Origin of the sequence: Streptomyces sp. NPDC001851 (genome assembly GCF_040297165.1) — a bacterium.
GTDB lineage: Bacteria > Actinomycetota > Actinomycetes > Streptomycetales > Streptomycetaceae > Streptomyces.
Genome location: NZ_JBEOYR010000009.1, coordinates 147,662 through 204,837 on the forward strand (window position 1 = coordinate 147,662; position 57,176 = coordinate 204,837).

At 70.1% G+C, this 57,176-nt stretch carries 49 protein-coding genes and 1 tRNA gene (1 of these 50 cut by a window edge); 24 read left to right on the forward strand and 26 right to left on the reverse strand.

Features of this window, described 5'->3' with window-relative positions; translation table 11 throughout:
* Positions 1–39 precede the first annotated feature (39 nt).
* Together ABT171_RS15595 and ABT171_RS15600 are read left to right on the forward strand one after the other, a co-directional pair.
* Complete coding sequence (locus tag ABT171_RS15595) at positions 40–1,485, forward strand: NsdA family TPR-like regulatory protein (RefSeq protein WP_351243855.1); 1,446 nt, start codon at positions 40–42, stop codon at positions 1,483–1,485.
* A gap of 10 nt (positions 1,486–1,495) precedes the next feature.
* A complete protein-coding gene (locus ABT171_RS15600) occupies positions 1,496–2,449 on the forward strand; it encodes an FAD-dependent oxidoreductase (protein ID WP_351243857.1) in 954 nt (317 codons plus the stop codon).
* Between the two features lie 48 nt (positions 2,450–2,497).
* Here ABT171_RS15600 and ABT171_RS15605 read toward each other — a convergent pair whose 3' ends face one another.
* Entirely contained in the window at positions 2,498–3,202 is a 705-nt protein-coding gene (locus tag ABT171_RS15605; RefSeq protein WP_351243859.1) for a nucleotidyltransferase domain-containing protein, read from the reverse strand.
* Between the two features lie 192 nt (positions 3,203–3,394).
* On the opposite strand from ABT171_RS15605, the gene ABT171_RS15610 reads away from it, so the two are divergent.
* A complete protein-coding gene (locus tag ABT171_RS15610; RefSeq protein ID WP_351243861.1) occupies positions 3,395–3,748 on the forward strand; it encodes an SPDY domain-containing protein in 354 nt (117 codons plus the stop codon).
* 163 nt (positions 3,749–3,911) lie between these two features.
* A complete protein-coding gene (locus tag ABT171_RS15615) occupies positions 3,912–4,733 on the forward strand; it encodes an SPDY domain-containing protein (protein WP_351243863.1) in 822 nt (273 codons plus the stop codon).
* 92 nt (positions 4,734–4,825) lie between these two features.
* On the opposite strand, the gene ABT171_RS15620 is transcribed toward ABT171_RS15615, so the two are convergent.
* The 6 genes from ABT171_RS15620 to ABT171_RS15645 all read right to left on the reverse strand — a co-directional run bounded on the left by ABT171_RS15620 (position 4,826) and on the right by ABT171_RS15645 (position 11,041).
* The gene (locus ABT171_RS15620; protein WP_351243865.1) at positions 4,826–5,212 is read right to left on the reverse strand and encodes a hypothetical protein; all 387 of its coding nucleotides are present in this window, start codon (positions 5,210–5,212) and stop codon (positions 4,826–4,828) included.
* Positions 5,213–5,444: 232 nt separating this feature from the next.
* Positions 5,445–7,178 (reverse strand): relaxase/mobilization nuclease domain-containing protein, encoded by a 1,734-nt coding sequence (locus ABT171_RS15625; protein ID WP_351243867.1) that lies wholly within the window; start codon positions 7,176–7,178, stop codon positions 5,445–5,447.
* Complete coding sequence (locus ABT171_RS15630; RefSeq protein WP_503075356.1) at positions 7,175–7,774, reverse strand: plasmid mobilization protein; 600 nt, start codon at positions 7,772–7,774, stop codon at positions 7,175–7,177. Before ABT171_RS15630 ends, ABT171_RS15625 begins: the two co-directional genes overlap by 4 nt.
* Positions 7,775–7,849: 75 nt before the next feature.
* Positions 7,850–9,136: a hypothetical protein gene (locus ABT171_RS15635; RefSeq protein ID WP_351243869.1), complete on the reverse strand. Its 1,287-nt coding sequence runs from the start codon at positions 9,134–9,136 to the stop codon at positions 7,850–7,852.
* Between the two features lie 274 nt (positions 9,137–9,410).
* Positions 9,411–10,112 carry an ATP-binding protein gene (locus ABT171_RS15640; RefSeq protein WP_351244136.1) on the reverse strand — a complete coding sequence of 234 codons (702 nt, stop codon included), beginning with the start codon at positions 10,110–10,112 and terminating at the stop codon, positions 9,411–9,413.
* Complete coding sequence (locus tag ABT171_RS15645) at positions 10,109–11,041, reverse strand: hypothetical protein (protein ID WP_351243871.1); 933 nt, start codon at positions 11,039–11,041, stop codon at positions 10,109–10,111. Before ABT171_RS15645 ends, ABT171_RS15640 begins: the two co-directional genes overlap by 4 nt.
* A 512-nt stretch (positions 11,042–11,553) precedes the next feature.
* Here ABT171_RS15645 and ABT171_RS15650 point away from each other — a divergent pair.
* Genes ABT171_RS15650 through ABT171_RS15660 form a run of 3 tightly spaced genes read left to right on the forward strand, consistent with a single transcriptional unit; the run spans position 11,554 to position 13,808 of the window.
* Complete coding sequence (locus ABT171_RS15650) at positions 11,554–11,811, forward strand: helix-turn-helix domain-containing protein (RefSeq protein ID WP_351243873.1); 258 nt, start codon at positions 11,554–11,556, stop codon at positions 11,809–11,811.
* Between the two features lie 47 nt (positions 11,812–11,858).
* Positions 11,859–12,239 carry a helix-turn-helix domain-containing protein gene (locus tag ABT171_RS15655; protein ID WP_351243875.1) on the forward strand — a complete coding sequence of 127 codons (381 nt, stop codon included), beginning with the start codon at positions 11,859–11,861 and terminating at the stop codon, positions 12,237–12,239.
* Positions 12,240–12,290: 51 nt separating this feature from the next.
* The gene (locus ABT171_RS15660) at positions 12,291–13,808 is read left to right on the forward strand and encodes a LacI family DNA-binding transcriptional regulator (protein ID WP_351243877.1); all 1,518 of its coding nucleotides are present in this window, start codon (positions 12,291–12,293) and stop codon (positions 13,806–13,808) included.
* A gap of 88 nt (positions 13,809–13,896) precedes the next feature.
* Here ABT171_RS15660 and ABT171_RS15665 read toward each other — a convergent pair whose 3' ends face one another.
* Positions 13,897–15,471, reverse strand: coding sequence for a NaeI family type II restriction endonuclease (locus tag ABT171_RS15665; protein ID WP_351243880.1), 1,575 nt, complete (start codon positions 15,469–15,471; stop codon positions 13,897–13,899).
* Positions 15,472–16,787: 1,316 nt separating this feature from the next.
* Here ABT171_RS15665 and ABT171_RS15670 point away from each other — a divergent pair.
* From ABT171_RS15670 to ABT171_RS15680, 3 genes are all read left to right on the forward strand, one after another.
* Entirely contained in the window at positions 16,788–17,183 is a 396-nt protein-coding gene (locus ABT171_RS15670) for a hypothetical protein (RefSeq protein WP_351243882.1), read from the forward strand.
* Complete coding sequence (locus ABT171_RS15675; RefSeq protein ID WP_351243884.1) at positions 17,183–18,118, forward strand: hypothetical protein; 936 nt, start codon at positions 17,183–17,185, stop codon at positions 18,116–18,118. Before ABT171_RS15670 ends, ABT171_RS15675 begins: the two co-directional genes overlap by 1 nt.
* A gap of 87 nt (positions 18,119–18,205) precedes the next feature.
* Positions 18,206–22,009: a CHAT domain-containing protein gene (locus ABT171_RS15680; protein WP_351243886.1), complete on the forward strand. Its 3,804-nt coding sequence runs from the start codon at positions 18,206–18,208 to the stop codon at positions 22,007–22,009.
* 523 nt (positions 22,010–22,532) lie between these two features.
* On the opposite strand, the gene ABT171_RS15685 is transcribed toward ABT171_RS15680, so the two are convergent.
* From ABT171_RS15685 to ABT171_RS15705, 5 genes are all read right to left on the reverse strand, one after another.
* A complete protein-coding gene (locus ABT171_RS15685) occupies positions 22,533–23,147 on the reverse strand; it encodes a DUF4276 family protein (RefSeq protein ID WP_351243888.1) in 615 nt (204 codons plus the stop codon).
* A complete protein-coding gene (locus ABT171_RS15690) occupies positions 23,144–24,349 on the reverse strand; it encodes an AAA family ATPase (protein WP_351243890.1) in 1,206 nt (401 codons plus the stop codon). The genes ABT171_RS15685 and ABT171_RS15690 overlap by 4 nt, the downstream gene beginning before the upstream one ends.
* Positions 24,350–24,776: 427 nt before the next feature.
* Positions 24,777–24,850 (reverse strand) — tRNA-Pro (locus ABT171_RS15695).
* 65 nt (positions 24,851–24,915) lie between these two features.
* Positions 24,916–25,674, reverse strand: coding sequence for a Pr6Pr family membrane protein (locus ABT171_RS15700; protein WP_351243892.1), 759 nt, complete (start codon positions 25,672–25,674; stop codon positions 24,916–24,918).
* A 138-nt stretch (positions 25,675–25,812) separates the two neighbouring features.
* Positions 25,813–26,736 (reverse strand): metallophosphoesterase, encoded by a 924-nt coding sequence (locus ABT171_RS15705; protein ID WP_351243894.1) that lies wholly within the window; start codon positions 26,734–26,736, stop codon positions 25,813–25,815.
* Between the two features lie 142 nt (positions 26,737–26,878).
* Between ABT171_RS15705 and ABT171_RS15710 the strand changes: the two genes are divergently transcribed.
* Positions 26,879–27,346 (forward strand): GatB/YqeY domain-containing protein, encoded by a 468-nt coding sequence (locus ABT171_RS15710; protein WP_351243896.1) that lies wholly within the window; start codon positions 26,879–26,881, stop codon positions 27,344–27,346.
* 265 nt (positions 27,347–27,611) lie between these two features.
* On the opposite strand, the gene ABT171_RS15715 is transcribed toward ABT171_RS15710, so the two are convergent.
* Positions 27,612–29,933 (reverse strand): transglycosylase domain-containing protein, encoded by a 2,322-nt coding sequence (locus ABT171_RS15715; RefSeq protein WP_351243898.1) that lies wholly within the window; start codon positions 29,931–29,933, stop codon positions 27,612–27,614.
* A gap of 495 nt (positions 29,934–30,428) precedes the next feature.
* Between ABT171_RS15715 and wblA the strand changes: the two genes are divergently transcribed.
* The gene (gene wblA / locus ABT171_RS15720; RefSeq protein WP_174673986.1) at positions 30,429–30,767 is read left to right on the forward strand and encodes a transcriptional regulator WblA; all 339 of its coding nucleotides are present in this window, start codon (positions 30,429–30,431) and stop codon (positions 30,765–30,767) included.
* Positions 30,768–31,223: 456 nt separating this feature from the next.
* Here the strand turns inward: wblA and bagB are convergent, their stop codons facing one another.
* The gene (gene bagB / locus ABT171_RS15725) at positions 31,224–32,633 is read right to left on the reverse strand and encodes an ATPase BagB (RefSeq protein ID WP_351243900.1); all 1,410 of its coding nucleotides are present in this window, start codon (positions 32,631–32,633) and stop codon (positions 31,224–31,226) included.
* A complete protein-coding gene (gene bagA, locus ABT171_RS15730; RefSeq protein WP_351243902.1) occupies positions 32,630–33,607 on the reverse strand; it encodes an ATPase BagA in 978 nt (325 codons plus the stop codon). The genes bagB and bagA overlap by 4 nt, the downstream gene beginning before the upstream one ends.
* 151 nt (positions 33,608–33,758) lie before the next feature.
* Between bagA and sp36 the strand changes: the two genes are divergently transcribed.
* From sp36 to ABT171_RS15750, 4 genes are all read left to right on the forward strand, one after another.
* On the forward strand, positions 33,759–33,920 hold the full coding sequence (gene sp36 / locus ABT171_RS15735; protein ID WP_003975360.1) for a Sp36 family protein: 162 nt from the start codon (positions 33,759–33,761) through the stop codon (positions 33,918–33,920).
* A complete protein-coding gene (locus ABT171_RS15740; RefSeq protein WP_351243904.1) occupies positions 33,917–34,381 on the forward strand; it encodes a RidA family protein in 465 nt (154 codons plus the stop codon). Before sp36 ends, ABT171_RS15740 begins: the two co-directional genes overlap by 4 nt.
* A gap of 94 nt (positions 34,382–34,475) precedes the next feature.
* Positions 34,476–35,369, forward strand: a complete 894-nt coding sequence (locus ABT171_RS15745) for an NUDIX hydrolase (RefSeq protein ID WP_351243906.1) — start codon at positions 34,476–34,478, stop codon at positions 35,367–35,369.
* Complete coding sequence (locus ABT171_RS15750; protein WP_351243908.1) at positions 35,366–36,196, forward strand: MBL fold metallo-hydrolase; 831 nt, start codon at positions 35,366–35,368, stop codon at positions 36,194–36,196. Before ABT171_RS15745 ends, ABT171_RS15750 begins: the two co-directional genes overlap by 4 nt.
* Here ABT171_RS15750 and ABT171_RS15755 read toward each other — a convergent pair.
* The gene (locus tag ABT171_RS15755) at positions 36,193–36,681 is read right to left on the reverse strand and encodes an SRPBCC family protein (protein ID WP_351243910.1); all 489 of its coding nucleotides are present in this window, start codon (positions 36,679–36,681) and stop codon (positions 36,193–36,195) included. The genes ABT171_RS15750 and ABT171_RS15755 overlap by 4 nt on opposite strands.
* Positions 36,682–36,720: 39 nt before the next feature.
* Positions 36,721–37,395: a Crp/Fnr family transcriptional regulator gene (locus ABT171_RS15760; RefSeq protein ID WP_023547771.1), complete on the reverse strand. Its 675-nt coding sequence runs from the start codon at positions 37,393–37,395 to the stop codon at positions 36,721–36,723.
* Positions 37,396–37,671: 276 nt separating this feature from the next.
* On the opposite strand from ABT171_RS15760, the gene nth reads away from it, so the two are divergent.
* The 3 genes from nth to ABT171_RS15775 all read left to right on the forward strand — a co-directional run bounded on the left by nth (position 37,672) and on the right by ABT171_RS15775 (position 40,816).
* On the forward strand, positions 37,672–38,697 hold the full coding sequence (gene nth, locus ABT171_RS15765) for an endonuclease III (protein ID WP_351243913.1): 1,026 nt from the start codon (positions 37,672–37,674) through the stop codon (positions 38,695–38,697).
* Positions 38,698–38,858: 161 nt separating this feature from the next.
* Positions 38,859–39,521, forward strand: a complete 663-nt coding sequence (locus tag ABT171_RS15770; protein ID WP_351244138.1) for an NUDIX hydrolase — start codon at positions 38,859–38,861, stop codon at positions 39,519–39,521.
* A gap of 95 nt (positions 39,522–39,616) precedes the next feature.
* On the forward strand, positions 39,617–40,816 hold the full coding sequence (locus ABT171_RS15775; RefSeq protein WP_351243915.1) for a MarP family serine protease: 1,200 nt from the start codon (positions 39,617–39,619) through the stop codon (positions 40,814–40,816).
* 88 nt (positions 40,817–40,904) lie between these two features.
* On the opposite strand, the gene ABT171_RS15780 is transcribed toward ABT171_RS15775, so the two are convergent.
* From ABT171_RS15780 to ABT171_RS15805, 6 genes are all read right to left on the reverse strand, one after another.
* Positions 40,905–41,084 (reverse strand): hypothetical protein, encoded by a 180-nt coding sequence (locus ABT171_RS15780; RefSeq protein WP_351243917.1) that lies wholly within the window; start codon positions 41,082–41,084, stop codon positions 40,905–40,907.
* A 187-nt stretch (positions 41,085–41,271) separates the two neighbouring features.
* Positions 41,272–42,204, reverse strand: coding sequence for an alpha/beta fold hydrolase (locus ABT171_RS15785; RefSeq protein WP_351243919.1), 933 nt, complete (start codon positions 42,202–42,204; stop codon positions 41,272–41,274).
* Entirely contained in the window at positions 42,201–42,689 is a 489-nt protein-coding gene (locus ABT171_RS15790) for a phage holin family protein (protein WP_351243921.1), read from the reverse strand. The genes ABT171_RS15785 and ABT171_RS15790 overlap by 4 nt, the downstream gene beginning before the upstream one ends.
* A 126-nt stretch (positions 42,690–42,815) precedes the next feature.
* A complete protein-coding gene (gene nhaA, locus ABT171_RS15795) occupies positions 42,816–44,258 on the reverse strand; it encodes a Na+/H+ antiporter NhaA (RefSeq protein WP_351243923.1) in 1,443 nt (480 codons plus the stop codon).
* Between the two features lie 179 nt (positions 44,259–44,437).
* Positions 44,438–46,393 (reverse strand): acetate--CoA ligase, encoded by a 1,956-nt coding sequence (gene acs, locus ABT171_RS15800; protein ID WP_351243924.1) that lies wholly within the window; start codon positions 46,391–46,393, stop codon positions 44,438–44,440.
* Between the two features lie 48 nt (positions 46,394–46,441).
* Entirely contained in the window at positions 46,442–48,841 is a 2,400-nt protein-coding gene (locus ABT171_RS15805) for a SulP family inorganic anion transporter (protein ID WP_351243926.1), read from the reverse strand.
* Between the two features lie 280 nt (positions 48,842–49,121).
* Between ABT171_RS15805 and ABT171_RS15810 the strand changes: the two genes are divergently transcribed.
* Positions 49,122–50,387 (forward strand): polysaccharide deacetylase family protein, encoded by a 1,266-nt coding sequence (locus tag ABT171_RS15810; RefSeq protein WP_351243928.1) that lies wholly within the window; start codon positions 49,122–49,124, stop codon positions 50,385–50,387.
* A 3-nt stretch (positions 50,388–50,390) separates the two neighbouring features.
* Here ABT171_RS15810 and ABT171_RS15815 read toward each other — a convergent pair whose 3' ends face one another.
* Positions 50,391–51,371, reverse strand: a complete 981-nt coding sequence (locus tag ABT171_RS15815) for an ATP-binding protein (RefSeq protein WP_351243930.1) — start codon at positions 51,369–51,371, stop codon at positions 50,391–50,393.
* Positions 51,372–51,472: 101 nt separating this feature from the next.
* On the opposite strand from ABT171_RS15815, the gene ABT171_RS15820 reads away from it, so the two are divergent.
* A complete protein-coding gene (locus ABT171_RS15820; protein WP_351243932.1) occupies positions 51,473–52,297 on the forward strand; it encodes a Fic family protein in 825 nt (274 codons plus the stop codon).
* A 395-nt stretch (positions 52,298–52,692) separates the two neighbouring features.
* Here ABT171_RS15820 and ABT171_RS15825 read toward each other — a convergent pair whose 3' ends face one another.
* Positions 52,693–53,523 (reverse strand): HAD family hydrolase, encoded by an 831-nt coding sequence (locus tag ABT171_RS15825; protein ID WP_351243934.1) that lies wholly within the window; start codon positions 53,521–53,523, stop codon positions 52,693–52,695.
* A 594-nt stretch (positions 53,524–54,117) separates the two neighbouring features.
* Between ABT171_RS15825 and ssd the strand changes: the two genes are divergently transcribed.
* The 3 genes in view from ssd to ABT171_RS15840 are tightly spaced (at most 14 nt apart) and all read left to right on the forward strand, a layout consistent with a single transcriptional unit that may run on beyond the window.
* Positions 54,118–55,224: a septum site-determining protein Ssd gene (ssd, locus tag ABT171_RS15830; RefSeq protein ID WP_351243936.1), complete on the forward strand. Its 1,107-nt coding sequence runs from the start codon at positions 54,118–54,120 to the stop codon at positions 55,222–55,224.
* The gene (locus ABT171_RS15835) at positions 55,221–56,429 is read left to right on the forward strand and encodes a TadA family conjugal transfer-associated ATPase (protein ID WP_351243938.1); all 1,209 of its coding nucleotides are present in this window, start codon (positions 55,221–55,223) and stop codon (positions 56,427–56,429) included. Before ssd ends, ABT171_RS15835 begins: the two co-directional genes overlap by 4 nt.
* Positions 56,430–56,443: 14 nt before the next feature.
* A protein-coding gene (locus ABT171_RS15840; RefSeq protein ID WP_351244140.1) for a type II secretion system F family protein crosses the window boundary here: on the forward strand, positions 56,444–57,176 show its 5' portion. 107 nt of this gene lie beyond the right edge of the window; 733 of the gene's 840 nt are visible here — the first part of the coding sequence; it begins with the start codon at positions 56,444–56,446; its stop codon lies beyond the right edge, outside the window.

Sequence of the window (57,176 nt, forward strand, 5' to 3'; positions counted from 1 at the left end):
AAGTGATGGACGAACCACTGGAGCGAAGGGTGGTCGCACGTGGCACCGCAGACAGGCGAGCCCAACGCCGTACTGGCGGAGTGCCTCGACGAACTCGGGTGGAGCCCGAAGGCGCTCGCTCGCAAGCTCAACCGGGTCTTCGGCGCGGGGACGGTGGCCGAGTCGGCGCCGTACCACTGGCGGGACGCCGGCTCCCTGCCGCGCTCGCCGTTGCCGATGATGGCGGCCTACGTGCTCTCCCAGGAGCTGGGTAGGAATGTCTCGGTGGCCGAACTGTGGCAGGGCCGTGTGGGCGACTCGTCAGCGCTGGTTCCCGCGGACACGGATCTCGCGCGGCCTTGGACCGCGCAGGGCATGGAGGCGATCGTGGAGGACTGGGTGATGGGAGGGCTTGTCGACCGTCGCCGGTTCCTCGCGATCTCGGGCGCGGGACTCCTCGCGATCGTCGCCCAGTACCTCGACGGCACCGCGGGACGCGGCCAGTACACGCCTCGAATGACGTCGTCGCTCGGCACCGATCCGCTCGTGGACCAGGTCGAGCAGCATCTCCCCATGCTCCAGTTGCTCGATGACGAGCACGGAGGGGCACGTCATCTGCCTTACGTCGGAGCACAGTTCCGGGCTGTCGGGCTGCTGATCCGCGAAGGCGGCCACCCTCCGGCTGTCGCGAGCCGTCTGATCCGCGCGCTCGCGGAGATCGGCCAGCTGGCCGGCTGGATGGCCTTCGACGCGGCCGACCACGGACTGGCGCAGCGCTACTTCGTCACGGCGCTCCGGGCCGCCCATCAGGTCAACGACCTTCCCCTGTGCGCCCACATCCTGGGCGACCTCTCCTTCCAGGCGGCGAGTCGAGGACACCCCGCGGACGCCATCGCCCTCGGAGAGGCCGCCCGCCGTGCGAGCGACGCCGCCCCGCTGGCCGTCCGGGCGTCCGTCCTGTCCCGGCTCGCCTACGCGTACGCCGCCGCCGGCCGTGACAACGACTTCGCCCACACTCGTGGCGCTGCCCGCGAACTGATCGCAAGCCGGGACGGCCGCCAAGAAGAGCCCCGCTGGATGTACTTCCTCACCGACAACCACCTGGACTGCCAGGCTGGTTACGGCCTCATCCAGATGGGTCGTGCACAGCAGAAGGCGGAGAGCGGAAAGAAGAGCCGTCGCTTCCTCGCCCAGGGGACCGAGATGCTCAGGTCCGGGGCGTACGACGTGCCGCGCGGCGACCCAAGCCAGCGCCGAGCCATGTTCGAGGGAGCCTGGCTGGCCCTGGGACACAGCGCGCACGGAGACCTGGAGGCAGCCTGCGAGATCGGCCAGATCGCCGCTGACCGCCTTGATGTCGTCCGCTCGCCTCGCAGCGCGGCGCTGCTCCACCAACTTGCCGCCGACCTCCGTCGCCGACAGCGCAACCCTCACGTGCGCGACTTCCTGCCAGCCCTGGACGATGCCCTCGCCCAACACGCCCCACCGACGCAACCCGGCCGTTAGGGTCAGGTTCATGACCGCAGGGGAGCGCGTTGTCGTTGTCGGGGCTGGGGTGGCTGGACTCACCACGGCCGTCGTTCTCGCCGAGGCCGGAGCTTCGGTGCACGTGATCGCCGAGCAGGTGCCGGGGGTCACGTCGCTGGCGGCCGGGGCGATGTGGGGGCCTTACCTAGTCGAGCCGAAGGACAAGGTCGACCAGTGGGGACAACGGTCCCTGGAGATCTTCCGGGAGCTGGCCCAGGACCCGGCGACGGGCGTCCGGCTCACCAGTGGCATCGAGGCATCCCGCACGGCCGAAGCCGCGCCAGACTGGGCCACCACTTTGCCTGGTTTCCGACCGTGCGAGCGGGCCGAACTCCCGGCCGGGTTCACGGCGGGCTACAGGTTCACCGTGCCGCTGATCGACATGCCCACCTACCTCGACTACCTCCTGCGCCGACTCCGCGACGCCGGCGGTGTGGTCGAGCAGCGACGGCTGGCTTCGCTCTCGGACGCCGGTCCGGCTTCGGCGATCGTCAACTGCGCGGGCCTCGGGGCGCGCGACCTGGTTCCGGACCCCGACCTCCGGCCCATCCGCGGTCAGCACGTCGTCGTCACCAACCCCGGGCTGACCGAGTTCTTCTCCGAGGACACCGGCCTCTCGCCCGATCTGCTGTGCTTCTACCCTCACGGCGACACCGTCGTCCTGGGCGGCACAGCGATCGAGGGCGAGGGCGATCTGGCCCCCGACGACAAGGCGGCGGCCGGCATCCTCGCCCGCTGCGCCGAGGTCGAGCCCCGACTCGCCCAGGCCCGTGTCCTGGAGCACCGGATCGGCGCTCGACCGACCCGCGCCACGGTCCGGGTGGAGGAAGAGACGCGGGTAGACGGCACCGTGGTCGTGCACAACTACGGGCACGGAGGCGCCGGCGTCACGCTGTCGTGGGGGTGCGCCGAGGAGGCTCGGGCGTTGCTCTCCGTCAAGTGATCTGCACGTGGAAGAACAGACGTTGCGACGTCCGCAGCGCGGGATCGCTTAGGGAGTCCCGGCACGCTTGTAGCCGACCCACAACCGGCCGCCGGTCTGCCCGAGCACCTCGTCCACGACGGCCACGAGGGTCTCTACTGTCCCGTCCAGTGCCTCCTGTAGGCCGTGGTGGAGGCGTGTGCTGAGCCCTGGCGCGGTTGTCTCAAGACGGCGTGCCAGCCACTTCCCACCGCCACCCCACGAACCGCCAACGGCCAGTGCCAGCTCACTGGCGCGTCGGACCAGTTCGGTCGCGATGAACAGACGCTCGCTCTGGTCGTCGCTTCCCGCGAGGTCGTCCAGAAGGTCGGTGATCGCGTAGCGGCGGTCGTCGATCTCTTCCGCCGACACCGGGGGTGGTCCGGCGGCCGTCAGCTTCCGGGCTTCTGCGGCGAGGCGGGCTCCGAGTCCGTCGGTGTCGAAGAGCAGCAGCCCGTCGGCACACATCCACAGCAGCGGTGACCGGCGCTTGCGCAGCTCCCGTTCGACGTAGGCGTGCCACGTCGCCTCGGTGTGCACGAACATCTCCACCGGCCAGCCGGCGTACTGGAGGCTTGCCCGGTACGGAGCTGGGGCCCCGTGGAGCAGGACCACGATGTCGAGGTCCGACCTGGCCGTTCGGCGGCCCGTCACGACGCTGCCGCCCAGGAACGCGGCGCGCGCTTCGGGGTGCTGTTCATCTACGACGGCGCGTGCGGCCTCGATCGCATCCATGCGGCAACTATCAGCACTGCCCCCACCGGGCGCACGCCGTTTTCCGCAGCTGGACAGCGAGGTCTCGTGCTCTGCGTCTTTAGTTCGCCGGGGGCAGACAGCAAAGATCCACGAATAGCTGGCCAACGCCGCAGCGGCATGTGAACCTAGACGACCTTCTCGTAAAACACCAGGTCAAAGAGGTGATTGCCCATGACTGCGGCGTCCCCGGGTCCCGGATTCTCCACCAGCGTCGAGGCCCTGCGGCTGCGTGAGTGGCTGCTCGGTCCGGGCCAGGCCACACTCGTGATGGATCAGTTCCCCGCCGACGACTTCCACCTGGTCGTCGACGACCGCGCGGACGTACACGTCAACTCGAAGGATGGATCCTTCTATCTCGGATGGTTTCCGTCCGGCCGCCCTGGTACCGACGGCGAGGGGTGGAAGATCGCCGTCACCGGTACGGCCAAGGTGCGCGGCTACCAGATGTCCTTCGACACCGAGACGCCAGCCGATGTCGTCGCTGCGGCAGTCGCGTGCGTGCTGGAGACCTCCCGGCGGGTGTGACAGTGATGCTCGAGTCGGCGCCCTGGGGAACCTGTCTCCGCCTGGTGAGGGCGAGAAGGGGTAGCCCGGCCATCTGCCACTCGAGGCCGCCGCGAAGCCGGCCCGGCACCCCCATCCAGCTTTACGCAACGCTGGCGGCATCAAGCCCCCCAGCCCCAGCCCCTTGGAGGCGCACCTGCATCCCGATTTCCCGGTCGATCCACCCGCTCCGGCCTGCGTCCCGTCCGCGTACTGGGTCGGTCCCCGGCATCTGGCCGGTGACGACGGACGCCTGTACTATGCCGTCGCTGACACGCTCGCCGGCCTGGGCTGGGCGAGCCTGACGATTGTCCGCGGGCGCCAGGATCCGGATGAGGCGCCGGAGGACCGTCAGGTCCTGCGCAGTACGGTCCTGCACATCAGCCCCGACTCCCTGCGGTGGGCGCAGTGGGTCCTGCCGGACGAGCCGTTCCACCTGGGGAACCTGCCGATCGCCTGGCAAGTGTCCGCTCGTACGGACCGGCGCAGTCCGCTCGCCCAGTGGTCGGCCTACTTCACCCCCGATGTCCCGGGGGAGGTCCTCGCCGGCTTCCTGGCTGCGCTCGACGCCCGCGATCAGCCCGGCCTGCCGTGCGGTGGCCCTGAGCTGGTCCTTGACGCGGTAACGGCGCACGGTTGGCTGCGTGATGTCGACCAGCCGGGGTCGGGCGCGGTGGATCCGACGTTCGCCTCGCACGTCCGCCTCGGTGAAGTGCCGCCCCTCATCCAGGATGGCGACCCACTGGCGCTGGTGGCTGAGGCGGACGAGGCGGCCCTGGCCGGGTGGCAGGCGTGGGCCGAGCCGGTGCTCGGCGCGGGCTACCTGTGGGCGGCTTCCTTCAGCGCCAGCGTGCCGCACGACCTCGTCGCCGCTTTCGCCGACTCCCTCAGCTCCAGCGCACCGGTGCTGCGCCGGGTGCTGCCGGAGAGCACACGCGACCGGCTCCTGCGCGCTCCGGCCTGCTGAGGGCCCGTCCAACGCACACGAAACCGGGCCTCCCCTCGGGGAGGCCCGGCTTCGTGTACCCGCCAAGTGGGCCGCCGTGGGTGTGCGGCCTGTTACTTCTCTTCGTACAGGGCGCGGAATTCGAGCGTGTCTTCCGCGGTGACGATCTCGGCCAGGCGTTCGAACTCCGCGTAGTCCTCGTCGGTCATGATGGCGACGGCGTCGCTGACCACGGATCCCTTGGGGAGCTTGGCGAAGTACTTCATGAGCAGGTCGACGAAGGCGTCCTTCATTTCGTCGAGTTCACGCTGCCATTCGTCTTCGAGCTGTATCTGCGCAATCGCGGCGGCCTTTTCCTCCGGGGTGAAGGTGATCAGCAGGTCACGCTCGGCACGGGTGAACGGGCGTCCGTCGCGGTGGTAGGGACGTGTCTTGTCCGGGTGGTTGAGGTCCAACGTGGTGATGAGGAGGACGACTTCGGGGCGAACGGAGGAGGGCATGGGTGCTTCCTTGTGTGGTGTCGTGAGATCGGTTTGTGCTGGCGAGAAGCAGGGTGCTCGCGAATGGGTGGCTGCTGAGCGTGCGCCGGCGGCGGGGGTGCCGCGCGCTTGACTGCGGTGGGGACGAGGGTGCCAAGGGCATGTTGGGGGGCTTCTGGGCACCAATGGTCCGGAGGATCGCCGGTTTGGCCAACCGCCGATCGTCGGCTATGTTTCGCCCGTTTTTCGCTGGTCAGCGCCGTCGGTTGGGGTCGTTCACGGCGCTGGTGGCCGGTCGCGTGACGGGCGCGAGGGGTGCGGTGCGCCGAGTGCCCATCGTGGCCGTTGCGTCGGGGCTTGTGGGTAGGGCCAGCAGGTGGGCACTGCGGCGCAGGCGCCACACGAGGACATCGCTGATGGAGTCGGCGGTGTCGAGCTCACGTCGTCGGGCGGCGTCGGCCAGCAGAACGGCCGGGTCGTGGCCGGCCTTCCGGACGTCGTCGAGGGTGGCGGCCAAGGCGGCCCAGCCGGCCTCGGCGCGGATCCGCTCGGCCAGCTCCGGCAGCACTTGCTGGAGCAGGGCGGCGTGCCGTTGCCGAACACGCGGCGCCAGACGCTGGCCTCGCTGCCGCAGGACAGCCATCGGCTGGGCTGCTGCGTTTTCGTAGGCTGCCCGAAGGTGTTCGGCTGCCTGCTGAGCTGCGGCGGCCTGCTGCGCGTGCTCCTTCTTCGCGTGCCAGTTCGCCGCGGCGATGGCGAGGAAGAAGGCCATGTCGATGAGCATGGCGGTGGTGGCGCCGTCTTCCCCGCGGCCGAGGGCGGTCCCGCTGTGGATGAGGTCGCGGGCGGCCTGGCGCAGGGCGCGGTCGTGCCCGCGTACGGCCCTGATGTGGGAGCGGCTGGCCCGCTCGAATGCGAAGGCCGCCTCGCGCAGCTCCTTGCGGGTGTGGGCGGCGGAGGTCTTGGCCAGCGCGTCCAGGATTTCCCCCGCCGCAGCGAGCTGCGCCGCTGCCGTGCCATCGTCGCCCTGGTCGATGATCAGCAGGGCCTGCCAGGTGGCGGCGCTGGCCCGACGCCGCGCGAACGCCGGACCTGTCACGTCCGGCAGGGCCGGCTGCTCCCGCCCAGAGCCGTCCGCCGAAGTGGCCTCTGCGGTAAGCGACCAGCGTTCGCGGATGCGGGGCAGGGACAGATCGGGGGCGAGCGTGGAGCCCGCGTAGAACACCGGCTCCTTCTCACCGTTGCGGTCATCGGGCAGCGCGACCTTGTAGCCGAGCAGGTCACCTGAGGGCGCGACGCGCTTGCGGATCAGCAGACCGGCGGAGGCGAGCCGGTCGAAGAATTCCTCCTCGCTCGTCGCGCCGGCCACCGCGCGCCGTACGGTCTCCCGCAGCTCCTCGCGCGCGGGGCGCTCCCTGCCGGTGCGTTCGGCCTTGTGCCGCTCGGCGCTGGTGGCCCGCTTGGCGGCGGTGCCGTCCCCGGGCGCGACCTGGTGCAGGCCGAGTTCCTTTTCGATCAGCCGGCACTCGGCCTGGGCGCGTTTACCGGATCGGTGGTGGTTGGGGCGGCGACCGTCCTCGCGGACGAGGGTGGCGATGATGTGGATGTGGTCGTCGGCATGGCGGACGGCTGCCCAGCGGCAGCCGGCGCCATCGCCGGGGTCGATGCCGGTGGCGGCGACCATGCGGCGGGCGATGTCGCCCCACTGCTCGTCGGACAGGATCGGGTCGTCGGGCGCGGTGCGCACCGAGCAGTGCCAGACGTGCTTGCCGGGACGCTGGCCCGCGTCGAGCAGGGACAGGGGCTGGTCGAGGAGGTGCTGGAGGTCCTTCTTCGTGACCGAGGGGTCGCGGCCGGGGTCGGGCGCCATGCCGTCGAAGGAGGCGACCAGGTGCGGGTCGATGTGCTCCTCGTGGGTGCCCTTGCCGTACAGGTAGTGCAGGAGCCCGAGGGTGTTGCTGCCCTGCTGATGGATCCGGGGGATCAAGCCGCCTCGCCCTCCTGCCCGTTGGCAACCCTGTCGGCTGCCCGCTGGACCGCCTGCGCGGCACGCTGCAGGTCGGCGAGGGCAGCGGCGAAGTGCGGTGCGTCGGCACCCGAGTTGAGAGCCTTGGCGATCTGGTTGACGTTGCCGCCCGCCCAGCCGAGCTGACGGCGCACACCGAACAGGGCAGTCAGGATGTCCCGCTCGGTGGCGATGGCCGCTGCGGTGCGGGACTGGTCGCGGGCAGCGGCCAGGGCGGAGTGGGCCATGAACCCGGCCACGCTCATGCCGACGTGGTCGGCACCGGACTGGATGACGGCGAGTTCTAGCTCGTTGAGGCGGACGCTGTAAGCGGGGCGCTGCTTCTTGTCGCGCGGACGCGACTTCCCCTTCCTGGCCTTGCCCTTGCGGCTGGCCTTACCTGGCTGCGGTCCGCCCCCGGTCGCAGCCTTCCCGTCCGGTGCCCCCTGGTGCCGGACGGGCCCCGCCACCCCTGGGGCGGGGTCGGGTTCGGGCGCTCCCCCTACGGGGGAGTGTCCGGACCTCCAACTTGCTGTGCTCGGGGCGGGGGTGGTCGGCAGGGATTCCTCATGGGGCATGGGGTCTTCGTGGTGCGGGGTGTGCATGGGGCCCTTCGGGTCGGGGTCTGGTTGGGAGCGCTGGTGCTGCGGGGATCAGCGGGGTGGATCGCCGGCTGCGGTTTTGAGCTGGGTTTTGAACTCGCGGACGATTCGTCCGACGTCGTCGCTGGAGACGGTGTAGCCGGCGGCGCGCAGAGCGTCCTCGACCCGGTCGCGTCCGACGCTGCTGGTCTCCTCGTAGATGCGGCGGGTGTGCTTGAGGATGACCTCGTCGGAGGCACGGGATCTCCCCGCGTCGCGTTTCTTCCGGGCAGCCGCCTTCCGCTCGCGCCTGCCCGACACGCTGCCCGAGCTGCTGCCCGTCGGCGCCGGGTCTTCTTCGGCTTCTGCCCGTGCGGGCAGCCCGGGCCCCGAGTGGGAGGGCTGCGGGCGGGCAGCAGGAGGCACCTCGTCGTCACCCGGGTCTGATGGGTGTGGGCGGGCAGCGTCCTCTGCCTGCGGCTGCGGTTCCCGGCGTGCGGAGCGCGGGCGGCTGTGCCCGGATTCAGGTGCGGGAGACGAGGCCGGGATGTGCCAGCGCGGAGGCAGCGTGATGGAGGCGAGGCTGATCGCCTGCTTGCGGGTGGCGAGCTTGCGCAGCAGCAGCTCGTCCTGGAGCGGATCGCCGTCGACGCCGGCCCGCTCCAGGGCCACGTGCAGGCGTTCCGTCAGGCGTCGTTGCCGCCGCTTGCCGCGCTGTCGGTCGGTCATCGACTCGGCGCGCAGGATGAGGGCGACGGCTTCGCTCAGCGCGCGGTCGCGGATGAGGCGGGCGGCGTCGGCGTCCTGGTCGGCGATGCCGAGCCGTGCCAGCAGGCGTTCGCGGGCCTGGCGGACGAGGACGGCGGCCAGGCCGCGTGAGGCGGCGTCGGGGGCGCGGTGGCGCAGCTCGATGCCCATGGCCAGGTGCCACAGCATCGCGGCCATGACGGGGCCGACGAAGGCTCGCACGGTGCCGCCGACCAGCCCGGACTCGGCGTAGGCGGGCAGAACCTGGACGGTGGTGATGACCCAGGTGAGGGTGCCGGGCAGGCCGGGGGCCTGCTTCGGGCCGTTGAGGTTCTGCCGGGCCATCAGGGCGGTGGCGAACAGGGCCAGCTCGGCGGCGGAGAACATCGCGACGCGCTCGGCGGTGCCGCCCATGTCGAGGTAGTCGGCGGCGAACCGCCAGCTGGTGTCCGCGCTGTAAGCGGTACAGCCGAGCGCGGCCACCGCCGCGACCGGCACTGCGGCGGTCCCACGCCAGCGGGTGGTGTGATGCGGCCGACGGCGCTGCTGGCGGATCAGCCATCCGGCGAGCAGGCCGAGCAGCACGGGCGGGATGAGGAACGCCACGGTCATCACCGGGGAGGTGGCCCAGTCAGGGAGGAGCGGCGTGCCGCTGATCCGTATGGCGAGGGGGACGGGGCTGAGAGGAGGCAGGAGGGGGCTCCAAGGCGTCGAGGATTGAGGGCGAAGGGCGAAGGGCGAAGGGCGAAGGGCGAAGGGCGAAGGGCGAAGGGCGAATCGACGGAGCGCTGAGCGACCGCCTACGCGAGTGGCTGGCGCGGGCAGGGCTGGTGTGAGCACACGTGATGCGGCGGGGGCGGCCAGGAGTGGGCGCTGAGGCGGCCAGTCAGGCGGCGGGCGCTGTGCGGCGTCGTCGGTCGGGGCCGTCGAGGATGACGCGCTCCGTCATCTCGGCGAGGCGGGAGGCGACGCGGTCACCGAGGGTGACGCGCAGTTGCTCCATCGGAAGGTTGGTGGTGATGAGGGTTGGGAGCATGTGCTCGTACCGGTGGTTGATGAGCCGGTAGGTCAGCTCCTCGGTCCATTCGCTGGTCTTGGCCGCGCCGAGGTCGTCCAGGAACAGCAGCGGGCAGCGCGCCAGGGTCTGCAGGTCACGTTCGGCGTCGTGGCCGGCGCGGGGGCGCAGGCGCGCGTGGAAGTCGGCGGTGGTGGTCGCTTCCCAGCGCAGACGGACCCCTCGGGCGAGCAGGGTGCGGATGGCGCCGTACGCCTGGTACGTCTTGCCCGTGCCCGTTGGGCCGGCGATCAGCAGCGACGGGCCCTCAGCGATGCCCGGCCCACCGGGGCCGGGGCGTCCGGCGCGGGCGACACCGTCGGCCCAGGCGGTGACCTTCGGGTGGTCGGCCAGGGCTCGGCGGTAGCGGGCGGGGATCCTGGCGTCGGCGAGTTCCAGCGCGGTGACGGGCTCGGCGTGTCCTTCCTCGACGGCGGCGGTGGCGAGGTCGATGCCTCGACTGGCAAGGATGCCGTTGAGCCGGTCGGCGAGCGGGCCGACCCGGTGGGGCTCGCGGGTGAGGGTGGCGGTCAGAGGTCACCTCCGTAGGCGGCTTCGACATCGGCGGGGTTTGTCCACGCCCTGTGGACAACCGGCGCGGCGGGGGCCGCGTTCATGGCCTCGTGTACGAGGCTCGGCAGAGTGCTGGGGTGCAGGCCCTTGGCGCGGTGCCGTTCCAGGCCGGCCCGGATGTGGGCGGGGGCGATGCCCTCGACGAGCAGCTTGCGCACCTCGCGAGCGAGATGGCCCAGGACGTCCTTGGGCGGACGGTGTGTGCAAGCGGCGGTGTACTCGGCGATGAGCTCGTTGGCCGAGACGGCGTGGGGTGCGGGGGCGCTCGCGCCCCCCGAAGGGGTATTTCCTAGATCCATGATCCTAGGTCCTAGATCCGGACGCTGAGGGGTCACCGCTCCCTCACTGAGCCCTCCACGCCGCCTCACGGAGCGCTCACTGAAATCGCCCTGACCTGCTGTTTCGTTATCGGTGACCGGATTCACCGCAGGCTCGCGTATTCGCCCGGAGCCCTCACGGAGGGCTCCGTGAGGCTGCGGTGCGGGCTCCGTGATGCCGACTCCCGCAGTCGGCGCTTCGACGCCGGGAGCGGTGCGAGCTGGCGTGTCGTGGTGCGGGCAGGCGGGAAGGCGGCTCGCGCTGGGGCGATTGATCTTCTGATGCTGTCGCCAGGTGACGATGTGCAGGTAGCGCTTGTCGCCCGGGCCCTTGTAGCGGCATATCAGCCCGGCGTCGGCGAGCTGGGCGAGGTCCTGCTCGACAGCGCCAGGCGTGTGTTCCGGGCGCAGTACCCACAGCTGCCCGGCGATGATCGCGGCGTGGTCGCGGTGCCGGCCCTGGTCGTCAGCCTGGGTGAGCAGGCCGAAGAAGGTGCGCTCGGCGGTCAGGGAGACGGCGGCCAGGGACTCGGAGACGAAGGCTTCCGGCTTGATAGTGCGGATTCGTGCCAAGAGGGGCGGTCCTCACTCGGTGGCCGGTGGGCTGGATGCCCACGGTTCACCGTCGGTCGGGGGCGGGTCGGGCGTGAAGGGGCTTGGGATGTCTGGCCGTTGACGCGGGAGCGTTGATGGCCGCTCGCGCTTTCCGGGGTGTCGTCAACATAGCCACACCCAGGTCGCGCAAGTCCAGCCCTATCCGGCGCAATCTCTCACGGCAGAAATGCCGCCGGAAATCGAGTCGGAGAGGGCGGTGCGAAAACCGTAGGGCACGATCGGCGGTTGACCAAATAGTTGCCCCACGTCCCGAGCCAGAAGGATCACATCGGGAAGCCGTTGACGTCCTGCGAGTGACGAAGCTACAACACAACACCCCACGTCAGAGAGGGTCTCTGGGTGTCGGGTCCCGTTCGGGGATCTGGCCTTGCGCAGTACCCCGACCGCCTCGCTCATCGATTGAGCGCGGCGCAACATAGCCGACGATCGGCGGTTATCCAAACCGCCGAATGCGCGCTACAACTGGAGCTATGGCAGCACGATCTCTGGAAATAGGACCCACAGGATTGGCGGTGGCCCGCACCATCGAAAACCTCCGCATCGAACGCGGCCTTGGGCAGCGCCAACTCGCGGCGCGCTGTACCGCCTTCGGCCGCCCTATGTCCAACACGATGCTGTCCCGCATCGAACTCGCCAAGCGGCGATGCGATATCGACGACCTCGTCGCCATCGCCGCAGCCCTGCAGGTGTCACCCGCCGCCCTCCTCCAGGGGTCGGGCGCCGCCTGAGCCGCCCACGCAGCCCTCCCCGACTTCCCGACCAGGAGCCGCCCCCCTTGCACCGATCCACGCCCGCGCTCGTACCCCACAGACCGTCCGACGCCCCTCCGCCCCGCCTCTACCGCCCCGAGGAGATCGCCGACACCCTCGGATGCTCGGCCTGGTGGGTCAAGGACCGCGCGCGACGGCGCCTGATACCGCACACCCGGGTCGGCCGCGCCTACCGCTTCACCGCCGAGCATCTCGCAGAGATCATCCGCCTCTACGAGCAGCGGCCGGCCCAGCCCACGCAGGCAGTCGCACGGGCGACCGAGCCGCTCTCCGAGCCCGGTACGCAGACCGGCGCCGCGCAACCTCGCCGCCCTGTCGTTGCGCCGGCGACCCGCCTGCGGGCCCGCCCGCCGCGTCGACAGCAGCAGTACGGCACTGTCGCGTGACCCGATCGAATCTGCCGTAGCCGAGGACAAGGAAGAGGGGGACAGCGGAACTTGGGTTTCGCGGAGAAGCGCGGAAACTACTGGCGCGGCCGGTACAAAGTCGCGCCCGGCAAGCACAACACGGTCGTCGACGAGACCGGCAAGGCGATCAGGTTCGTCACCAAGGGCGAGGCCCAACGGGCAGCGGCTGAGGCCGAGAACAAGTACCGTCGCGGCGACTGGCGCGACCCGGCCCTCGGCCAGGAGACCTTCGGCGAGTACGCGAACCGCTGGTACGAGGCCCAGGACCTGGCGGCCTCGACCATGCAGAACTACAAGCGCCACATCGAGGAGCACCTCCTCCCTGAGTTCGAGGTCAAGGCGCTCGCCGGCATCCTGCGCACGGACGTCGATCTGTGGGAGAAGAAGGAGAAGGCCCTCTATGCCGCCTCCAGCGTCAAGACCTGGCGCTCGACGCTCCACCTGATCTTCGAGGACGCGATCGACGAGGGCCTGATCACGTCCAACCCGGCTGCTCGCCGGCGCGGACGGGGTAAGCGCGCCGGCCGCTCCCGAGACCGTGGTCCGGAGAAGGTGGTCACCGACGCGCTCGGCATCCTGCTGACCGCCGAGCGCGCCGCCCTGCTCTCCGGTCGCGACGACGAGTTCGTCGCCGTGGTCCTCAAGGGGTACACCGGCATGCGCTGGGGCGAGATCGTCGGCCTGGAGACCGCGTTCGTCCGCCCTGGAGCCGTCCGCGTCGAGTGGCAGCTGTACGAGCTCGACACAGGGGAGCTGGTGCGCTGCCCACCGAAGGACGACAGCTACCGCACCATCGACTCGATGGACTGGCTGTCCGCGCTGGTCGCCAACCACATCGCCCGCACGAAGCCCAAGCCGTGCCCCTGCCACGGCAAGACCTACGTCTTCCGAGGACAGGGCGCGGCCCGTACCGGTGGTTACCAGGGCGCGAAGCTCGTGGACGTCGCCCGTCGTGCCGGCGTTTCGACCGGCACGGTGTCCAACGTGCTTAACCACCCGGAACGGGTCACCGAGGCCACGCGAGAGAAGGTCGAGCAGGCCGTCGCGGACCTGGGGTTCGTGCGGGGCGGGGTCGTGGCGGAGCATGCCGCCCACTGGCGCAGGAACGGTTTCGCGACCTGGCTGTTCACGCCGGCGGTCTCCGGCTGGTACCCGAAGAAGGCGCCACAGGAGCCACGGCCGGTGCCCTTGCTCGGCGAGCCGTGGCCCGGTGTCCCGGCACGGGGGCGGGGTGCCAGCGATCGGGCCGACGCCTGCTGGCTCCCGATAGCCAAGGGGCTTACGCCCCACGGCCTTCGCCACACCCACCGGACGATGATGGAGGACCTGGGAGCCGAGAAGGTGCTCATGGACGAACGCATGGGCCACATCGACGGCTCGGTCTCGGCGCGCTACGCACATGTCACCCCAGGCATGCGCAAGCGCCTCATGCTCGGGCTGACCGAGCGATGGGAGACGGCGCTCGACGTCCGTCTGGCACTGTGCTCGACGTCGCCAGTGGGCGTGCTTAACGATCTGCTGCGCGCCCGCGCGGTCGCCGTACGGTAGCTCCATGGTGCCCTGCAACACTGCTTTGGAAGGCCCTGTCCGTTCGCTTTAGGTGCGTTGGCGGGTGTCCGCCAACGCCTCCCACTCGTCAGCGCAGTGTGGCGACCGAGGGAGCCATCTCGACAGGGTCGTCTGGTCCGGCCACGGTCCACACCTCGTCGGACAGGGTGATGCTGGGAGCGTCGCCGTGGTGGGGACGCCGACGGGTGACTCTTCGGCTGACCCATTCACCATTGCGCGGCACTGGCAGACCGAGGGTACGGGCGATCTCAACCTGCTGGCCGGTGCCTCCGAGCAGGAGAATTCCTTCTCTGCGCAGCCTCTCCCGGGCGGTTCGGACCAGCTTCGGGCTGTCTGCGGTCAAGGAGACGGTGGAAACGGTGGTTCGGTTGAGTATCCGGCCCTGCACGAGCCTGAAAAGGTTGTTCGCCCGGGCCTGGCCACCGCGCTCGCTCACGTCGGCGGTGAAGATCTGCGCGCGAAGCGACGCTGGAAGGTGGAGCAGGGTGTTCTCCGGCAGGTGTGCGTCGTGAAACAGCCAAACGACGGCTTGCCGGCCTGCGGCCGATAGCGTGCGCTTGAAGTCGCGGTTGGCTGCCTTGCTGAGGTGGCCGGGTTCGATGCGGATTAGTCCGAGACTCCAGTTGGAGCGCTGGTCGTTGGCTGACACGAGCAGGCACACCCTGCCGACCTCGCCGGGTGTGATCGTCCATGTCGAGCCCGTGGTGAATTTCAACGCCACATCCTGGCGTCCGATCAGGAGATCGGTCTCCCGGCCAGGCTGCAGTCTCCAGGCTGCCATGAGCTCGTGGGTGACCTTGGCGCCGAGGTAGGTCTTCTCTGCCTTGCCGAGCGTGGCCAGGTCGAACCGTCCCGTCCGCCGTCCGTCGAGCACGCTGTCGAGTGCGTTGCGCAGGGCGGCCGCTGTCGTAGCCTCGAAGTCCGGCATGTCACGCAGGGCATCGGTGACTATCGTGACGTCGGAGGGCTCATACCTGTATCCAGTTCCGGCGTCAGTGGCGGAAGAAGGAGCGTCGGCCTCGGCTGTGATGTCGGCGCGCACTAGGGGAACCGGTGCGGCGCTTGCCTCCGGAGAGAGTCGGGTTACGGTGGTTGGCTCGTCCTGTGCGGAGCCGACCCGCGCAGTCGGGGTTGGGCGCTCGGCGGCGCGCAACCGCTCACGCAGGGCTTGTAGTTCCTTCTCCCTACGCTCCAGACGGCGCTCCATCCGTTCCACCTTGTGGCGTAGCACGCGGTTCTCCCGCAGCAGGTCAACGAGTTCCGGATCCTGCCTTCCGGACGCCGGCTTCTGCGATGTTTGGGGACTGTCGCCTGCCAGCACTGCGCGTGCGTCCAACAAGTGCTGCCTGACCTCGTCGGCCATGGCTTCCTTACGCTCTGGCGGAGCGAGCACCGCAATGATCGAGTAGATCAGTGAGGCGTTGTTCTGGAGCCCTCTACCCCGGAGCCGATCCGAGAGCACTTGATACGAGGGAGGGCGCGGGCCTTCGCGGTGCTCGGTCAGCAGGAGTTGCTGGAGTCCCTTCAGGTGGAGGCCGCTGCTATCGACCAAGTCCCGCAGCAGCCCGACTATCTCCCGCATGGGCGTGCTGAGATCCGGTTCCGGCTCTGACCACTGACCGCCCCTCTTCCGGCGTTTCATCCCCCGCCCCCGGCTCCTTGGATCTTCTTGAAGGAGCATTCAATCTATCTGATCGGAAGATCGAACTTCCGCGCCTCCATGGACGTCCGACACCGTGGTCACTCCAACCAGGAATCACCACGTGAGAAGGAATGTCGATGCGTCAGCGCACGGCCGATCTCTGCGCCCTCGCCATCATCGTTGCCGCACCTGCAGGTCTGATCGCCTTGAACCTTTCCTCCGATCAGGTCATCGCGAGTACCTCCGCAACGGCCGTCCTCTACTCTGCCTGGCGCCAGGGCGGAGGAACGCCGCCGTCGCCGGATCCTCGGGGAGGGCGTGGGGCTGGCTCTGACCCCGCCTCCGGCTCCGGAGCGGCGCAGGGGTCGGGAGCCGGCCCGGGCCACGGAGGCTCTCCGGATGAGGAGTAAGCCACCGCACCTAGCTCTCGTGCCTGGGCATTCATCGCTGGCGGCTGCGCAAGGTGCCTGCGCGCTCGCCAGTTCATGGCAGTAGTCGCGTTTGTTGTCGGTCCGATGACCACGTTCTTGCAATCATGCTCACGGTGGCTGGCTGGCTCGCTGGACAGCAGGTCATCGGGCTTCGTCCATGGACCGTCGTCTGCTGGCACAACCCTCACAAACACGAGATCTGCTCGCCTGGCAAACCAAAACGGGTCGACGCCTCCCGGAGGTTCGCGCTGGGTCGAATCGCTACGTCGCGCGCTCGCCGGCCCCCTGTGACCTGCCTGGCACCGCCTCCGCGTGAGAGGAGCGGGAGCCGCCTGGGAGCCGGATCCCGAAGTTGGCTCCCAAACGGCTCCCAAGATTGGCCCAGGAACCACTCAGGGGCTTGATCCACTCGGTGGATCAAGCCTCTGACCTGGTGTTTCTCTGTCGGGGTGGCGGGATTCGAACCCACGACCTCTTCGTCCCGATTAAGGTTTGATCACGTTGGCCACCTGCTGCGAAGGGTATATGTCCAGGTCAGAGGGCTGGTGGCGAATGGTCTCGAGTGGTGTCGCGGCGGCTCTGGGAGAAGATCTTCTCCCAGATTTCTCCCAAAGTGGCAGAGTGACGGCATGGCGGTTGCTTCAGTCGTCGCGTTACGAAGGTGAATTTGCGCGGTGCGGCATGCCGTCAGCGGCAGCGTGGCGTGTGGTGCACTGCCGCTACGCATCGCTCGCGCAGAGGAGATCGGCTGAACCGTCCTTTCAAGGACCTCGATGCCTCTCTGCTCTGCCCGAGGGAGTTGGCCGAACTCGCGCGTGTGCCTGCACATTTGGAGCAAGAATGGCGGCCTGATGGATCAACAAGGCGCAGGGGGCGGAGTTCTGCATGACGAGCCAGGTGGAAGTAGGCGGTATGAGGATCGCCAAGGCGCTGTCGTACGTGTGTGGGCATCGGGGCGAACTCGCCACGCTGCTTGACAAGGACGACGCCGCCTTGCGGGCTGTCGAAGCCGCAGTCGGCAGGCCGCCCGCGGACGACGTCTCGCTTACTCCTCTTCTGGACGCCTTGCACGCAGCGGTTCGACGCGCAGGCGACCCGTCCGGGGTGTATGGGGGAACGGGCCGCAGCGTGATGCTGGCCGGTGTTGCTGATCTGGACGTCGTGTACCGGTGTCCCTTGCAGCTGTGTATCGGTCGATCCGGTCAGGAAGTGGACGACGACGTGCCACGCTGCCAGTTGGCCCCCGGCGAGACGGCGCTGATTCGGGAGAGGCTCCCGTAGTGGGAGGGCTGCTCAGTGAACTCAGCAAGAAGCTGGCCGAGCGGTGGCTGACTCTCCTCGTACTCCCAGGCGCGCTCTACTTGGCGGTCGCCGCAGCCGGACACAACCTCGGGCAGAGCGCCGCGCTGGACGTGCGGCGGCTTTCTTACGTGATCTCGGACGCTGCCCGGGCTCCCCAGGTGGCCACGGTAGGCGGCCAGGTCGTACTGCTCGCTGCCATCCTGGCTGGTGCGGCCTCCACCGGTCTGGCCGCCCAGTCTCTCGGCTCCGTTGTGGAGCGCGTGGCCCTGGCTGCCGACTGGGGCGCATGGCCGTGGATGTTCGGCGAGTTGGCCGAGCGTCACGTGGCACGCCGACAGCGTCGCTGGGACGAGGCACGGGCAGAGTACGAAGACCTACGGCTTCTGGAACGCGCTCCGCGACCGGCTGACCGCCCCAGGCCCCGGGAGCGTCACCGCATGGCCCACAGGTGTGAACGTATCTCCGTGGAGCGGCCTGAACGGCCGACCTGGAGTGGTGACCGGATCCACGCCATCACGGTCCGGCTGGACCGAGACGCACATGTCAATCTCCTCACCCTCTGGCCACACCTCTGGCTCGTGCTGCCGGAAGAGATACGCGGTGAGATCGGCAGAGCCCGCGCCGCGTTGACGCGAGCTGCCGTCCTTGGCGGTTGGGCCCTGCTCTATCTGCCTCTGGCCTGGTGGTGGTGGCCCGCGGCGCCGCTCGCCGCCACGCTGGTGGTCATTTCGGCACGTCGCCTCCGTACCGCCTCGGACACCTACGCCACGCTGCTGGAGGCATCCGTGCGCCTTCACCTGACGGACCTGGCCGACAAGCTGCGCATCGAGGAACAGCCGATGGGTCCTCTGCTTGGTGGCGCGGTCATGCGACGGTTGAGCAGCCCGGCGCCTGCGGCGGAACCGGCTTCGTGAGCTCCGTCGAATTCAGCGGCTCGCTTCGGCGACCTGGACAGTGCAGCAATCAGACCTATCGGAGACCGGGAAGTGACAGGACGGTTCATGCAGGGGCGCGAGCAGGACTTCGCAAGGGAACGCGAACTGGAGCAGCGGATTGCCGTAGTGGGGTTACGGCTCGAACGACTGGCCCGCGAACAGGACCTTCGTGTGGCGCTGGAGCCGGCAGCACTGGTCGAGGCCCGCCAACTTGCCGCAGTACTCCGAAACGACGAGTCCGACCTGGAAGGTCATTACGTCCTCGGTTGGTTCCACGCCTTCAGGTACCGGGCACTTCCCGAAGGGGCTGGGCAGCGGGACAGAGAGGAAGCGGTCGCGAAGTTCACGCCCTGCTTCGTGTTCGGCGCAGATGAGGAGGAGCTGCCGGACGAACTCCTTCCAGATGTGGCCCAGCATGCGCTTGGGTTCGTCTGGAGGATCCAGCAAGGGATGGACGCTTCGCCGAGCCCGGTGCTGCGCGCAAGAGTGACCGATCTCCTGCGGCGCATCGCGGCCGCTATCCCTCATGGCGAAAGCGAGCACGCGGAAACGCTGTCCAATCTTTCCGTCATCCTGAAGTCCCACTTCGCCGCGGGGGGCGAACCAACGGACTTGGACGCGGCGATCGACGCTGCCCGGGGCGCGGTGGAAAGCACGACAACAGGGCACCCGAACCAGCCGGTCATGCTGTCCAACCTGTCAGGTGTGCTGATGGAGCGCTTCACCCATACAGGTACGGCGGCGGACCTGGACGATGCGATCGAGACTGGCCGACTGGCAGTCCAAGCTGCCGCGGGCTCCCCTGCCCACCGGGCTGGCGGACTCAACAACCTGGGCACCGCGCTGAAGACCAGGTTCACCGAGAGAGGCATCCTGTCGGACCTGGACGCGGCGATCGAAGCCTTCCAGGAAGCGTCAGACCTCTGTGCTGAAGAGCAAGACAAGGCAGGGGTTCTTCACAATCTGGGGATCGCCTGGAGGGACCGATATGAAAGCACCGGTGTGCTGGCGGACCTGGAGAACGCGATCGAGTGCTGCCAGGCCGCGGTCGAGACGGCCCCCGGGGAACATCCTGCGCGCTCCATATTCCTGTATGGGCTCGGCGGCATCGCGCTGACTCGTTTCCAGCGCACCGGTGAAACAGCCTATTTGGACCGATCCGTCAACACGTTCCGGGAAGCTCTGGCGATGCTTCCGCCGGGGCACCGGGCTCGTGGGCTTCGTCTCTCCGGCCTGGGGCAAGCTCTCCTGGCGCGATATCGCCTTGGTGGCGACAGATCCGACCTCGATGCGGCAATAGAAATGAACCGCGCTGCCTCCCGGGAAGTCACCCCGCACCAGACCGAGTTCAACGCGGTTCTCAACAACCTGGCCATCTCCCTCGGGCAGCGTTTCGAATGCACTGGTGATATGGCCGACCTGGACGAGGCGATCAGTGCCAGTCGCGCTTCCGCTCAGGCCACCGCGGACGGTCACGTCGACCGGCCGACCCGTCTGTCCAACGTCGGTCTGATGCTGTGGACTCGGTTCAAGCACACCGGGGCATTATCGGACCTGGATGCCGCGATCGCGTTCGCGCACAAAGCTGTGAATACGGCGCCCCGTGAGCACTCCGCCTTGGCGGCGATGCTGTCCAATCTCGGCACAGTGTTGTTGCAACGTTACGAACGGAACGGGGACCTTCGAGACCTCGACGAGGTGATCCGAAGAAAGCGCGAGGTCCTCGACATTGTGGATGCAAGCAGTCCTGACCGCCCTCGCTTCCTTGCGAATCTGTGCACCGCCCTGCACGCCCGTTTCCAGCGCACTGGAGGCTTTGAGGACCTGGACGGCGCGGTCGCGGCGGGACATGATGCGACCGCCACCGTTCCGTCCCACCACCCTGAGCGCCCGAGGTACTTGTCCTTGCTGGGAGGTGTGCTGACCGCCAGGTTCGAGAAGACCGGGGCTGTAGTGGATCTGGATGACGCGGTGGTTGCGTGCCAGACCGCGCTCGACATCTCGCCCGCGGAACATCCGGAGCGCGCCGACTACCTATTCCAGCTCGCGACGGCCCTGCATCGCCGGTATCAGCGGACTCACTCGCGACACGACTTCGATCGCGCCGTGGCCGTCCATATGGAAGGCGCCCGAGCCGACGGGGCCAGGCCCTCGATTCGGATTCGGGCCGCTCACGCAGCGGCCTCAATGACCGGACAGCAGGATCCTGATCTCGCAGCCGATCTCCTGGCAGGTGCCGTACACCTGCTGCCCGAAGTGGCAGACCGCCGGCTGAGCCGCGGTGACCAGCAGCACGCCATGGGCAAGTGGTCCGGGCTGGCCGGAGACGCCGCGGCACTGGCTCTTGCTTCTCACGAAGGCACACCCACTGATCGGGCAGTGCGGGCACTGCAATTGATTGAGGCGGGCCGCGGCGTCATCCACAGCCAGGCGCTGGACATGCGGAGTGATCTCGCAGAGCTTCGCGAGTGCCATCCCGACCTGGCCCATCGCTTCGAGGTACTTCGGGACGAGCTCGACCGGCCCATAGAAATGGCCTCCCTCACGGAGCCCGAGGGGCATGCCAGCGCCGCCGTACGTGCGGTCGATGCCGAGGAGCAACGACGCAGCCGCGCCGACCAACTTCAGGCCACGCTGGACAGCATCCGAACGCAGGACGGATTCGCCAGCTTCGCTCGTCCCCCCGCTGTCAGTGAGCTCCTGGCACAAGCCACCTCCGGCCCGGTGGTGAGCTTCAATGTCAGCCACTACCGCAGCGACGCACTGCTGTTGACGTCCGATGGAATCGAGTCCCTGAATCTGCCCGACCTCACGTATGACCTCGTCATTGACCAGATACAGACCTTCCACAGGGCCCTGGAAACCGTTGCGGATCCGCGCACATCGCCCCTCACTCGAAAAGAGGCGCAATCGACGCTTCACGCTGTTTTGGAGTGGCTGTGGGACGCGGCGGCCGAACCGGTCTTGCGTAGCCTCGGTTTCGCCGGTGAGCCCTCTCCCGGAGAGCCGTGGCCCCGCGTCTGGTGGGCACCTGGCGGGCTCCTCTCACTGCTACCCCTCCACGCTGCCGGCCGTCACTCCGAGCCGCCCCGGGCGGGCTTGAGAGACAGGGAACCGCCGACAGTCATGGACCGTGTTGTCTCCTCGTACACCACCACCATCCGCGCACTGCACCACGCACGCCGTCATCTCACCTCCGCGCCGACTGTGAGCCGATCACTGATCGTGGCCATGCCCACAACCCCGGGCGTCCAAGGCCGCCTGGACCACGTCTCGGAAGAAGCCGCCCTGCTGTGCGGCTTGCTGCCTGAGCCGACGCTCCTTATGGAGCCGGACGCAGAGGCTGAAGACGGCATGACCGTCCCTGGGCCAGAGACACGACCGACCAAGGCGCGGGTCCTGAAGGCCCTCTCCGATTGCGGGATCGTTCATTTCGCGTGCCACGGTGCCCACGACCCCGACGACCCGTCCCAGAGCCTGTTGCTTCTGCACGACCACGAACGTGATCCGCTCACGGTGGCGAGCCTTGCAGAAATGAGGATGGACTCGGCCCAACTGGCCTACCTGTCAGCGTGCCGAACAGCGTTCATGGAATCCGTGGAGCTGATCGACGAGGCCATCCATCTCACATCGGCCTTTCAGCTCGCGGGTTTTCCCCACGTTATCGGCACTCTCTGGGAGATAAACGACGAGGTGGCCTCGCATATGGCAGCTGATTTCTATGCTGAGCTCGGCGGGGACACCGACCAGCATGGTGACCTCGACACGGATGCAGCGGCTCGTGCTCTGCACCGCACCGTGCGTAAGGTCCGTGATCGATATCCAAAGTCCCCCTACCTCTGGGCGGCCCACCTGCACGCCGGGATCTGAAAGCGGGCGGTGCCGCGGCTGCTGAGCCGCGGCACCGACGTGAACATCGCTGCCGATGCCGCGAGCACCTTGGCACACGACTGGATGCGCGTGCGCGGTGATCGGGTGTTCGTGACACGGATCTTCCGAGACGGACACGCAAAGACTCGCCAAGGCTACGGCCCACACTGCGGTGGTCGGGGCCCGGCCAGGCGGAGGCCCGACTGATTAGGCCCCGGTCCCTGAGCGCGCCGGCCGTCGTGGCGAGCTCGGGGCTGCCTGACGTGACGGGGTCCGTTCCCTCCCCGATGCGGTTGAGGAGTGCGAGCTGCCTGTCATTTAACGGAGACCATCGGTGCATGGCGATCGTCGTACCGTCTGTGAGCTCCTCGGTACAAGCCGTGGTCACGATTCTCCTGCCTACCTGTGGTTCATAGCAGGTGCGGACAGCATCGCGACACACAGAGAGCTGCTTGGGAGCAGTCGCTGCGGGCAGCTTCACATGATCAGGCGTCAGCCCGGACCAGCTCAGCATCGGCAGCGATTAACGATCCCAGTGTCCCCCGTGGGTGCGCTCCAGCAGACATTCGACGGCATGAACCATGCGCCGAAAGGACCTGCTTCTGGATTTCGCAGCGTTCAAGTCGATCAGTGCGGAAAACTTTGCCTGATGGAGCGTCTCCTTGTAGGACTCGCACATCATCGCCTCCAACTGGCTCTTCGCTCCTCTCCTTGCTTCCGGGTCCGCTGGTGCGGATGCGTCGTCGCGGACCGCTGGATGACTGCGGAGTGAGTCGGCTGCGGCAAGAAACCAGGCTTCGTATTCATGGCGAGCGATCACCACCTCGACGGGGACAGTTACCAAGCCGGTCTCTGGGGCCAGTTGACGGGCAAGCTCAACCGGGCAGTCGACGTCATCGTCATCGCCGTCTCGCAGTACGAGGACACCACCGGGCCCTTTGACACGCGCAGCCTGCACACGAACTGCCTTGGCCAATTCGTCGGATTTGCGCATCTTGCTTGAGTCGAGACGGAACGGTGGTGCGACCTCTGTCCAGGTCCCGCACAATTCGAGGGCGATGCGGGAGATGAGCTCGCGTACTGCCTGGACCTCGCCGTGGCCTTCAACGATCGGAGCCACGACTGCGGTGAGAGTCACCGATGCACCCCCGACTGCGATTCAGTGGCAGCAGCGGGTAGCAACTGATCGTTTCGGAGGAGCTCGCCGGGGGTGTAGAGCTGTTCCCGGAGCGCAAGCACTCCTGCTTCGTCCAGTTGACCGATCTTGGTCTCGCCGGCGATCGAGCGGACAGCTCGCAGCTCGGAGAGATCGAAGTCATGGCGATCGAGAAGATCAGGACTGTGACTAGTAACGATCACTTGGCGCCGTTCGCTGGCGTCACGCAGCGCGTCGAGGAGCACGCCTGCTGCCGCTGGGTGCAGGGCGCTTTCTGGCTCCTCGATACCTACGGTACTCAGAGTGCTGCCTGTACCAGCGAAGAGCGAGACGAGCACGCCGAGAGCACGTAGCGTGCCGTCGGAGACCGACTGCGCCTGAAAACGCCAAGGATTCTTGGCGCCCGGTACTTCCTGGGCAAATTCCAGGGTCTCCCAGTTTCCCAACTCAGAACGGGCCACGCCGTGCATGCCAGGGACGATAAGTTGCAAATAACTCTCGATGCGTGCTTTGTCCTCCCGGCCACGCGTGCTGCGCTGTAGGCGATGCAGGACGCTGGCGATGTTGGAGCCGTCACGATGAAGGAACTCGCCGGAGTCAGGCGTCTGAGGCTGGCGTATTACGTCCGGGTTGAGACTGAAGACGCTGATGCCCGCCAGCCCATCGTAGACAGGCCGGAACGCCTCTAGGCCGGCGGCTGTCACCAGGTACAGGCGTTGGTCGCTAACCGGGGGCATGACGGGCTCGGACTTGTCGGTTAGCACACCGTTATCGACACGGAATCCAGCATCGGCGTACCTATTGCCTTCGTCTTGCCGTGCGTCGTACCAGACACCGCAGTACTCCCGGGAGATCCGGAACCCGCCACCTTTGACCGCAGCAACTTCGAAGCCGTACTCGCCCTGGTACTCCGGACCCCGGAACTCCAGGTCGATCGAGAAGTGGGTTGGATGACCTGTGGACCTCCTCCGTACTTCAGCCACGCCTCCACGGCTCCGCAGAGCCTGGTCGAGAGACGTCTGGAGAGACTCGGAGAGCAACCGCAAGGCATCGAGGAAGTTGCTCTTGCCAGAACCGTTCGGTCCGACGAGTAGTAGCAGCCTGCCCAGTTCGACGTTGGCCGCAGCGATGCTCCGATAGTGCCTCAGCCGGACGCGAGTAAGCGAGAAGTAGTTGTCCTGCATGCGATCAGTTTGGCAGCAAGGCATCTAGGTTTCGGGATCGCTGGCAGGTACTCAGCAACTGCCTGCATCCCCGAAGGGGTAGCGCTGATCGCTGACGGACGGCGTGTTCGCTCCCCGGGGTCTTGTAAACAGCAGCCTGCGCCAGGCTTCGTCCTCAGGATCCCGGTGGCTGCCGAGAAGGCCAGCGACGCCGATCCGCTGCCTGCGCGGGGTGCGGTGATCGTGACTTGTCAGCGCCCGCCGAGCGGCCAGGGGCTTGGTAATCATGGCCACGGCGAAAGAGGCGGGACGCTAGTCGAACGATCAGGGAGCCGTTTGGGAGCCACTGTGCGAAGTCGGCTCCCAAACGGCTCCCAGGACGACCCCTCGAACCACTCAGGGGCCCGACCCGCGATGCGGATCAGGCCCCTGACCTGGTACTTCACTGTCGGGGTGGCGGGATTTGAACCCACGACCTCTTCGTCCCGAACGAAGCGCGCTGCCAAGCTGCGCTACACCCCGGTGTCGCTGCTCTCGCGGCGACGACGTTTACTTTAGCCCACCGGTGGCTGTAGGCGAAATCCGGTTTAGACCCGGCGGCGGACCGGGGTCGGGCGGGTGTGGTCCAGGGCCACGAGGAGGACGGCGAGGGCGTGGATCCCGACGCCCAGGAGGAGGGCGTTGGCCAGGGTGCTTCGGTAGCTGTGGGCGGCCGCGTCCAGGAAGGGGTACAGGTAGCGGGAGGGGTCCGAGGGGGCGAGGAAGGCCGCTCGGGTCAGGGAGAAGGCCAGGTAGGCCAGGGGGTAGAGGAGCCAGGCGGCCGTCTGGCGCAGGTGCAGCCGGGCCGCGGGCGTCAGCAGCAGCCAGTCCAGCAGGGCCGCCGTCGGCGCCACCGTGTGCAGGAGCTGGAGGGTCGTCCACTGGGCGTGCCAGCGTTCCGGGGCCGTCGTCGCGCCGGTCATGGAGAACGGGGGCGTCGTGTGGGCCAGGAGCAGGTGGTAGACGAGTGCTGCGACCAGGGCGTAGAGGAGTGTGGCGCCGGTCACGGCGGAGGGCAGCGGCCTGCGGGCCCGGCCGGCCCTGGACGCCGACAGGAGCATGACGACGGCCAGCAGGAGGTTGGCCTGGACGCTGAAGTAGCTGAGGGTGCGGGCCGGGGTGCCCAGCAGGAGCTCCAGGGCCACGCCGGCCGCGGCCGTCAGGGCGGTCAGCAGGCGGAAGAGGGCGACCGTGGGGCGGCGCACCGGCGCCACCACCGCCGTGGCCGGGACCGGGGTGGGCAGCAGCAGGGGCGGGCCCGGGACCGCGGGCAGGTCCGGGAGATCCCTGGGTATCGGGGCCGTCATGCACCTGACGCTAGGAGCAGGGGAGGGGTGGGGCCATTCGGCGTAGCCCGGACGGGTGTGCTTCCACGTGGCTCCGGTAGGCAGGTCATGCCCCGGACTTCCGTTACTCCGGACGGCCCCGCACCTCGCGGGTCCGTGCTACCGCCCCACCAGCGTCAGCAACGTCGCCTCCGGCGGGCAGGCGAAGCGGACCGGGGTGTAGCGGTTGGTGCCGCAGCCTGCCGAGACGTGGAGGTAGGAGGTGCGGCCGTCCGCCGTGTGGGTGGAGAGGCCCTTCACCCGGTCCGTGTCCAGGTCGCAGTTGGTGACCAGCGCACCGTAGAAGGGGATGCACAGCTGGCCGCCATGGGTGTGGCCGGCCAGGATCAGGGGGTAGCCGTCCGCCGTGAACGCGTCCAGTGTGCGCAGGTACGGGGCGTGGACCACGCCGAGCGAGAAGTCGTACGACCCCGACGGGCCGCCCGCCACCCGGGCGTAGCGGTCGCGCTTGATGTGCGGGTCGTCCAGGCCGGTCAGCTCGATCGAGACGCCCTCGACCTTCAGGACACCCCGCGTGTTCGTCAGGTTCAGCCAGCCCGCCTCGTCGAAGCCGTCGCGCAGGTCCTCCCACGGGTTGTGGATCGCGCCGACCGCCGGCGGGTTGCCGTTCAGACCGTGGCGGCCGCTCGTCTTCTCCAGCAAGTAACGGGCGGGGTTGCGGAGTTTGGGGCCGTAGTAGTCGTTGGAGCCGAAGACGTAGGCGCCCGCGAACTCCATCAGGGGGCCGAGCGCGTCCAGGACCTCCGGGACGCCCTCGGGGTCCGAGAGGTTGTCGCCGGTGTTGATCACGAAGTCGGGGCGCAGGCCCGCCAGCGACTGCAGCCACCGCTGCTTCTTGCGCTGGCCGCTCACCATGTGGATGTCGGAGACCTGCAGCACGCGCAGCGGACGTATCCCCGGCGGGAGCACCGGGACCGTCACTCGCCGCAGGCGGAAGGAGCGGGCCTCGAAGCCCGCCGCGTACGCCAGCCCGGCGGCGCCTGCCGCCATGATTCCCAGGGGTACTTTGTATCGCGCGCGCATACGCCCATCGTGTCAGACCCCGGCGGTACGGTGAGACCGGTCGCCCGGTCGGCGTTCCGGGGCCACGAGCATGGGCCACAGTGTGCCGGCCTCCCTTAAATCAGCGGGCGTTCGGGCCGGCACACCTGCGACAATCGACCGCATGACCACCACGCTCAAGTCGAAGCTGCAGGACGACCTCAACGCCGCGATCAAGGAGCGCGACGAGCTCCGCTCCTCGACGCTCCGGCTGACGCTCGCCGCGATCACCAAGGAGGAGGTCGCGGGCAAGGAGAAGCGGGAGCTCTCCGACGACGAGGTCCTCAAGGTGATCACCCGTGAGGCGAAGAAGCGCCGCGAGGCGGCCGACGCCTTCGCGCAGGGTGGTCGTGCCGAGTCGGCCGAGCGGGAGAAGGCGGAGGGCGAGGTGCTCGCCGAGTACCTGCCCAAGCAGCTGTCCGACGAGGAGCTGAACGCGATCGTCGCGCAGGCCGTGGAAGAGGCGAAGGCGGCCGGCGCCGAGGGGCCGCGGGCCATGGGCGCCGTCATGAAGATCGTGAACCCGAAGGTGGCCGGTCAGGCCGAGGGCGGCCGCGTCGCCGCCGCGGTGAAGAAGCTGCTTCAGGGCTGAGAGACAGCAGGAACCCCTTCAGGGCTGAGAGACAGCAGAAGCTGCTTCAGGGCTGAGAGACAGCGACGGCGGTACCGCAGGAGGCACCGCCGGCTGGACACAGCGATACGGCCGGAGGCACAGTCCGCATCGGCTGAGGGCACAGCGATACGGCTGGGACTACAGCGATACGGCGGCGGGGCCGCGCCCTTCTCGCGGAGGGTGCGGCCGCGTATGTGCTTCTCGTGAAGGGACGGCCCGTACGCGTGCCCTCAGCCGCCTGCCCTCACCCCCGTCGGCCCCCGTTCCCGTTGCCGCCGCCGTTGCCCTGACCCTGGATGAAGTTGCCCGGGAGGGAGAAGGTCGGCTTCGGGACGGTGCCGCCGATGGTGCCGCCGATCGTGTCACCCGTTCCGCCGTCCGTCGGGCCCCCGCCCGTCAGACCGCCGATCAGGCCGCCGATCCCGCCCGTGCTGTCCCCGTTCTTGCCGCCGTGCTTCTTCCCGTGCCCGTGTCCCTGGTCGTCCCCGGTGTTGTCGTCGGGGATGTCGATCAGGTGGAAGTCCTCGTCCGGCTTGCCCTCCAGCGCGCCGGTCATCATGTCGCGCCAGATCGGGCCGGGTACCTCGCCACCGAACACCTTGTCGTGTGGCACGCCGCCGATGGTGATGTTGATCATCTTGCGCTTGTGCTGCGGGTCGCCGACCCAGACCGCACCGGCCATGTTCGGGGTGTAGCCGACGAACCAGGCCGCGAAGCGCTCGTCCGTCGTACCGGTCTTGCCCGCGCTCGGGCGGTCGCCGAGCCCGGCCTCCTGGCCCGTACCGTCCTCCACCACGCCCTTGAGGAGCGTGCTGATGGTGTCCGCGGTCTTCTCCGACATCGCGCGTGAGCAGGTGGTCTTCGGCACCGGAAGGGACTTCACCTGGCTGCCGATCTTCTGGGTGATCGACTCGATGGCGACCGGGGTGCAGTACATACCGCGCGAGGCGAAGGTGGCGTACGCGTTGGCCATCGTCAGCGGCGACATCTCCTGCGTGCCGAGCGCGATGGACGGAGCCTGGTCGATCTTGCGGCCGTCCGCGCGCTCCACCCCCATCTTCTTGGCCATGTCGATGACCGGGCAGATGCCGATGTCGCTGATCAGCTGCACGTAGTAGGTGTTGACCGACTTGGCGGTCGCCTCCTTCATGCCGTACGGGCCGTGCTCCGACTCGTTCTCGTTCTTCAGCTTGGCCGGCTTGGTCCGGCTGTTGTGCCAGACCCGGCCGTTGCACGCCTGCACGGGGCTCGGGTACGGCATCTCGTACGGCGACGAGTACTCCTGCGTCGGGGGCTTGCCGCCCTCGATCGCGGCCGCCGCGACGATCGGCTTGAACGTCGAACCGGGCTGGTAGCCGGCGCCGCCGCCCATGTCCGAGTTGACGGAGAGATTGATCTGCGTCTCGTTCTTGCCGAAGCCGTACGGGCGGGACTGGCCCATGGCGAGGATCTTGCCGGTGCCCGGTTCGACGATGGCCGCGGCCGTCGCCACCTCGTCGGACTTGTAGACGTGGTCCTTGATGGACGCCTGTGCGGAGTCCTGCGCCTGCGGGTCGAGCGTCGTACGGATCGTCAGACCGCCCTGGTTCCAGAGCTTCGCCCGGGCTTCCTTGGTGGTGCCGAAGACCGGGTCGTTGAGGACGGCGTCGCGTACGTAGTCACAGAAGAAGCCGGCGCCGCGGACCGCGGTGATGCAGCCGTTCTTGGGCCGGCTGGGGTGCAGCCCGAGCGGCTTCTCCTTGGCCTGGTCGGCCTCCTTCTGGGAGATGTCGCCGAGCTCCGCCATCCGCTGGAGCACGACGTTGCGCCGCTTGGTGGCCTCGGCGTCGTCGTTGACCGGGTCGTAGCGGCTCGGGGACTGCACGATGCCGGCCAGCAGCGCCGATTCCTGGAGGTTCAGGTCCCTGGCGTGCTTGGAGAAGTAGCGCTGGGCGGCGGCCTCGACGCCGTAGGCCTGCTCGCCGAAGAAGGTGATGTTCAGGTAGTTCTCAAGGATCTTCTTCTTGCCGAGCTTCTCCTCGGTCTGGATGGCGTACTTCAGCTCGCGGATCTTGCGGCCGAGCGTCTGCTGGGTGGCCTCGGCGACCTTCGTCGGGTCGTCGCCGGCCTCCTCGATGAAGTAGTTCTTCACCAGCTGCTGGGTGAGCGTGGAGGCGCCCTGCGCGACACCGCCGCTCTGCGCGTTCTTGTTCAGGGCGCGCAGTACGCCCTTGAGGTCGATCGCGCCGTGCTTGTAGAAGCGGGAGTCCTCGATCGCGACGATCGCCTTCTGCATGTACGGCGAGATGTCCTTGAGTTCCACCACCGTACGGTCACGGGAGTAGACGCTCGCGATCGGCTTGCCCTGGTTGTCCAGGATGGTCGTGCGCTGACTGAGCTGGGGGCTCTTCAGGTTGGCCGGGATCTCGTCGAAGCTCTTGACCGAGCCCTTGGCCGCGAGGCCCAGCGCGCCGGCCGCGGGCAGCGCGATGCCCGCCATCACGGCTCCGGCGAGCACACTGACACCGAGGAACTTGGCGGCCTGCTGCGTTGGCGACAGACCACCGCCCGAGCGCTTCTTTGGCATGGGGGCAGCCTAATCCGTACTCATGAGCGTTCCGAGGGAGCGGCTCTCCCTCGGGATGTTCGGGTGCCGGATCGTGACGGCAGCGCAACCTGACCTGCCTACGTTTCCATTTCCCGGACGCGCGCGCAGGCCTTGGCCTAAGCTGCTCTCAACTGTCACAGCAGTGCGGCCACGTATCAATACGTCCGGCGACCCCGAATCGTTCCGGAGGTACCCCGACTTTCGACGGGGACGTGCCCGAATCCGCCTCGTGTGTCACCTGGCGCCCGATGTGACGCACCACGGAATTCCCGGTTTGCCGGGATGATCACGCATGTCACCAGCTCACTCCCCCGGGTGATCTGCCGCTTACCCATAGTCCGTTCGGACCATTCAAGATTGGGCCCGAAGGGGGTGTTGCGCTGTGCCCACCTTCCGTAACGTCCTCAACTGGCGGCGGTGAATATGCCGCTGCCGCCGTGGGGGAGCCTCGATTCGGGAGAGGACGGCGCCGGTATGGGCTGGGTAACCGACTGGAGTGCGCAGGCTGCCTGCCGCACTACCGATCCGGATGAACTGTTCGTTCAGGGAGCAGCGCAGAACAGGGCCAAGGCGGTGTGCACCGGATGCCCGGTACGCACCGAATGCCTGGCCGACGCGCTGGACAACCGCGTCGAGTTCGGCGTGTGGGGAGGTATGACGGAGCGGGAGCGCCGCGCACTGCTGCGCCGCCGGCCCACCGTGACCTCCTGGCGCAGGCTGCTGGAGACCGCCCGCTCGGAGTACGAGCGCGGCGCGGGCATCGTGCCCCTCGACAACGACGAGGTGTACGAGCACTACGCGGCGGTGAGCTGAGGGCGTTCCCTCCGGCATACCCCCGGGGCACAGCTCCAGGAAACGCCGAGTGGGTACACGCCCGGGGTCCGGGACGGTCCCGGGAAGCTGCGGTCCCGGGAAGTGACGGGCGCGACGGGTCCGGGAGTACCGGCCATGCCGGGCGCGCGTGTGCCACCCACGCGCGTACGACAGCCACTGGCGCACGTATGGCAGCCATCCCCGCGTCTGCGACTGACTGCTCGCTCGCCTCGGCTCGCCCAGGGCGGCAGCCACGGGCGCACGCATGACCGCTCGCCCGCACGCGCATCACGGCCACGCCCGCGCCTGCCGCCGCCCGGGTGCGCCCGTGCCCTCGCCGTTCGCCTGCGCATGTGTGACCGCTCGCTCACGCGGGCATGCCGGTCGCCTGCGCGCCCACGACCGCTCGTCACGCCAGGTGCCGTGCAGCCGCCGGTCGCCTCACCCGTGGCCGCGCTACGGCTGTTCCGTGCGGTCTGCCGCGCCCGCTGCCAGCCGGGCGCCGATGTCGCGCAGGCCCGTGAGGTCGTGGACGTCGCCGGGCAGCGCGGGTACTTCGACCACCGCCACCTCGGGGTGACGGGCGGTGAAACGGTCACGCGTGCGCTGCTCCCGCGAGAGCAGCTGCATGCGATCGGCGTGCAGTCGCAGCAGCCCCGCGGTGAGCCGGTCGACGGAGCGCTCCGGGTCGGCGGGGGAGCCTTCTTCGGAAGGAGCGTCGAGTGCGGCCTCGGAGGCGGGGGATCGCGAACTGCCGTATGAAACTGGAGAGTTACGAAGTCCAGCTTTCCCGCCCCCCTGATCCACAATGCGGGGCTCCTCAAGATTTTCGGCGGCGGCGAGCGCCCGCTCGGCCGACAGCCGGCCCGCGTCGCTGCCATGGACCCGGTTCAGCACCAGACCCACCAGCGGCATCTTCTCCTCGGCCAGCCGCTCCACGAAGTACGCCGCCTCCCGGAGCGCGTCCCGCTCCGGGGCCGCGACCACCAGAAACGCCGTGCCGGGCGCCTGGAGCAGCTTGTACGTGGCGTCCGCGCGCGTACGGAACCCGCCGAACGTGGTGTCCATCGCCGCCACGAAGGTCTGGACGTCCTTCAGCAGCTGGCCGCCCAGCAGCTTGCCGAGGGTGCCGGTCATCATCGACATGCCGACGTTGAGGAAGGCCATCCCCGCGCGTCCGCCGAGCTTGGCGGGAGCCGTCAGCAGCCGGATCAGCCGGCCGTCCAGGAAGGAGCCGAGCCGCTTGGGCGCGTCCAGGAAGTCCAGCGCGGAGCGGGACGGCGGGGTGTCGACCACGATCAGGTCCCACTCGTCCTTCGCGCGCAGCTGGCCCAGCTTCTCCATCGCCATGTACTCCTGCGTGCCCGCGAAGCCCGCCGAGAGCGACTGGTAGAAGGGGTTCGCCAGGATCGCGGCCGCCCGCGCGGGGTCCGCGTGCGCTTCCACGACCTCGTCGAAGGTGCGCTTCATGTCGAGCATCATGGCGTGCAGTTCCCCGCCCGCCCGTCGCCCGCCATCGCCCTCGGCCGCATCGCTGCGCGAGGCCCCTCCCTGGTCCTCGGTGCCCTTCACCCGGCGCGGCACGTTGTCGAGCGAGTCGATGCCCATCGACTGGGCCAGCCGCCGGGCCGGGTCGATGGTCAGCACGACCACCTTGCGGCCCCGCTCGGCCGCCCTCAGGCCGAGGGCCGCCGCGGTCGTCGTCTTGCCGACCCCGCCCGAGCCGCAGCACACCACGATCCGGGTCTTCGGGTCGTCCAGCAGCGCGTCGATGTCGAGGGTGCGCGCGGGAGAGAGACCGTGGGTCTTCTCCCGCCCCTCGGTCTGTACCGCCGCCTCGGGTGCCTCGGCCGGGTCCGGACTCATGACAACCCCTGCTTCCGCAGCTCGGTGGCGAGTTCGTACAGGCCCGCCAGGTCCATGCCCTCGGCGAGCAGCGGCAGTTCGCCCAGCGGCAGGCCCAGCTCGCCGAGGGCCGCGCGCTGCTCCTGCTCCAGCGCGTACCGCTCGGCGTACTCCGCGGCCTGCTGCAGCAGCGGGTCCACCAGCTTCTCCGCGTTCCCGCCGCGCCGGGCCCCGCCCAGGCCGGCCGCCGACAACGCCTGTGCGACAGAGGAACGCTCCACGGTCCGTACGAGTTCCAGGTCGGCCGCGTCCAACACCTGGGGCCGGACCATGTTCACGATGACCCGGCCCACCGGCAGCCGCGCCGCGTGGAGTTCGGCGATGCCGTCGGCGGTCTCCTGGACCGGCATCTCCTCCAGCAGCGTGACCAGGTGCACCGCCGTCTCCGGCGACTTCAGCACCCGCATCACCGCCTGCGCCTGATTGTGTATGGGGCCGATCTTCGCCAGGCCCGCCACCTCGTCGTTGACGTTCAGGAAGCGGGTGATGCGGCCGGTCGGCGGGGCGTCCATGACGACGTAGTCGTACGCGAACCGGCCGCTCCTGTCCTTGCGGCGCACCGCCTCGCATGCCTTGCCGGTCAGCAGGACGTCCCGGATGCCCGGTGCGATGGTGGTGGCGAAGTCGATCGCGCCGAGCTTCTTCAGGGCCCGGCCCGCACCGCCGAGCTTGTAGAACATCTGGAGGTAGTCCAGAAGGGCCAGTTCGGGGTCTATGGCGAGGGCGTACACCTCGCCGCCCCCCGGAGCGACCGCGATCTTCCGCTCCTCATACGGCAACGCCTCCGTCTCGAAGAGCTGGGCGATGCCCTGCCGGCCCTCGACCTCCACGAGAAGCGTCCGCTTCCCCTCGGTCGCGAGGGCCAGCGCCAGTGCGGCGGCGACCGTCGTCTTTCCGGTCCCGCCCTTGCCGCTGACGACCTGGAGCCTGCTCACGTCTTCGAGACTAACCAGTCCGGCCGAGACTCACGCGGGAGGCTGTGGATAACGCTGGTCACAGCCTGCTGCCCGGCCTGTGGACAACGCCGGACACAGCCGGCCCCGGTCGCCGCCGTCCCCGCCGGTCGCAGCGGCTACAGTCGGCCCCATGACCAAGTGGGAATACGCAACCGTGCCGCTGCTCGTCCATGCCACGAAGCAGATTCTGGACACCTGGGGCGAGGACGGCTGGGAGCTCGTCCAGGTCGTGCCCGGGCCGAACAACCCCGAGCAGCTCGTGGCCTACCTGAAGCGGGAGAAGCAGGCATGAGCGCGGTCGAGGCCAGGCTGGCCGAACTGGGGCTGACCCTGCCGGAGGTCGTACCGCCGCTGGCCGCGTACCAGCCGGCCGTGCAGTCCGGGGTGTACGTCTACACCGCCGGCCAGCTGCCGATGGTCGAGGGCAAGCTGCCGGTCACCGGCAAGGTGGGCGCCGAGGTCACGCCGGAGGAGGCCAAGGACCTGGCCCGTACGTGCGCGTTGAACGCGCTGGCCGCGGTGAAGTCCGTCACCGGCGACCTGGACCGCATCGCGCGCGTGGTGAAGGTCGTCGGCTTCGTCGCCTCCGCCGCCGACTTCACCGGGCAGCCCGGTGTCGTCAACGGCGCCAGCGAGCTGCTCGGCGAGGTCCTCGGCGACAAGGGCGTGCACGCCCGCAGCGCGGTCGGCGTCGCGGTGCTGCCGCTGGACGCGCCGGTCGAGGTCGAGATCCAGGTGGAACTCGCCCCGTAACCCCGCCGGACACGCCGGAACACGCCGGAACACCTCTGGCCTCTGGCCTCGGGCACCTCTCGAACATTCGCCCTACACGGGATAGCCTCCGGCCATGGCGAACGGTCAGTGGTACCCCCCGGAGTGGCCGGACCGCATCCGCGCGCTCGCGGACGGCACGCTCACCCCGGTGTCCCCCAGACGCGCGGCCACGGTGCTGCTCCTGAAGGACACCGAGTCCGGTCCGGTCGTCCACATGCTGCGCAGACGCGCCTCCATGGCCTTCGCCGGAGGCGCGTACGCGTATCCCGGAGGCGGGGTCGACCCGCGCGACGACGACCGTCTGGTGCGCTGGGCGGGCCCCACGCGCGCGTGGTGGGCGGACCGGCTGGGCGTCGACGAGCCGGGCGCCCAGGCGATCGTCTGCGCGGCCGTACGGGAGACGTACGAGGAGACGGGCGTCCTGCTCGCCGGGCCCGACGCGGAGTCGGTCGTCGGCGACACCACCGGCGACGACTGGGAGGCGGACCGGGCCGCGCTGGTCGCGCGTGAGCTGTCGTTCGCCGAGTTCCTGGACCGGCGCGGACTGGTGCTGCGCTCGGACCTGCTGGGCGCCTGGACCCGCTGGATCACCCCCGAGTTCGAGGCCCGCCGCTACGACACCTGGTTCTTCGTGGCCGCGCTGCCGGAGGGCCAGCGCACACGGAACGCCTCCACGGAGGCCGACCGCACGGTGTGGATCCGCCCCGCTCAGGCCGCCGCCGGCTACGACAAGGGCGAGCTGCTGATGATGCCGCCCACCATCGCCACCCTGCGCCAGCTGCTGCCGTACGCCGGCGCCGCCGAGGCACTGGCGGCGGCCCCCGGGCGCGACCTGACGCCGGTGATGGCGCGCGCCCGCCTGAGGGACGGCGAGATCGTCCTGTCCTGGCCGGGGCACGAGGAGTTCACCAAGCACGTCCCGACCGCTCCGAGGACCGCTGAGACGACCGGTGGAGGCCCCGTATGACCGACGCAAGCGCCCTGCCGGGCCAGCCCCGCGGCCAGGTGCTCTCCGGCCCCGCCACCGAACGGGCCGTCAACGTCCTCGCGCCCAACGCCTCCGCGATGACCCTGGACGGCACCAACACCTGGATCGTCGCCGAGCCGGACTCCGATCTCGCCGTGGTGATCGACCCGGGCCCGCTGGACGACGGCCACCTGACCGCCGTCGTCGACACCGCCGAGAAGGCCGGCAAGCGCATAGCCCTGACCCTGCTCACCCACGGCCATCCCGACCACGCCGAGGGCGCCGCCCGCTTCGCGGAACTGACCGGCACGCGCGTGCGTGCTCTCGATCCCGCGCTGCGCCTGGGCGACGAGGGCCTGGCCGCGGGAGACGTGATCGCCGTCGGCGGCCTGGAGCTGAGGGTCGTAGCGACCCCCGGGCACACCGCGGACTCGCTGTGCTTCCACCTCCCGGCCGATCGGGCGGTGCTGACCGGCGACACCGTCCTCGGGCGGGGTACGACGGTCGTGGCGCACCCCGACGGCCGTCTCGGCGACTATCTGGACTCCCTGCGCCGGCTGCGGTCCCTGACCGTGGACGACGGCGTGCACACCGTCCTGCCGGGCCACGGACCGGTCCTGGAGGACGCCCAGGGCGCCGTGGAGTTCTACCTCGCCCACCGCGCCCACCGGCTCGCCCAGGTGGAGACGGCGGTCGAGGACGGCTACCGCACCCCGGCCCAGGTCGTCGCCCACGTGTACGCCGACGTGGACCGCTCCCTGTGGCCGGCGGCGGAACTGTCGGTACGGGCCCAGCTGGACTACCTGAGTGAGCACGGGCTGATCTAGGCCCCCTCGTTCGGATCACACCGGCGTCCAAGCGGCGGGGCCTGGTCGGCGAGGGCCTTCTCGGCGGCGCCGAGGATGTCGCCGAAGGTGCGCGTGATCACCGGGCGGGCCGGCAGCCGGGTGAGCGGGGCGCCCAGCAGCGGCAGGTGGATCTCCGCCCGGGTGGTCCACCGGACCAGGGTGCCGCCGTCCGTCTCGGCGAACGTCATCCGGCCGAGCTCGTGCCGGGACGGCGGCACGCTGCGCTCCACGACGTACTCCGTGGCGTACGGCGGGTCGTACCGGGTGATGCGCTCCCGGAACCAGCCGATCAGCCACAGGTGGCTGCGGACGGCGCCGACGCCGTAGGGCGCGGCCTCGCGTGCCGGGCCGGCCGGCAGCGCAGCACCAGGGGGGAGGCGGTGTAGTGGGCGGCGGCACGCGGCTCGGCCTCGGCGCGGGCCGGCCTCGACGGCCCCTCCGTACGACAGCGGGGCCCGGCTCACGAGGAGCGGGGCCCCGAGGGCCGTACGGCCGGACCGGCGTCAGCGCGACCGCTTCGCCAGCCTCTCCACGTCCAGGAGGATCACCGCACGCGCCTCCAGGCGGAGCCATCCGCGCTGGGCGAAGTCCGCCAGCGCCTTGTTCACGGTCTCGCGCGAGGCGCCGACCAGCTGGGCCAGCTCCTCCTGCGTGAGGTCGTGAACGACGTGGATGCCCTCCTCGGACTGCACGCCGAAGCGGCGCGAGAGGTCCAGCAGGGCGCGCGCCACGCGGCCGGGCACGTCGGAGAAGACCAGGTCGGACATGGCGTCGTTGGTCTTGCGCAGGCGGCGGGCGACGGCGCGCAGCAGGGCGCCGGCCACCTCGGGGCGGGCGTTCAGCCAGGGCTGGAGGTCGCCGTGGCCGAGGCCGAGCAGCTTGACCTCGGTCAGCGCGGTCGCGGTCGCCGTGCGCGGGCCCGGGTCGAAGAGCGACAGCTCACCGATCAGCTCGCTGGGACCGACGACGGCGAGCATGTTCTCGCGGCCGTCGGGGGAGGTGCGGTGCAGCTTGACCTTGCCCTCGGTGACGACGTACAGCCGGTCGCCCGGGTCGCCCTCGTGGAACAGGGAGTCGCCGCGTGCGAGGGTCACCTCACTCATGGAGGCGCGAAGCTCCGCGGCCTGCTCGTCGTCGAGAGCCGCGAAGAGCGGGTTGCGCCGCAGAACGTCGTCCACTGAGTTCTCTCCTTGTCGACCTGCTCAGGGGATCTTGCTCCCCCGAGTGCCAGGGGACCGTGTTCCCCATTTTGCCGGACGGTCCAAACAGTGTGATCTGTCACAAGGATGCCGCACAGGTGTCCCGAGGTAAGCGTCAGGGGTCCAATCGGAGTCCGATCAACCGGGTCCGGGGCGGATGTCGGTGCCGGGCTCTAGGCTGGCCGGGTGTCCAAATCGCCGGTGACAGCACAGGACAAGGGGGTTGAGCGGGTGGTTGTACGTCGCGATTCCGCTGTGGGCGAACAAGGCTCGGACGGTGGTGAGAAAACCAGAAAAACGGCTAAAAAGGCCGCCGCCAAGAAGGTCGCCGCCACCAAGAAGGCCGCCGCCACCAAGAAGGGCACCCCCGGCAAGAAGGCCGCCGCTGCGAAGAAGGCGACTGCTGCCAAGAAGGTCACCGCAGCGAAGAAGGCCGTGGCGACCGGCAAGGCCGTGGCGGTGCGGAAGGCCGCGCCCGCCAAGAAGGTCGCCGTGAAGCCGCCGGGGGACGACTCCCGCACCGCGCTGGTCCGCCGCGCCCGCCGCATCAACCGCGAGCTGGCCGAGGTGTACCCCTACGCCCATCCCGAGCTGGACTTCGAGAACCCCTTCCAGCTGCTGGTGGCCACCGTGCTGTCGGCCCAGACCACCGACCTGCGCGTCAACCAGACGACCCCGGCGCTCTTCGCGAAGTACCCGGCCCCCGAGGACCTGGCCGCCGCCAACCCGGAGGAGGTCGAGGAGATCCTGCGCCCCTGCGGGTTCTTCCGGGCCAAGACCAAGTCGGTGATGGGGCTGTCCAAGGCGCTCGTCGAGGACTTCGGCGGCGAGGTCCCGGGCCGGCTGGAGGAGCTGGTCAAGCTGCCCGGCGTCGGCCGCAAGACCGCCTTCGTCGTGCTCGGCAACGCCTTCGGACGGCCCGGGATCACCGTGGACACCCACTTCCAGCGGCTGGTGCGGCGCTGGCAGTGGACCGGGGAGACCGACCCGGACAAGATCGAGGCCGCCGTCGGCGCGCTGTTCCCGAAGAGCGACTGGACCGACCTCTCCCACCACGTGATCTGGCACGGCCGCCGTATCTGCCACGCCCGCAAGCCCGCCTGCGGCGCCTGTCCGATCGCCCCGCTCTGCCCGGCCTACGGCGAGGGCGAGACCGACCCGGAGAAGGCGAAGAAGCTCCTGAAGTACGAGAAGGGCGGCTTCCCCGGCCAGCGGCTCAAGCCCCCGCAGGCCTACCTCGACGCGGGCGGCAAGCCGGCCCCGCCGCTGGGGGCCGCGTGACGGAACGATCTCGGGGCCCCCGGGCGTTGGACAGACAGAGCGAGGGGGTGGCGATGGCGAGGGTCGGTGAGACACGGGGCGGTCCGGTGACGCGCGGTGCGGCGGCGCGCGGTCCGGTGGCGCGCGGCCCGGTGGCGCGCGGTCCGGTGGCGCGCGGTCCGGTGGCGCTCAGCAAGGAGGGGCTGCCCCCGTGGCTGGCGCCGGTGGTGCGGGCGGCCGAGACGGTCGAGCCGCTCCAGCTGAGCCGCTTCCTGCCGCCGGAGAACGGCTCGGGCCGCAAGTCGGCCGTGCTGATCCTGTTCGGCGAGGGCGAGCGGGGCCCGGAGCTGCTGCTGATGGAGCGCGCCGGCTCGCTGCGCTCGCACGCCGGGCAGCCGTCCTTCCCGGGCGGCGCGCTCGACCCCGAGGACGGCGACCCGCACACCGACGGCCCGCTCCGGGCCGCGCTGCGCGAGGCCGAGGAGGAGACCGGCCTGGACCCGTCCGGCGTCCAGCTCTTCGGTGTGCTGCCCGCGCTCTACATCCCGGTCAGCGGCTTCGTCGTCACGCCCGTCCTCGGCTGGTGGCGCACACCCAGCCCGGTCGGCGTCGTCGATCCGAACGAGACCGCGCGGGTCTTCACGGTCCCCGTGGCGGATCTCACGGACCCCGCCAACCGCGCCACCGCCGTCCACCCCAGCGGCCACCGAGGCCCGGCATTCCTGGTCGAATCGGCCCTGGTGTGGGGCTTCACAGCCGGAGTGATCGACCGCCTGCTCCACTTCGCGGGCTGGGAGCGCCCCTGGCACCGGGAGAGACAGGTCCCGCTCGACTGGCACTCATGACAGGGTGTCGTCCGTGCTGTGTCTTTCCGGGGGCCGACCCCTGGACCCCCGGCCGGGCCGCGGGGAGCGGAGTGGAGTAGGCGAGGCCTGAAGCAGTGAACGTGCTGGACATCCTGTTGCTGGTCGCGGCCGTGTGGTTCGCGGTCGTCGGCTACCGCCAGGGCTTCGTCGTCGGCATCCTGTCGGTGATCGGGTTCCTGGGCGGCGGCCTCGTCGCCGTCTACGCACTGCCCGTCCTCTGGGACGCCGTGACCGACAACGCGCAGGTCGGCACCACCGCTGCCGTGGTCGCCGTGGTCGTCGTCATCGTCTGCGCCTCCGTCGGCCAGGCCCTGACCACCCACCTCGGCAACAAGCTGCGCCGGTACATCACCTGGTCCCCGGCCCGCGCCCTGGACGCCACGGGCGGCGCCCTGGTCAACGTCATCGCCATGCTGCTGGTGGCCTGGCTGATCGGGTCCGCCCTGGCGGGCACCACCCTGCCGACGCTCGGCAAGGAGGTGCGCGGCTCCAAGGTGCTCCTCGGTGTCTCCCGGGCGCTGCCCGCCCAGGCCGACACCTGGTTCGCGGACTTCTCCTCCGTCCTCGCGCAGAACGGCTACCCGCAGGTCTTCAGCCCCTTCGCCAACGAGCCGATCAAGGACGTGGAGCCGCCCGACCCGGCCCTCGCGAACAGCCCGGTGACCCTGCGCGCCCAGCGCTCCATCGTGAAGGTGACCGGTACCGCCCAGAGCTGCGGCAAGGTCCTGGAGGGCACCGGCTTCGTCTTCGCCGACCGCCGGGTCATGACCAACGCGCATGTCGTAGGCGGCGTCGACGCGCCCACCGTGCAGATAGGCGGCGAGGGCCGCAAGTACGACGCCAGGGTCGTCCTGTACGACTGGAAGCGCGACATCGCCGTGCTCGACGTACCCGCCCTGCGGGCGCACGCCCTGCGGTTCTCCCCGCAGGACGCGTCCGGCGGCGACGGCGCGATCGTCGCGGGCTTCCCGGAGAACGGCTCGTACGACGTGCGCGCCGCACGCGTGCGCGGGCGCATCACGGCCAACGGCCCGGACATCTACCACCGCGGCACCGTCCGCCGGGACGTCTACTCGCTGTACACGATCGTCCGTCAGGGCAACTCGGGCGGCCCGCTGCTCACCCCCGACGGCCGGGTGTACGGCGTGGTGTTCGCCAAGTCCCTCGACGACGCCGACACGGGCTACGCCCTCACGGCGGACGAGATCCGGCCCGACATCGCGCGCGGACGCGCGGCGAACGAGCAGGTGGGCACGGACAGCTGCGCCCTGTGACGCCCCGGACAGAGCCCGGAAAGAGGCCCGGACAGAGGCCCGGAATCGGGCTCGGGAAGAAGGCCGGGAAGAAAGTCAGCCGCGCGGGTCAGCCGCGCGGGTGACGCAGACGCACGGACACCCAGCGGGCGCGGCGGCGCAGGATGTGCGGAATCCCCACGCGGAGGTCTCCTTCGGCGAGTTGCGGGTTGCCTCGCTGAGGCGTGCTCAAGCCGGCGGCCGAGCGGCGGTTGCGGGGTGCGTCACTGTAGTCGTGCGTCCAGCCCATACCCCGACGTGTGCCCCGCCCGAAGGTCGATAACCGCCTGAGCGCCGCCCAATTGGCCTATGCGGCAGGCATGTGGCCGTTCGGGGGACAAGTGTTCACGATCCGGATACTCCACGCATCGAGCCCGTCACCGAACGGTCACAAACGAACGCCGCCCACCGGCGCTCCCATCCGCCACCGGCGTGTGTCACCGGTCCGGCTCGGGATCCTTCAGCCAGTTGACCAGTTCCGCGGAGAACGCCACCGGGTCCTCCTCGTGCGGGAAGTGGCCGAGGCCGTCGAACAGGCGCCAGCGGTACGGCGCTTCGACGTACTCGCCCGAACCGGCCGCGCTGCGTGTGCGCGTCACCGGGTCCAGGGACCCGTGCAGATGCAGCGTGGGCACCCGCACCGGCCGCTTCATCCGGCGGTTGAACTGGATGCCGTCCGGGCGGGCCAGCGAACGCACCAGCCAGCGGTACGGCTCGATCGCGCAATGCGCGGTCGACGGGATGCACATGGCCCGCTGATAGATCTCCACCGCCTCGTCCTCCGGCGGGCGCGGCCCGGACCAGTCCCGGATCAGCCGGCCCACCAGCTCCCCGCCGCTCGCGGTGAGTTGACGCTCCGGGACCCATGGCCGCTGGAAACCCCAGATGTAGGAGTTGGCGGCCGTCTGGCGGGCGTCCCGCAGCATCGCCGCGCGCCAGCGCCGCGGATGCGGCATCGAGACGACGGCGAGGCGCCGGACGAGCTTGGGCCGCATCGCCGCCGCCGTCCACGCCAGATAGCCGCCCAGGTCATGGCCGACCAGCGCCGCGTCCGGCTCGCCGAGCGAGCGGATGACGCCGGTGACGTCGAGCGCGAGATTGGCGGGGTCGTACCCGCGGGGCGTACGGTCGCTGCCGCCGATGCCCCGCAGGTCCATCGCCACCGCCCGGTAGCCCGCGTCCGCGAGCGCCACCAGCTGGTGCCGCCAGGTCCACCAGAACTGCGGGAAGCCGTGCAGGAGCAGCACCAGGGGGCCGTCGCCGAGTTCGGCGATGTGGAAGCGCGCGCCGTTGGCGGCGACGTCCCTGTGCGTCACCTTTTCCCCGTGGGGAAGGTCGATCCGTACGGCCGAGGGGGCGGGGTCCGTCATGACGACGAGCGTGCCACAGCCTCGATGGCCGCGGGGGCCCGGTCTTCGGGCAGCTCGGGGCGCGGATGCGGCTTGGCGTTCTGCAGGACGCCCGCCGTCTCCTTCATGGAGGCGGCCACCTTCTGCGGGCCCTTGTCCTTCTTGGCCTTCTTCGCGAACGTCACGCCGATCAGCGCGAGGAGGCCGGCGACCAGCACGTTGGCCGCGAAGGACAGCAGGAAGCAGACCGCCAGGTTCCAGCCGCTCCAGGTCCGGATGCCGTAGGCGAGCGCGAAGTTGAGCATCGGCAGGGAGAACACCAGCACGGCGCCCGCCATCGAGAAGGCGCCGCCGCTCATCGCGCCCTTCTTCACGTCCCGCTTCAGCTGGGCCTTGGCCAGCGCGATCTCGTCGTGCACCAGCGCCGACAATTCGGTCGTCGCCGAGGCGAACAGCTGGCCGATGCTGCGTTCGGCGCCGACCGGGCTGCCGTCGGGTGCGCTCATCGCGTTCTCCCTCAGAGTTCTCTCGTGCCGCAGGCGTTCCGTCGGGTACGGGCGCCCCGCCGGCGCGGCCGTCCTGTCCGGCCGTCCCGCATCTGTGGCCGTCTTGTTTTGTACCGTCTCGTCAGATCATGCCGGACGGTCGTGCTCCTCGCCTGCCCCGCCCGGTACTTCCGCAAGCCCGTGGCGCGCCGCAGCCGCCCGCTCGGCGGCGATCCGCCGGTGTTCGGCGGCCTTGCGCTCGTGGATCTCGGCCATGCGCAGGTGGTAAGCGGGGTCGTCCTGCTCGTAGATGTCCGGGATGCCGTCGAGGTCCTCGTCGCGTTCCTCCTCCTCGCACAGCCTGCGGTACTTGGCGTTGCGTATCTTCAGCAGCACCGTCGCACACAGCGCCGCGATCAGCGATCCGGTGAGGACGGCCGCCTTGACCTCGTCGGCGAGGACGGCGTCGCCGGCGAAGGCGAGCTCCCCGATGAGCAGGGAGACGGTGAAGCCGATGCCGGCGAGGGAGGCCACCGCGAAGACATCGGCCCAGGCGATGTCCTCGCTGAGGGAGGCCCGGGTGAAGCGGACGGTGAGCCAGGTGCCGCCGAAGATGCCGAGTGTCTTGCCGAGGACGAGCCCCAGCACCACGCCGAGCGTCTCCGGCTTGGTGAACACATCCCCGAGCGCGCCGCCGGAGACGGTGACCCCGGCGCTGAACAGCGCGAACAGCGGCACGGCAAGCCCCGCGGACAGGGGCCGCGCCAGGTGCTCGATGTGCTCGCCCGGCGCGTGCTGCTCGCCCTCCCGGGTGGTGCAGCGCAGCATCAGGCCCATCGCCACGCCGGCGATGGTGGCGTGCACGCCGCTGTTGTACATCAGCGCCCAGATCACCACGGCCAGCGGCACATACACGTACCAGCCGCGCACGCCCTTGCGCAGCAGCAGCCAGAAGACCACCAGCCCGGCGGCGGCCCCGCCGAGCGCGGCGAAGTTCAGCCGGTCGGTGAAGAAGACGGCGATGATCAGGATCGCGAAGAGGTCGTCGACGACCGCGAGGGTGAGCAGGAAGGCGCGCAGCGAGCTGGGCAGGGAGGTGCCGATGACCGCGAGGACGGCGAGCGCGAAGGCGATGTCGGTGGCGGTGGGCACCGCCCAGCCCTGTGTGGAGCCGTGCCCGGTGAGGTTGGTGAGGGTGTAGACGAGCGCCGGTACGGCCATGCCGCACAGCGCGGCCACCACGGGCAGTACGGCCGCCCTGGGGGCGCGCAGGTCCCCGGCGACCAGCTCGCGCTTCAGCTCGATGCCGGCGACGAAGAAGAACACCGCGAGGAGGCCGTCGGCGGCCCAGTGGGCCACGGACAGGTCGAGGCCGAGCGAGCCGGGGCCGAGGTGGAAGTGGCTGACCGACTCGTAGCTGTGGCGGAGGGCCGGGACGTTCGCCCAGAGCAGCGCCGCCACGGAGGCGAGGAGCAGCAGGACGCCGCCGACCGTCTCGGTGCGCAGCGCGTCCGCGACGAAGGCACGCTCGGGCAGGGACAGACGTCCCAGGGCCTTGCGGGCGGTTTTGCGGGTACGGGGCGCGGCCACGGCGGGGACCTCCGGGTCGGTACGGCGATGATCACGCCGTCACGCGGAATCGCCGACGGCGCCGCCGACCAGACTTCCCGGCACACCCTGAGATCGCCATTTTACTCGATTTTGACGCCAGAGGTCAGTGAGCCGGACGGAAAGGGGTGCCCGGTGCCGATCCCGGGCACCCCTTTCGCCTAGTCCTCGCTGGGCGCCGCGGGCAGCTTGGCCTGGATGAGGTCCATGACCGTGCTGTCGGTCAGTGTGGTCACATCCCCCAGCTGACGGTTCTCGGCCACATCCCGCAGCAGCCGCCGCATGATCTTCCCGGAACGGGTCTTCGGCAGCTCGGCCACCGGCAGGATCCGCTTGGGCTTGGCGATCGGCCCGAGCGTGGCGCCCACGTGATCGCGCAGCTCGCCGACGAGCGCCTCGGTCTCCGCGGCCGTACCGCGCAGGATCACGAACGCGACGATCGCCTGGCCGGTGGTCTCGTCGGCGGCACCGACGACGGCCGCTTCGGCGACCGACGGGTGCGAGACGAGGGCCGACTCCACCTCCGTGGTGGAGATGTTGTGCCCGGACACGAGCATCACGTCGTCCACCCGGCCCAGCAGCCAGATGTCGCCGTCGTCGTCCTTCTTCGCGCCGTCACCGGCGAAGTACTTGCCCTCGAAGCGGGACCAGTAGGTGTCGATGAACCGCTGGTCGTCGCCCCAGATGGTGCGCAGCATCGACGGCCACGGCTCGGTGAGGACCAGGTAGCCCCCGCCGCCGTTCGGCACCTCGTTCGCCTCGTCGTCCACGACGGTCGCGCTGATGCCGGGCAGCGGGGTCTGCGCGGAGCCGGGCTTGGCGTCGGTGACGCCGGGCAGCGGCGAGATCATCATCGCGCCGGTCTCGGTCTGCCACCAGGTGTCCACGACGGGCGTCCGGTCCGCGCCGATGTTCTTGCGGTACCAGATCCACGCCTCGGGGTTGATGGGCTCGCCCACCGAGCCGAGGACGCGCAGGGAGGACAGGTCGAACTTGGCGGGGATGTCGTCGCCCCACTTCATGAACGTCCGGATCGCCGTCGGCGCGGTGTAGAGGATCGTGACCTTGTACTTCTGCACGATCTCCCAGAACCGGCCCTGGTGCGGGGTGTCCGGCGTGCCCTCGTACATGACCTGCGTGGCGCCGTTGGCCAGCGGGCCGTACACGATGTACGAGTGCCCGGTGACCCAGCCGACGTCGGCCGTGCACCAGTACACGTCCGTCTCCGGCTTGAGGTCGAAGACCGCCCAGTGGGTGTACGCCGTCTGGGTGAGGTAGCCGCCGGAGGTGTGCAGGATGCCCTTCGGCTTACCGGTCGTACCCGAGGTGTAGAGGATGAACAGCGGGTGCTCGGCCTCGAACGCCTCCGGGGTGTGCTCGGCGGACTGCCCGTCCACGAGCTCGTGCCACCACACGTCCCGGCCCTCGGTCCAGGCCACGTCCTGTCCGGTGCGGCGCACCACCAGCACGTGCTCGACGTTGTCGGCCTTCCGGATCGCCTCGTCCACGGCCGGCTTGAGCGCGGACGGCTTGCCGCGCCGGTAGCCGCCGTCGGAGGTGATGACGACCTTGGCGTCCGCGTCCTGGATCCGGGTCGCGAGCGCGTCCGCCGAGAAGCCGCCGAAGACCACCGAGTGCGCGGCGCCGATCCGGGCCGAGGCCAGCATCGCGATCGCCGTCTCCGGGATCATCGGCATATAGATGGCGACGCGGTCGCCCTTGCGGACACCCAGCTCCAGCAGGGCGTTGGCCGCCTTGGACACCTCGTCCTTCAGCTCGGCGTAGGTGATCGAGCGGCTGTCGCCTGGCTCACCCTCGAAGTGGATGGCGACCCGGTCCCCGTGCCCGGCCTCCACATGGCGGTCGACGCAGTTGTACGCGACGTTCAGCTCGCCGTCCTTGAACCACTTCGCGAACGGCGGGTTCGACCAGTCCAGCGTCTCGGTCGGTTCCTTGGCCCAGGTCAGCCGGCGGGCCTGCTCGGCCCAGAAGCCGAGCCTGTCAGCCTTGGCCTGTGCATACGCCTCCGCCGTGACGTTGGCATGCGCGGCCAGGTCGGCGGGTGGCGCGAACCTGCGTTCTTCCTTGAGCAGGTTGGCCAGGCTCTCGTTGCTCACGACATCTCCCTCTCGAAGGGTGTCCGTTGTGTCCCAGGCCACAGCTCATCAGACACGGGGGTCCGATGACAAGGGCCGACCGCAAAATTGGTTTAGACCTGTCGAGGCGGCGCTCTCGTCCGCCGGGCTCTCTGCTGTCTTCGCGGGCACCCCTTCCGTGACACTTGCCGTGACGTCCTCGAACACGTCGCCTTCTTCGGTCCGAGCGAGCAGATACGCCTGAGCCTCGCCCACGTGGAAGTACATGCCGTGCAGCTCCAGTTCGCCCCCGGCCAGTGCCCGGGCCACCGGACCGTGCGCCCGCAGGTGCTCCAGCTGCTGGATCACGTTGATCAGGCACAGCTGCTCCACCGCGTCCACCGGCGCCCGCCCGGCGATCCGGGGAAGGGCGCGCCGGTCGCCGGCCATCCGCGCCACGCTCGGCCGCCCGTGCCGGAGCCAGCGCCGCAGCGGGGTGCCAGGGGCGGCCCCGCCCGCATCGGACGTCGTTGCCAGCGCCTGCATCGCTCCGCAGCCCGAGTGCCCGCACACGGTGATGGAGCGCACGCCGAGCACGTCGACCGCGTACTCGACGGCGGCCGCCACCGAGTCGTCACCGTGCTCCTCGCCCGGCGGCGGCACCAGGTTGCCGATGTTGCGGACGACGAAGAGGTCGCCGGGACCACTGGCGGTGATCATCGACGTGACGAGTCGGGAGTCGGCGCAGGTGAGGAAGAGCTGCGCGGGTTGCTGGCCCTCCCGGGCGAGCCGCGCGAGCTCTCGCCGTACCAGCGGCGCGGTGTTGCGCTGGAACGAGCTGATGCCACGGACCAGTTCCCGGCCGGCCGGAGCGGCGACGGCTTCCGGGAAGCAGGACTGGTGGTTGCGCCAGGGCGTCCAGGGCCGGCACCGGCATCCGGCTGAGGGGATCGGCCCGGCGGTCCGCACTCCGCCGCGCCGGCCCGACAGCTCGGCCGTACCGCCCCGGGCCGTGTGTCCGCTGAGCCAGTCCTGCAGTGACTCGTACGCCGCGTGGTCCATGAACGACCCGTCCAACTCGACGACGGCGTGGGCGCCTTGGGGTACGAGATGCAGGGCTCGGCTGAGCCGGGGCACCGCGAGGAACGTCAGCTGTCCTCGGACACGTACGTGATGGACTCCTTCCTTCTCGTCGTGGGTGATGCGGGTGCGGGCAAGGCGGTTGAGGGCGACGGCGACCGCCACGGCGACACCGAGGAGCACGCCCTGGAGGACGCCGAGGAGCACCACGCCGAGCGTGGTCGCGGCGTAGACCGGCACTTCTCGGTGGCGCGTCACCGTGCGGATGTGGTGCAGGGACACCATCTGGATACCGACGGCCATGACCAGGGCGGCGAGGGAGGCGAGCGGGATCTCCTCCAGGGCCGGGACCATCAGCAGCGCGGCGACTACTACGAGAACGCCGTGCAGCATCGTGGAGTTCCGGCTCACGGCACCTGAATTCACATTCGCGGTGCTGCGCACGGCCACGCCGGCGACCGGCAGTCCGCCGAGCGCTCCGGAGACGATGTTGGCGGCGCCCTGGCCCAGCAGCTCCCGGTCCAGGTCCGAGCGTCGGACCCGGGGGAGGGGGCCGGGGCGCCCCGCGACCAGCTTGTCCACGGCCACCGCGCCGAGCAGCGACTGCACACTGCACACCAGGGTGGTAGTGAGCACGGCCGCAGCGAGGCCGAGCGCCGGGCCCTCGGGCAGTCCGGCCAGGGCGTGGCTGCGCCAGGACGGCAGGTCGACCCGGGGCAGGGTCAGTCCGGTCAGGGCCGCCGTGGCGGTGGCTCCGGTGACGGCGACGAGGGAGGCCGGCACGCCCCGGAGCAGCCGGCCGGCACGGCCGGGCAGGCGGGGCCAGGTCAGCAGCAGGGCGATCGTCAGCGCGCTCATCGAGACGGCGGCCGGGTGCAGATGGGCCAACTGGGCGGGCAGCGCGCGCAGGTTGGCGAGGACGGAGCTGTCCGGGCTGCCGCCGAGGACGATGTGCAGCTGGGCGACGGCGATGGTGATGCCGATGCCGGCGAGCATGCCGTGCACCACGGCCGGACTGACCGCGAGCGCGCCGCGCGCCACCCGGAGACAGCCGAGACCGAGCTGGGCGAGCCCGGCCAGGACGGTGATGCCGCAGGTCGTCCGCCAGCCGTAGCGGTGGATCAAGTCGGCGGTGACCACGGTGAGTCCGGCGGCGGGCCCGCTGACCTGGAGCGGGCAGCCGCCGAGCCGGCCGGCGACGATGCCGCCCGCGGCGGCGGCCACGAGACCGGCCTGGAGCGGAGCGCCGGTGGCCAGGGCGATGCCGAGGGACAGGGGCAGGGCGATCAGGAAGACCGCGAGGGACGCGGACAGATCGGCGCCCGCCACGGACAGGCGGCGCCGGCGGCCCGGCGACGGGCTGTGCGACGCGTGCGGGTGCGGCGTGTGCGGTGGTGCGCAGGCTGACATGGTCCCGTCTCCTCCGGGGCGGCAGGTCGCGGACTGGGCGGGATGGATCACCATCGGTAAATGAACCGTAATGAAACGTAAAGACAAGGCATAACTTTCCAGGGCAAATGGAGCAAAGCATCGCTCACTGGAGTGAATTAATCATTTGATCGGCTTGTCGTACTAATTCCTTCTCGCTCCTGTGCGACCTTGACGGCGCTGCCGTGCACAAGCCCGGCACATCACCAGAAAACGGCCCTCGTCAGCGTGTGCCCGAGAGAAGGAAGAAGGTGGGCGGAACATGGCCGCCACCCAGAGGATCGCCGTCGGCGCCGTGGTCGCCGCGGCCTGTGCCTCGTCGCTCGCCGGTTGCGCGACCGGCTCCAACGGTTCGAAGGAAGGGGCGTCCGGCCCGCAGAAGGGGGCGGCGGCCCCCGGGAGCGTGCTCCGGCTGATCGGGGACGGATCCACCGCGTACACCGGCGCACAGCCGTATCTGCCGAGACCCGAGCGGCTGAAGCCGGGTCAGAAGCCGCCGCAGTTCGTCGTGTTCTCCTGGGACGGCGCGGGCGAGGACAGCCAGAAGCTGTTCTCGCACTTCCGTAAGGTCGCCAAGGAGAACCACGCGGCCATGACGTTCTTCCTCAGCGGTGTGTACCTGCTGCCGGAGGAGAAGCGTGACCTGTACAAGCCTCCCCAGCATTCGCCGGGCAGCTCCGACATCGGCTTCAACGACGAGAAGGGGATCGCCGACACCGTCAAGCAGGCACGGCTGGCCTGGCTGGAGGGCCATGAGATCGGCACGCACTTCAACGGCCATTTCTGCGGGCCCGACGGCGGGGTCGGCACCTGGTCGGTGGACGAGTGGAAGAGCGAGATCGCCCAGGCCAAGCAGTTCGTGAAGGGCTGGAAGAGCAACAGCGGCATGAAGAGTTCGGCCCCGCTGCCCTTCGATTACGACAAGGAGCTGATCGGCGCCCGCACCCCCTGCCTCGAAGGTCAGCAGAACTTCATGAAGGCGGCCCGCGAGTTGGGCTTCCGCTATGACTCCAGCGGGGTCAACGACCAGGTGTGGCCCAAGAAGAAGGAGGGGCTGTGGGACGTGTCCATGCAGCTGGTGCCCTTCCCCGGGCACACCTATGAGCAGTTGACCATGGACTACAACTTCATGGTCAACCAGTCCGGCACCGAGACCCAGGGCGACCCGGACAAGTTCGACTACTGGGGGGACCAGATGCGCGACGGCCTCATCAAGGGCTTCTACCGGGCCTACGACGGCAACCGCGCGCCGCTGATCATCGGCAACCACTTCGAGTCCTGGAACGGCGGCACGTACATGCGGGCCGTCGAGGACACGGTGAAGGAGGTGTGCAACAAGCCCGACGTGCGCTGTGTGTCCTTCCACCAGCTGGTCGACTGGCTGGACGCCCAGGATCCGAAGACCCTGGAGAAGCTGCGCACCCTGAAGGTGGGCGAGGCTCCCAGGCAGGGCTGGGCGTCCTTCCTCTCCGGCCGCCCGGCCCCGGCGCCCAAGGGTGTGCCCGGGGCGCCGGCGGTCAAGCGGTAGGCGTCAGGCGGGGATCGCCACGCCCTCGCCGAGCACGAAGGCGGGGTCGACCTGCGCCGCCAGGTCGACCCCGGTGCGCTCGTTGCCCCACGCCTCGGCGTTCTTCAGGTGGAAGTGCACCATCTGGCGGGTGTAGCGCTCCCAGTCCCGCAGCTCGTACGTGGCGTCCGCGGTGGCCCGCAGGGTGTGCAGGGCCCGGGCGTTGGCCTCCTCCAGGAGGTCGAACCGCGGCGGGCGGCCCTTCTCCATGGCGCGCACCCAGTCCGAGCGCCCGACCGTCACGAGCAGGTCGTCTCCGACCTCCGCGCGCAGGAAGTCGATGTCGTCCTGCTCCTGGATCTTGTTGCCGACGACCTTCAGGGCGACACCGAAGTCGCGGGCGTACTCCTTGTACTGGCGGTAGACGGAGACCCCCTTCCGGGTGGGCTCGGCGACGAGGAACGTCATGTCGAAGCGGGTGAACATGCCGGAGGCGAAGGAGTCCGAGCCCGCCGTCATGTCGACCACGACGTACTCGTCGGGGCCGTCGACGAGGTGGTTCAGGAACAGCTCCACCGCTCCCGTCTTGGAGTGGTAGCAGGCGACCCCCAGGTCGGCGTCCGTGAAGGGGCCGGTGACCATCAAACGGACGGCGCCGCCGTCGAGTTCCACCGGGCGCGCACAGGCGTCGTAGACGGGATTCGGCTCCCGTACCCGGACCAGCCGCGAACCCTCGCCGGGCGGAGTCGTCTTGATCATGGTGGCGGCGGAGGGGATCCGCGGGTTGGCGCCGCGCAGGTAGTCCTTGATCAGCGGCAGCCGCTCGCCCATGGCGGGCAGCGCGGCGGCCTCCCTCTCGTCGAGGCCGAGCGCGGGCCCGAGGTGCTGGTTGATGTCGGCGTCGATGGCGACCACCGGGGCGCCGGAGGCCGCGAGGTGCCGGATGAAGAGGGAGGAGAGCGTGGTCTTGCCACTGCCGCCCTTCCCGACGAAAGCAATTTTCATGTTCACCAAGAGTAGTCAGTCGATAGCTGCATGTGGCAGGCTGAAGTGAAGAAGACCACTCCTTCGAGGGGTCGGCCGATGGGGTGCGTAGGGTCGTACTCATGAGTACGACAGGCGCGAACGCCGACCCGCTCGCCGCCCTGGGCTCGCTGCCCGGTGTGGCCGACTCCGTGGAGTCCGTGCGCAAGGCCGTGGACCGGGTCTACGGGCACCGGATCATGCGGCGCCGCAGCACCGAGATCACCTCCGAGGCCGCCCTGCGCGCCGCCCGCGGCTCCGCGGCGCTCTCCGGTGCCGACTGGGCCCTGGAGGAGGTGCGGCGGCGCACCGACTTCGGCGTCGACTCCGAGGCGCGGGTCATGGGCGCGGCCCTCCGGCTGTCGGCGGAGGCCGGACAGCTGCTGTCCATCTGGCGGCAGTCACCCCTGCGGGTGCTGGCCCGGCTGCACCTGGTGGCCGCGGCGAGCCAGGGCGACGAGGTCGGCCGGCCGCGCCAGGCCGGTGAGGCGGTGGACGAGCCGCTGATCGAGCTGCCGCTGCCGGACGTCCGGGAGGTCTCCGGCCGACTGGAGGGGCTCGCGGACCTGATCATCGCGGGGACGTCCGCTCCCGCGCTGGTGACCGCCGCCGTGGTGCACGGCGAGCTGCTCGCGCTGCGGCCCTTTGTGTCCCACAACGGCCTGGTCGCGCGCACGGCCGAGCGGATCGTCCTGATCGGCAGCGGCCTGGACCCGAAGGCGATCTGCCCGGCCGAGGTCGGCCACGCCGAACTGGGCCGCGCGGCCTATCTGGCGGCGCTGGACGGCTACGTCTCCGGCACCCCGGAGGGCATGGCGGCCTGGATCGCGCACTGCGGCAGGGCGGTCGAGCTGGGTGCGCGCGAGTCGACGGCGGTGTGCGAGGCACTGCAGCGCGGCGCGGCCTGAGAGGGTCACCCGGCGCTGTCCGGGGCATGAGTTGCGGCGGTACGAGTGCTCGTACCGCCGCTGGCATGCTCACCGGGTTACCAAGCGTCCTCGATATGTGCCCATCAGGTCGGGGACTTTGCCCGTCACCTGGTGCGGCTGGCCCGTAATCGACGGGTCGACGTCGCGTGGGTGCCCGATGTCCATGCTGGGTCCGTGGGCCAAGTGCGTAGTAGTAGGGGATCCTCTCGGATGTCCTTTGGTCTCGCGGGCCTAAGGCCTTTGTACCGCGAGACGGGGGGAAGCGGAAGCCCTGCCTTCCGTTCTTTACTTTCAGGTTCAAACGAGGGCGAAACGGGCGCAGCTCCGGCGGCGCTCCGGTTCCGGCGGTGCTCCGGCTCAGGCACCGCTCCGGCTCAGGCGGTGCTCCGGCGCCGGCTGGCGTACCAGACGAGCCCCGCGGTCGCGGCCGCCGCTCCCACGGCAGCCGCCGCGACCAGCGCCGGGCGGGGCGGTACCGAGAACGTCGGCAGCCGCTTCTTGAGCGGGACCGGCCGGCGGAACTCCAGGACCGGCCACCCCCGTGCGAGTGCCTCGCGGCGCAGCGCGCGGTCCGGGTTCACCGCGTGCGGATGCCCGACCGCCTGGAGCATCGGCAGATCGGTCGCGGAGTCGCTGTAGGCGTAGCAGCGGTCGAGGTCGTAGCCCTCGGACACGGCCAGCTCCCGGATCGCCTCGGCCTTGGTCGGGCCGTAGGCGTAGTACTCCACCTCTCCGGTGAAGCAGCCGTCCTCGCCGACGACCATGCGCGTCGCGACCACCCGGTCCGCGCCGAGCAGCTCGCCGACGGGCTCCACCACCTCGGCGCCCGACGTCGACACGATCACCACGTCCCGCCCGGCCGTGTGGTGCTCCTCGATGAGGGAGGCGGCCTCGTCGTAGATGATCGGGTCGATGAGGTCGTGCAGGGTCTCGGCGACGATCTCCCGGACCTGCTGCACGTTCCAGCCGCGGCACATGGCGGACAGATACTCGCGCATGCGCTCCATCTGGTCGTGGTCCAGGCCGCCCGCCAGGAAGACGAACTGGGCGTATGCGGTGCGCAGCGCGGCCCTGCGGTTGATCAGTCCGCCTTGGTAGAAGGACTTGCTGAAGGTGAGCGTGCTCGACTTCGCAATGACCGTCTTGTCCAGGTCAAAGAAGGCTGCTGCGCGGGGCAAGGAGTGGTTTTCCACGTCCCAGAGCATAGGTGCAGCCCATTCGGCGTAAGGTGAGCGCGTGGGTTTGCCTGAGAGGGCTCTCGGGTACACCATGGAAGTCACGGATCGTTCGCGACCGTGCTAACCCGGTCCGGCTCCTCCCCCCCCGAGTCGGCCGTGGAGACGACCCCCGCTCTCCCCCCCGGCGGGGGTCGTCGCATGTCCGGATGGGTTTTCCCCTCCCTCCCCCCGTCTTCCGCACGGCTGCGGTCCCGGCGTCCTGCCACCCCGGCCGCCGCGTCGACCGGCCTACGCTCCGTCACTCACGGTAATCATCGTGCTGCGCTGTGGAAGTCGCACGGGCATCAGTACACCCATCACCGGTATGGGTGATGGCGATATTCACAGCCACCGAGTTGTCCACAGTTTTCGACCAAGATCCACCTGATTTCGCGGATCGCTGCACCGTGATTCCCACGCGCTCGGGCCATGGCGAGTTCATGGCCCGTTCCGATTGCCGGAGCGCGTGTGGCCGGTTTCCGCCGGCCGTTCATATGGGGGACCGCTTGCCGGTTCTTCACACCTTTGGGAATCGCGTGGCGGCAGGGGCTGCGCGGCCCATGCAGCGAAGGGGGAACACACGTGACCGCAGCCATCACCCACGACCCGCCGCCCGGCAGCGGAGACCGGCCGGGCCGGCCGCTCATCGTCACCGAGGACGCCGAAATCCTGGACGACCTGCTGCGCCTGTGCGCGGCCGCGGGCGCCACACCCGAGGTCCACCACGGCGTACCGGAACACGGCGACGGCTGGGAAACGGCCCCGCTGGTGCTCGTCGGCGACGACGCCGCACGCCGGCTCGGCGGGGCCACGCGCCGGCGCGGAGTCGTGCTGGTCGGCCGTGACCAGGACGACCCGGGGGTGTGGAAACGCGCCGTCGAGATCGGCGCCGACCACGTCCTGATGCTGCCCGACGGCGAACAGTGGCTGGTCGACCGGATCGCCGACGTCGCCGAGGGAGTCGGCCGCCCCGCCCTCACCGTCGGGGTGATCGGCGGCCGGGGCGGGGCCGGCGCCTCCACGCTCGCGTGCGCGCTCGCCGTCACCTCCGCGCGCGAGGGCCTGCGCACCCTCCTCGTGGACGCCGATCCGCTCGGCGGCGGACTCGACGTACTCCTCGGCGGTGAGAGCACCGACGGACTGCGCTGGCCCGCCTTCGCCGCCTCCCGCGGCCGGGTCGGCGGCGGCGCCCTGGAGGAGTCGCTGCCCGAACTGCACTCCCTCCGGGTGCTGAGCTGGGACCGCGGCGACTGCGTCGCCATCCCGCCGCAGGCGGTGCGCGCGGTGCTCGCCGCCGCCCGGCGGCGCGGCGGCACGGTCGTGGTTGACCTGCCCCGCCGCCTCGACGACGGGGTCGCCGAAGCCCTCGCCCAGCTCGACATGGCGCTGCTCGTCGTCCCCGCCGAGCTGCGCGCGGTCGCGGCCGCCGGGCGGGTCGCCTCCGCTGTCGGCATGGTCGTGCGCGACCTGCGCGTGGCGGTGCGCGGGCCGTACGCACCGGGTCTGGACGACCAGGAGGTGGCCCGCCTGCTCGGCCTGCCGCTGGCCGGCGAGGTCCCGGTCGAACCGCCGCTGCTGCACCCGCGGGGCGGCGCGAAACCGCCGGGCGCGACCGCACGCGGCCCGCTCGCCCGCTTCTGCGTGAACTTCTGGGAGCGGGCGCTGGTCGAGGCGGGAGGCCCGCGATGATCCACCCCGGACTCGACCGCGCGGACGGCGCCGCCCTGCTCGACGGCGTGCGGCGCCGACTGGCCGAGAGCGGCGCCGAACCCACCCCCGCGCGCGTGGCGCAGGCGCTGCGCGAACAGGGCCGGGTACTCGGCGACGCCGAGGTCCTCGGCGCGGCCCGGCAGCTGAGGTCCGAACTCGTCGGCGCCGGTCCTCTGGAGCCGCTGCTCGCCGACCCGGACGTCACCGACGTCCTGGTGTCCGCCCCGGACCGGGTGTGGGTCGACCGCGGCGGCGGACTGGAGCTGACCGCGGTGACCTTCCCCGACGCGGCGGCCGTACGACGCCTCGCGCAGCGGCTGGCCGCCGTGGCCGGACGACGGCTGGACGACGCCCGGCCGTGGGCGGACGCCCGGCTGCCCGACGGGACCCGGCTGCACGCTGTGCTGCCCCCGGTCGCCGTCGGCTGCACCTGCCTGGCCCTCAGGGTCGTACGGCCCCGGGCCTTCACGCTGGAGGAGCTGGTCGAGGCCGGCACGGTGCCACCCGGCGGCGAGGGGATCCTGCGGGCGCTGCTGGCGGCCCGGCTGTCCTTCCTGGTCAGCGGCGGCACCGGAAGCGGCAAGACGACCTTGCTCAGCGCCCTGCTGGGCCTGGTCGGCGCGGGCGAGCGGATCGTCCTCGCCGAGGACTCGGCCGAGCTGCGACCGGACCACCCGCATGTCGTCCGGCTGGAGACCCGGCCAGCCAACCAGGAGGGGGCCGGCCTGGTCACCCTGGAGGACCTCGTCCGGCAGGCGCTGCGGATGCGCCCCGACCGGCTCGTCGTCGGAGAGGTCCGCGGCCCGGAGGTCGTGCATCTGCTCGCGGCTCTCAACACCGGCCATGAGGGCGGCTGTTGCACGATCCACGCCAACGCCGCCGCGGATGTGCCGGCCCGCCTGGAGGCGCTGGCCACGGCCGCGGGACTGGACCGGGCCGCGCTGCACAGCCAGCTGGCGGCCGCGCTCTCCGTGGTCCTGCACCTTCTGCGGGACCGGTCCGGGCGGCGCCGGATCGCCGAGGTGCATGTGCTGGAGCGGGACGCCACGGGGTTGGTCCACACGGTGCCGGCGCTGCGGTGGGGCGAGCGGGCCTTCCTGCGGGAGCGGGGCTGGGAGCGGCTGCGGCACCTCCTGGACGCGGCGGGCGAGCTCGGGGACGGCGGAGAGAGGTGGCGGAAGTGACCGGTGGGACGTCGATGGGGGCGGCGCTGGTCTGTCTCGGTGCGCTGGCCTGGCTGCTGGGCGGCCGGCACTACGGGATGCGGCGGGCGCGGCTGCTGCTCGCGGGCGGCGGAGTGGTGGCGACCGGCCCGCCCGCCTGGGACCAGGCCCTCGCGGAACTGCGGCGGCTGCGCGGCCGGTTGGGCCCCGAGTGGTGGGCGCTCGCGGCCGGTCTGCTGCTCGGGCTGCTGGGGACCTCGCCGATTCCGGTGGTCGCGGGCGCGGCCGGGGTCCCGGTGCTGCGCCGGGTACGGCTGGCCCACCGGGCCCGGCGCGTCCGCGAGCGGCGGGCGGACACGGTGATCGCCCTGTGCGGGGCCCTCGCCGGGGAAGTGCGCGCCGGACGGCAGCCGGGCGAGGCGCTGCTGCGGGCCGCGCGGGATTCCGGCGGGCTCGGTGAGGCGCAGGCGGCCGTGGTCGCGGCCGCGCGGTTCGGCGGGGACGTGCCCGGCGCGCTCGCCGCGGCGGCCCGGCAGCCGGGTGCGGAGGGCCTGCTCGGGCTGGCCGCGTGCTGGCGGGTGGCCGTGGACCAGGGCGCGGGACTGGCGGCGGGTCTGGACCGGCTGGACGCGGCCCTGCGCGCGGAGCGGGACCAGCGCGCCGATCTCCGCGCACAGTTGGCGGGCGCTCGGGCGACCACCGTGCTGCTCGCCGTACTGCCCGCCCTCGGTCTGCTCCTCGGCACGGCCATGGGCGCGGACCCGCTCC

What these genes read in the sequence shown, in the direction of transcription:
- ABT171_RS15600 (WP_351243857.1), top strand. Translation starts at nt 1,496, where the DNA reads ATGACCGCAGGGGAGCGCGTTGTCGTTGTCGGGGCTGGGGTGGCTGGA.
- ABT171_RS15605 (WP_351243859.1), bottom strand. Translation starts at nt 3,202, where the DNA reads ATGGATGCGATCGAGGCCGCACGCGCCGTCGTAGATGAACAGCACCCC.
- ABT171_RS15610 (WP_351243861.1), top strand. Translation starts at nt 3,395, where the DNA reads ATGACTGCGGCGTCCCCGGGTCCCGGATTCTCCACCAGCGTCGAGGCC.
- ABT171_RS15620 (WP_351243865.1), bottom strand. Translation starts at nt 5,212, where the DNA reads ATGCCCTCCTCCGTTCGCCCCGAAGTCGTCCTCCTCATCACCACGTTG.
- ABT171_RS15630 (WP_503075356.1), bottom strand. Translation starts at nt 7,774, where the DNA reads ATGCCCCATGAGGAATCCCTGCCGACCACCCCCGCCCCGAGCACAGCA.
- ABT171_RS15635 (WP_351243869.1), bottom strand. Translation starts at nt 9,136, where the DNA reads ATGACCGTGGCGTTCCTCATCCCGCCCGTGCTGCTCGGCCTGCTCGCC.
- ABT171_RS15650 (WP_351243873.1), top strand. Translation starts at nt 11,554, where the DNA reads ATGGCAGCACGATCTCTGGAAATAGGACCCACAGGATTGGCGGTGGCC.
- ABT171_RS15665 (WP_351243880.1), bottom strand. Translation starts at nt 15,471, where the DNA reads ATGAAACGCCGGAAGAGGGGCGGTCAGTGGTCAGAGCCGGAACCGGAT.
- ABT171_RS15670 (WP_351243882.1), top strand. Translation starts at nt 16,788, where the DNA reads ATGACGAGCCAGGTGGAAGTAGGCGGTATGAGGATCGCCAAGGCGCTG.
- ABT171_RS15680 (WP_351243886.1), top strand. Translation starts at nt 18,206, where the DNA reads ATGCAGGGGCGCGAGCAGGACTTCGCAAGGGAACGCGAACTGGAGCAG.
- ABT171_RS15690 (WP_351243890.1), bottom strand. Translation starts at nt 24,349, where the DNA reads ATGCAGGACAACTACTTCTCGCTTACTCGCGTCCGGCTGAGGCACTAT.
- ABT171_RS15700 (WP_351243892.1), bottom strand. Translation starts at nt 25,674, where the DNA reads ATGACGGCCCCGATACCCAGGGATCTCCCGGACCTGCCCGCGGTCCCG.
- ABT171_RS15705 (WP_351243894.1), bottom strand. Translation starts at nt 26,736, where the DNA reads ATGCGCGCGCGATACAAAGTACCCCTGGGAATCATGGCGGCAGGCGCC.
- ABT171_RS15710 (WP_351243896.1), top strand. Translation starts at nt 26,879, where the DNA reads ATGACCACCACGCTCAAGTCGAAGCTGCAGGACGACCTCAACGCCGCG.
- ABT171_RS15715 (WP_351243898.1), bottom strand. Translation starts at nt 29,933, where the DNA reads ATGCCAAAGAAGCGCTCGGGCGGTGGTCTGTCGCCAACGCAGCAGGCC.
- wblA (WP_174673986.1), top strand. Translation starts at nt 30,429, where the DNA reads ATGGGCTGGGTAACCGACTGGAGTGCGCAGGCTGCCTGCCGCACTACC.
- bagB (WP_351243900.1), bottom strand. Translation starts at nt 32,633, where the DNA reads ATGAGTCCGGACCCGGCCGAGGCACCCGAGGCGGCGGTACAGACCGAG.
- sp36 (WP_003975360.1), top strand. Translation starts at nt 33,759, where the DNA reads ATGACCAAGTGGGAATACGCAACCGTGCCGCTGCTCGTCCATGCCACG.
- ABT171_RS15740 (WP_351243904.1), top strand. Translation starts at nt 33,917, where the DNA reads ATGAGCGCGGTCGAGGCCAGGCTGGCCGAACTGGGGCTGACCCTGCCG.
- ABT171_RS15745 (WP_351243906.1), top strand. Translation starts at nt 34,476, where the DNA reads ATGGCGAACGGTCAGTGGTACCCCCCGGAGTGGCCGGACCGCATCCGC.
- ABT171_RS15750 (WP_351243908.1), top strand. Translation starts at nt 35,366, where the DNA reads ATGACCGACGCAAGCGCCCTGCCGGGCCAGCCCCGCGGCCAGGTGCTC.
- ABT171_RS15780 (WP_351243917.1), bottom strand. Translation starts at nt 41,084, where the DNA reads ATGGGCTGGACGCACGACTACAGTGACGCACCCCGCAACCGCCGCTCG.
- ABT171_RS15785 (WP_351243919.1), bottom strand. Translation starts at nt 42,204, where the DNA reads ATGACGGACCCCGCCCCCTCGGCCGTACGGATCGACCTTCCCCACGGG.
- ABT171_RS15790 (WP_351243921.1), bottom strand. Translation starts at nt 42,689, where the DNA reads ATGAGCGCACCCGACGGCAGCCCGGTCGGCGCCGAACGCAGCATCGGC.
- ABT171_RS15805 (WP_351243926.1), bottom strand. Translation starts at nt 48,841, where the DNA reads ATGTCAGCCTGCGCACCACCGCACACGCCGCACCCGCACGCGTCGCAC.
- ABT171_RS15810 (WP_351243928.1), top strand. Translation starts at nt 49,122, where the DNA reads ATGGCCGCCACCCAGAGGATCGCCGTCGGCGCCGTGGTCGCCGCGGCC.
- ABT171_RS15815 (WP_351243930.1), bottom strand. Translation starts at nt 51,371, where the DNA reads ATGAAAATTGCTTTCGTCGGGAAGGGCGGCAGTGGCAAGACCACGCTC.
- ABT171_RS15820 (WP_351243932.1), top strand. Translation starts at nt 51,473, where the DNA reads ATGAGTACGACAGGCGCGAACGCCGACCCGCTCGCCGCCCTGGGCTCG.
- ABT171_RS15825 (WP_351243934.1), bottom strand. Translation starts at nt 53,523, where the DNA reads ATGCTCTGGGACGTGGAAAACCACTCCTTGCCCCGCGCAGCAGCCTTC.
- ABT171_RS15835 (WP_351243938.1), top strand. Translation starts at nt 55,221, where the DNA reads ATGATCCACCCCGGACTCGACCGCGCGGACGGCGCCGCCCTGCTCGAC.